Annotated in this window: 54 protein-coding genes and 1 pseudogene (2 of these 55 cut by a window edge); 28 read left to right on the forward strand and 27 right to left on the reverse strand. The window is 61.1% G+C overall.

The window, feature by feature from the left end; all coding sequences use genetic code 11:
• Together NLY37_RS08600 and NLY37_RS08605 are read right to left on the reverse strand one after the other, a co-directional pair.
• On the reverse strand, positions 1-887 hold the 5' portion of the coding sequence (locus NLY37_RS08600) for a Y-family DNA polymerase (RefSeq protein WP_031245995.1). It extends 634 nt beyond the left edge of the window; 887 of the gene's 1,521 nt are visible here — the first part of the coding sequence; it begins with the start codon at positions 885-887; the stop codon falls past the left edge of the window.
• The gene (locus NLY37_RS08605) at positions 802-1,563 is read right to left on the reverse strand and encodes an ImuA family protein (protein ID WP_023741181.1); all 762 of its coding nucleotides are present in this window, start codon (positions 1,561-1,563) and stop codon (positions 802-804) included. The genes NLY37_RS08600 and NLY37_RS08605 overlap by 86 nt, the downstream gene beginning before the upstream one ends.
• A 179-nt stretch (positions 1,564-1,742) precedes the next feature.
• Between NLY37_RS08605 and dinB the strand changes: the two are divergent.
• Positions 1,743-2,862: pseudogene (gene dinB, locus NLY37_RS08610) on the forward strand (DNA polymerase IV).
• Positions 2,863-2,874: 12 nt separating this feature from the next.
• Here dinB and ligD read toward each other — a convergent pair.
• Positions 2,875-4,857 (reverse strand): DNA ligase D, encoded by a 1,983-nt coding sequence (gene ligD / locus NLY37_RS08615; protein ID WP_023741182.1) that lies wholly within the window; start codon positions 4,855-4,857, stop codon positions 2,875-2,877.
• 74 nt (positions 4,858-4,931) lie between these two features.
• On the opposite strand from ligD, the gene NLY37_RS08620 reads away from it, so the two are divergent.
• From NLY37_RS08620 to NLY37_RS08680, 13 genes are all read left to right on the forward strand, one after another.
• On the forward strand, positions 4,932-5,114 hold the full coding sequence (locus NLY37_RS08620; RefSeq protein ID WP_023741183.1) for a DUF3606 domain-containing protein: 183 nt from the start codon (positions 4,932-4,934) through the stop codon (positions 5,112-5,114).
• Positions 5,115-5,133: 19 nt separating this feature from the next.
• The gene (xth, locus tag NLY37_RS08625; protein WP_023741184.1) at positions 5,134-5,910 is read left to right on the forward strand and encodes an exodeoxyribonuclease III; all 777 of its coding nucleotides are present in this window, start codon (positions 5,134-5,136) and stop codon (positions 5,908-5,910) included.
• 1,183 nt (positions 5,911-7,093) lie between these two features.
• The gene (locus tag NLY37_RS08630) at positions 7,094-8,122 is read left to right on the forward strand and encodes a ParB N-terminal domain-containing protein (protein WP_245270790.1); all 1,029 of its coding nucleotides are present in this window, start codon (positions 7,094-7,096) and stop codon (positions 8,120-8,122) included.
• A 1-nt stretch (position 8,123) separates the two neighbouring features.
• Complete coding sequence (locus NLY37_RS08635; protein ID WP_023741187.1) at positions 8,124-8,543, forward strand: hypothetical protein; 420 nt, start codon at positions 8,124-8,126, stop codon at positions 8,541-8,543.
• Positions 8,537-10,018 carry a DEAD/DEAH box helicase gene (locus NLY37_RS08640; RefSeq protein WP_023741188.1) on the forward strand — a complete coding sequence of 494 codons (1,482 nt, stop codon included), beginning with the start codon at positions 8,537-8,539 and terminating at the stop codon, positions 10,016-10,018. The genes NLY37_RS08635 and NLY37_RS08640 overlap by 7 nt, the downstream gene beginning before the upstream one ends.
• Positions 10,015-11,028, forward strand: a complete 1,014-nt coding sequence (locus tag NLY37_RS08645; RefSeq protein WP_031245999.1) for a ParB/RepB/Spo0J family partition protein — start codon at positions 10,015-10,017, stop codon at positions 11,026-11,028. The genes NLY37_RS08640 and NLY37_RS08645 overlap by 4 nt, the downstream gene beginning before the upstream one ends.
• Before the next feature lie 102 nt (positions 11,029-11,130).
• Positions 11,131-12,159 (forward strand): DGQHR domain-containing protein, encoded by a 1,029-nt coding sequence (locus NLY37_RS08650; RefSeq protein WP_023741190.1) that lies wholly within the window; start codon positions 11,131-11,133, stop codon positions 12,157-12,159.
• Positions 12,149-13,780 (forward strand): radical SAM protein, encoded by a 1,632-nt coding sequence (locus NLY37_RS08655; protein WP_023741191.1) that lies wholly within the window; start codon positions 12,149-12,151, stop codon positions 13,778-13,780. The genes NLY37_RS08650 and NLY37_RS08655 overlap by 11 nt, the downstream gene beginning before the upstream one ends.
• Positions 13,777-15,348, forward strand: a complete 1,572-nt coding sequence (locus NLY37_RS08660; RefSeq protein ID WP_023741192.1) for an ATP-binding protein — start codon at positions 13,777-13,779, stop codon at positions 15,346-15,348. The genes NLY37_RS08655 and NLY37_RS08660 overlap by 4 nt, the downstream gene beginning before the upstream one ends.
• A gap of 196 nt (positions 15,349-15,544) precedes the next feature.
• Entirely contained in the window at positions 15,545-17,332 is a 1,788-nt protein-coding gene (locus NLY37_RS08665) for a PIN-like domain-containing protein (RefSeq protein WP_031246002.1), read from the forward strand.
• Between the two features lie 15 nt (positions 17,333-17,347).
• Positions 17,348-18,997 (forward strand): ATP-binding protein, encoded by a 1,650-nt coding sequence (locus NLY37_RS08670; RefSeq protein WP_023741194.1) that lies wholly within the window; start codon positions 17,348-17,350, stop codon positions 18,995-18,997.
• Between the two features lie 277 nt (positions 18,998-19,274).
• Positions 19,275-19,631: a Rho GTPase-activating protein gene (locus NLY37_RS08675; protein WP_023741195.1), complete on the forward strand. Its 357-nt coding sequence runs from the start codon at positions 19,275-19,277 to the stop codon at positions 19,629-19,631.
• Positions 19,632-19,652: 21 nt separating this feature from the next.
• Positions 19,653-21,848, forward strand: coding sequence for a CHAT domain-containing protein (locus NLY37_RS08680; RefSeq protein WP_023741196.1), 2,196 nt, complete (start codon positions 19,653-19,655; stop codon positions 21,846-21,848).
• A 329-nt stretch (positions 21,849-22,177) separates the two neighbouring features.
• On the opposite strand, the gene NLY37_RS08685 is transcribed toward NLY37_RS08680, so the two are convergent.
• Positions 22,178-23,362 carry a tyrosine-type recombinase/integrase gene (locus NLY37_RS08685; RefSeq protein ID WP_023741197.1) on the reverse strand — a complete coding sequence of 395 codons (1,185 nt, stop codon included), beginning with the start codon at positions 23,360-23,362 and terminating at the stop codon, positions 22,178-22,180.
• Positions 23,363-23,474: 112 nt separating this feature from the next.
• On the opposite strand from NLY37_RS08685, the gene dusA reads away from it, so the two are divergent.
• On the forward strand, positions 23,475-24,488 hold the full coding sequence (gene dusA, locus NLY37_RS08690) for a tRNA dihydrouridine(20/20a) synthase DusA (RefSeq protein ID WP_280938680.1): 1,014 nt from the start codon (positions 23,475-23,477) through the stop codon (positions 24,486-24,488).
• A 5-nt stretch (positions 24,489-24,493) separates the two neighbouring features.
• On the opposite strand, the gene NLY37_RS08695 is transcribed toward dusA, so the two are convergent.
• Together NLY37_RS08695 and NLY37_RS08700 are read right to left on the reverse strand one after the other, a co-directional pair.
• Positions 24,494-25,198 (reverse strand): TIGR02281 family clan AA aspartic protease, encoded by a 705-nt coding sequence (locus NLY37_RS08695; protein WP_023741199.1) that lies wholly within the window; start codon positions 25,196-25,198, stop codon positions 24,494-24,496.
• 13 nt (positions 25,199-25,211) lie between these two features.
• Entirely contained in the window at positions 25,212-25,445 is a 234-nt protein-coding gene (locus tag NLY37_RS08700; RefSeq protein ID WP_023824914.1) for a DUF1289 domain-containing protein, read from the reverse strand.
• A 186-nt stretch (positions 25,446-25,631) separates the two neighbouring features.
• Here NLY37_RS08700 and NLY37_RS08705 point away from each other — a divergent pair, with 186 nt between their 5' ends.
• Positions 25,632-26,624 (forward strand): nicotinate-nucleotide--dimethylbenzimidazole phosphoribosyltransferase, encoded by a 993-nt coding sequence (locus tag NLY37_RS08705; protein WP_023741200.1) that lies wholly within the window; start codon positions 25,632-25,634, stop codon positions 26,622-26,624.
• Positions 26,625-26,633: 9 nt separating this feature from the next.
• Here NLY37_RS08705 and NLY37_RS08710 read toward each other — a convergent pair whose 3' ends face one another.
• Positions 26,634-28,157 carry a sensor histidine kinase gene (locus NLY37_RS08710; protein ID WP_023741201.1) on the reverse strand — a complete coding sequence of 508 codons (1,524 nt, stop codon included), beginning with the start codon at positions 28,155-28,157 and terminating at the stop codon, positions 26,634-26,636.
• Positions 28,158-28,232: 75 nt separating this feature from the next.
• Here NLY37_RS08710 and NLY37_RS08715 point away from each other — a divergent pair, with 75 nt between their 5' ends.
• From NLY37_RS08715 to NLY37_RS08730, 4 genes are all read left to right on the forward strand, one after another.
• Positions 28,233-28,856: a thermonuclease family protein gene (locus tag NLY37_RS08715; protein WP_023741202.1), complete on the forward strand. Its 624-nt coding sequence runs from the start codon at positions 28,233-28,235 to the stop codon at positions 28,854-28,856.
• Between the two features lie 39 nt (positions 28,857-28,895).
• Positions 28,896-29,507: a glutathione S-transferase gene (locus NLY37_RS08720; RefSeq protein WP_023741203.1), complete on the forward strand. Its 612-nt coding sequence runs from the start codon at positions 28,896-28,898 to the stop codon at positions 29,505-29,507.
• Positions 29,507-30,124, forward strand: a complete 618-nt coding sequence (locus tag NLY37_RS08725; RefSeq protein WP_023741204.1) for a uracil-DNA glycosylase family protein — start codon at positions 29,507-29,509, stop codon at positions 30,122-30,124. The genes NLY37_RS08720 and NLY37_RS08725 overlap by 1 nt, the downstream gene beginning before the upstream one ends.
• 143 nt (positions 30,125-30,267) lie before the next feature.
• Positions 30,268-30,759: an Lrp/AsnC family transcriptional regulator gene (locus NLY37_RS08730; RefSeq protein ID WP_023669013.1), complete on the forward strand. Its 492-nt coding sequence runs from the start codon at positions 30,268-30,270 to the stop codon at positions 30,757-30,759.
• 48 nt (positions 30,760-30,807) lie between these two features.
• Here the strand turns inward: NLY37_RS08730 and NLY37_RS08735 are convergent, their stop codons facing one another.
• The 10 genes from NLY37_RS08735 to NLY37_RS08780 form a co-directional block, all read right to left on the reverse strand.
• Positions 30,808-31,377, reverse strand: coding sequence for a DUF3299 domain-containing protein (locus NLY37_RS08735; protein ID WP_023741205.1), 570 nt, complete (start codon positions 31,375-31,377; stop codon positions 30,808-30,810).
• Positions 31,378-31,440: 63 nt separating this feature from the next.
• Positions 31,441-32,007 carry a GNAT family N-acetyltransferase gene (locus NLY37_RS08740; protein WP_245270793.1) on the reverse strand — a complete coding sequence of 189 codons (567 nt, stop codon included), beginning with the start codon at positions 32,005-32,007 and terminating at the stop codon, positions 31,441-31,443.
• Positions 31,967-32,671: a DNA alkylation repair protein gene (locus NLY37_RS08745; protein ID WP_023741206.1), complete on the reverse strand. Its 705-nt coding sequence runs from the start codon at positions 32,669-32,671 to the stop codon at positions 31,967-31,969. The genes NLY37_RS08740 and NLY37_RS08745 overlap by 41 nt, the downstream gene beginning before the upstream one ends.
• A 9-nt stretch (positions 32,672-32,680) precedes the next feature.
• Positions 32,681-33,550: an NAD(P)-dependent oxidoreductase gene (locus tag NLY37_RS08750; RefSeq protein WP_023669009.1), complete on the reverse strand. Its 870-nt coding sequence runs from the start codon at positions 33,548-33,550 to the stop codon at positions 32,681-32,683.
• A gap of 103 nt (positions 33,551-33,653) precedes the next feature.
• Positions 33,654-34,484, reverse strand: coding sequence for an ABC transporter permease (locus tag NLY37_RS08755; protein WP_023669008.1), 831 nt, complete (start codon positions 34,482-34,484; stop codon positions 33,654-33,656).
• Positions 34,481-35,197, reverse strand: a complete 717-nt coding sequence (locus NLY37_RS08760) for an ABC transporter permease (protein ID WP_023669007.1) — start codon at positions 35,195-35,197, stop codon at positions 34,481-34,483. The genes NLY37_RS08755 and NLY37_RS08760 overlap by 4 nt, the downstream gene beginning before the upstream one ends.
• Before the next feature lie 75 nt (positions 35,198-35,272).
• Positions 35,273-36,058, reverse strand: coding sequence for an ABC transporter substrate-binding protein (locus tag NLY37_RS08765; RefSeq protein WP_023688509.1), 786 nt, complete (start codon positions 36,056-36,058; stop codon positions 35,273-35,275).
• Between the two features lie 318 nt (positions 36,059-36,376).
• A complete protein-coding gene (gene mobB, locus NLY37_RS08770; RefSeq protein ID WP_023741207.1) occupies positions 36,377-36,880 on the reverse strand; it encodes a molybdopterin-guanine dinucleotide biosynthesis protein B in 504 nt (167 codons plus the stop codon).
• Positions 36,877-37,509 (reverse strand): molybdenum cofactor guanylyltransferase MobA, encoded by a 633-nt coding sequence (mobA, locus tag NLY37_RS08775; RefSeq protein ID WP_023706846.1) that lies wholly within the window; start codon positions 37,507-37,509, stop codon positions 36,877-36,879. The genes mobB and mobA overlap by 4 nt, the downstream gene beginning before the upstream one ends.
• A 7-nt stretch (positions 37,510-37,516) precedes the next feature.
• Entirely contained in the window at positions 37,517-38,437 is a 921-nt protein-coding gene (locus NLY37_RS08780) for a DMT family transporter (RefSeq protein WP_023730566.1), read from the reverse strand.
• Here NLY37_RS08780 and NLY37_RS08785 point away from each other — a divergent pair.
• The gene (locus NLY37_RS08785) at positions 38,388-38,564 is read left to right on the forward strand and encodes a hypothetical protein (RefSeq protein WP_198020043.1); all 177 of its coding nucleotides are present in this window, start codon (positions 38,388-38,390) and stop codon (positions 38,562-38,564) included. The two genes, NLY37_RS08780 and NLY37_RS08785, sit on opposite strands and share 50 nt — an antisense overlap.
• Positions 38,565-38,662: 98 nt before the next feature.
• On the opposite strand, the gene NLY37_RS08790 is transcribed toward NLY37_RS08785, so the two are convergent.
• The 3 genes from NLY37_RS08790 to moaA all read right to left on the reverse strand — a co-directional run bounded on the left by NLY37_RS08790 (position 38,663) and on the right by moaA (position 40,664).
• On the reverse strand, positions 38,663-39,019 hold the full coding sequence (locus NLY37_RS08790) for a hypothetical protein (RefSeq protein ID WP_023669002.1): 357 nt from the start codon (positions 39,017-39,019) through the stop codon (positions 38,663-38,665).
• A gap of 96 nt (positions 39,020-39,115) precedes the next feature.
• Entirely contained in the window at positions 39,116-39,616 is a 501-nt protein-coding gene (locus NLY37_RS08795) for a hypothetical protein (RefSeq protein ID WP_023741208.1), read from the reverse strand.
• Between the two features lie 52 nt (positions 39,617-39,668).
• Positions 39,669-40,664 (reverse strand): GTP 3',8-cyclase MoaA, encoded by a 996-nt coding sequence (gene moaA / locus NLY37_RS08800; RefSeq protein WP_031193366.1) that lies wholly within the window; start codon positions 40,662-40,664, stop codon positions 39,669-39,671.
• A gap of 198 nt (positions 40,665-40,862) precedes the next feature.
• Here moaA and NLY37_RS08805 point away from each other — a divergent pair, with 198 nt between their 5' ends.
• Together NLY37_RS08805 and NLY37_RS08810 are read left to right on the forward strand one after the other, a co-directional pair.
• Positions 40,863-41,216 carry a gamma-butyrobetaine hydroxylase family protein gene (locus NLY37_RS08805; protein WP_023668999.1) on the forward strand — a complete coding sequence of 118 codons (354 nt, stop codon included), beginning with the start codon at positions 40,863-40,865 and terminating at the stop codon, positions 41,214-41,216.
• 65 nt (positions 41,217-41,281) lie between these two features.
• Positions 41,282-41,893 (forward strand): pyridoxamine 5'-phosphate oxidase family protein, encoded by a 612-nt coding sequence (locus NLY37_RS08810; protein ID WP_023668998.1) that lies wholly within the window; start codon positions 41,282-41,284, stop codon positions 41,891-41,893.
• 26 nt (positions 41,894-41,919) lie between these two features.
• Here NLY37_RS08810 and NLY37_RS08815 read toward each other — a convergent pair whose 3' ends face one another.
• Positions 41,920-42,372 (reverse strand): MarR family winged helix-turn-helix transcriptional regulator, encoded by a 453-nt coding sequence (locus NLY37_RS08815; RefSeq protein WP_023668997.1) that lies wholly within the window; start codon positions 42,370-42,372, stop codon positions 41,920-41,922.
• 48 nt (positions 42,373-42,420) lie between these two features.
• Here NLY37_RS08815 and NLY37_RS08820 point away from each other — a divergent pair, with 48 nt between their 5' ends.
• Positions 42,421-43,329, forward strand: a complete 909-nt coding sequence (locus NLY37_RS08820) for an alpha/beta hydrolase (RefSeq protein WP_023741209.1) — start codon at positions 42,421-42,423, stop codon at positions 43,327-43,329.
• Between the two features lie 45 nt (positions 43,330-43,374).
• On the opposite strand, the gene NLY37_RS08825 is transcribed toward NLY37_RS08820, so the two are convergent.
• A complete protein-coding gene (locus NLY37_RS08825; RefSeq protein ID WP_023741210.1) occupies positions 43,375-43,773 on the reverse strand; it encodes a rhodanese-like domain-containing protein in 399 nt (132 codons plus the stop codon).
• 62 nt (positions 43,774-43,835) lie between these two features.
• A complete protein-coding gene (locus tag NLY37_RS08830; RefSeq protein ID WP_023668995.1) occupies positions 43,836-44,444 on the reverse strand; it encodes a TetR/AcrR family transcriptional regulator in 609 nt (202 codons plus the stop codon).
• A gap of 101 nt (positions 44,445-44,545) precedes the next feature.
• On the opposite strand from NLY37_RS08830, the gene NLY37_RS08835 reads away from it, so the two are divergent.
• Positions 44,546-45,292 carry a 3-oxoacyl-ACP reductase family protein gene (locus tag NLY37_RS08835; RefSeq protein WP_023741211.1) on the forward strand — a complete coding sequence of 249 codons (747 nt, stop codon included), beginning with the start codon at positions 44,546-44,548 and terminating at the stop codon, positions 45,290-45,292.
• 212 nt (positions 45,293-45,504) lie between these two features.
• Positions 45,505-47,385: a L,D-transpeptidase family protein gene (locus NLY37_RS08840; protein ID WP_023741212.1), complete on the forward strand. Its 1,881-nt coding sequence runs from the start codon at positions 45,505-45,507 to the stop codon at positions 47,383-47,385.
• 96 nt (positions 47,386-47,481) lie between these two features.
• On the opposite strand, the gene NLY37_RS08845 is transcribed toward NLY37_RS08840, so the two are convergent.
• The 3 genes from NLY37_RS08845 to NLY37_RS08855 form a co-directional block, all read right to left on the reverse strand.
• Positions 47,482-47,952: a hypothetical protein gene (locus NLY37_RS08845; protein ID WP_023668992.1), complete on the reverse strand. Its 471-nt coding sequence runs from the start codon at positions 47,950-47,952 to the stop codon at positions 47,482-47,484.
• 91 nt (positions 47,953-48,043) lie between these two features.
• Positions 48,044-48,607 (reverse strand): hypothetical protein, encoded by a 564-nt coding sequence (locus tag NLY37_RS08850; RefSeq protein WP_245270796.1) that lies wholly within the window; start codon positions 48,605-48,607, stop codon positions 48,044-48,046.
• A gap of 259 nt (positions 48,608-48,866) precedes the next feature.
• The gene (locus NLY37_RS08855) at positions 48,867-49,124 is read right to left on the reverse strand and encodes a PepSY domain-containing protein (RefSeq protein ID WP_023726587.1); all 258 of its coding nucleotides are present in this window, start codon (positions 49,122-49,124) and stop codon (positions 48,867-48,869) included.
• Positions 49,125-49,480: 356 nt separating this feature from the next.
• On the opposite strand from NLY37_RS08855, the gene NLY37_RS08860 reads away from it, so the two are divergent.
• Both NLY37_RS08860 and NLY37_RS08865 read left to right on the forward strand, forming a co-directional pair.
• Complete coding sequence (locus NLY37_RS08860; RefSeq protein ID WP_023726586.1) at positions 49,481-51,253, forward strand: adenylate/guanylate cyclase domain-containing protein; 1,773 nt, start codon at positions 49,481-49,483, stop codon at positions 51,251-51,253.
• A gap of 129 nt (positions 51,254-51,382) precedes the next feature.
• Positions 51,383-55,705 (forward strand): cytochrome P450, encoded by a 4,323-nt coding sequence (locus tag NLY37_RS08865; RefSeq protein ID WP_023741213.1) that lies wholly within the window; start codon positions 51,383-51,385, stop codon positions 55,703-55,705.
• Positions 55,706-55,712: 7 nt separating this feature from the next.
• Here NLY37_RS08865 and NLY37_RS08870 read toward each other — a convergent pair whose 3' ends face one another.
• A protein-coding gene (locus NLY37_RS08870) for a Crp/Fnr family transcriptional regulator (RefSeq protein ID WP_023738834.1) crosses the window boundary here: on the reverse strand, positions 55,713-56,335 show its 3' portion. It continues 64 nt past the right edge of the window; only the last 623 of its 687 coding nucleotides appear in the window; its start codon lies off the right edge, out of view — the gene reads right to left on this strand; the stop codon is at positions 55,713-55,715.

Raw genomic sequence — 56,335 nt, forward strand, 5'->3', positions numbered from 1 at the left:
TCTATGCGGTTGTCCACGCGATGAAACAGCAGGTCCAACCGGCGGGCGCCGAGCCCCTTGGCCTCTAGGGCCTCGCAGAGGGTTGCGACGAGCTTGCCGGTATAGCGGGCCATGGTTTCGGCGGCGCCGATCGGCTCGCCGAAGGCCCGGCGAACCTCGATGAGTTCGGGAGATCGGGCGGGCTCGAAGGGTTCGCTGCGCCGCCCCATGGCCTGGTCCAGGCGACGGCCGAGCTCGGGCCCGAAGCGGAGGGTGAGCGAGGCGCGCGGCGCCGCCTCGACTTCGCCCACCCGCTCGAAGCCGAGCGTGAGCAGGCCTTCGACGATGTCCTGGGGAAGCCGCAGGGCGCCGATCGGAAGACCGCGCATAATCGCCGGGGCTTGCCCCACTGGCGCGACGAAGGTCGGCCGGGCGAGGAAGCGCGCGCAGGCATGAGCGGCTCCCCAGGTGTCGGCGACGGCGCCACGTGCATTGGTGCCGGAGGCTGCCATGCGCGACACCAGCCCCTCAAGCATCGTGTCCTCACCGCCATGCAGATGGTCGGCGCCCGTGGTGTCGATGATAAGTCCGTCGGGCGGATCGGCCGCGACGATCGGGGCATAGCGGAGCGACCAGAGCGCCATTCTATCGAGGGCCTCCGCATCGGCGGCTGCATCCAGGTCGAAGCTTAGCAGGTTGGGCACCAGGACCTGAGCCTTGCTCGCCGGCATGCCCACGCGCAGGCCGGCCGTGCGTGCCGCCGCATCGGCCGCCAGCACGAGCCGCCGGTTCCCCTGCCGGCCGAGCATGATGACCGGGGTTTCAGCCGATGGCGCGGACGGGCCCAGTGCGCGTCGCAAGCGATCGGTCGGCCAGGTCGGAAAATAGAGCGAGACGACCCTTGTCATCGCAGGCTTCCACTTCAAAGTCGGCGCTTTCTCCAGCCCGGGCGCGGATCAGTTCGAGCCGCCAGCGGGCGCGGCCGATACCGGGGACCGGCAGGGAGCGGGAGGGGAGCGCGGAGACGCGCCAGCGGGTGACCGCGGCGGTCGGTTGTCCAAAATCGGTCGCTTCGGTTTGTCGGCGCCAACGGCGGATAGCTATGCCGATGGCGCCGGAGGCTTCGGCGGCCAGTTGCAGTCGGCGGGAGGCGGTCATGGAGAGGCGGGCCAGTTCGGCAACCACGGCGCCTAGCCCACCATGGCGAAGCCCTTCTTCAAAACAGGCGAGCACTGAGGCTTCGTCACCGGCCTCGACATAGACGACCCGCCCGGGCAACAGGCCGGCTTGGGCGAGGGCAGGGGCGAAGAGGTCCTGCCGCGTGACACACCAGAGCACCTTGCCCTTGGTGCGCGCGGCAATCCCGGCCGCAAAGAGCGCCGCCGCAGCGCCGTCAATCGCCCCGTTGCGGCCACCGGCAACCTCATGCAGCGCCCCGAGCGCCAGCCCGCCTCCCGGCAAGACCTTGTCGATCGTGGGAACGCCGAAAGGAAGCGTCGCGCGGTTACGCGCCGGCCCGCCTTCGAGGCGCGCGATTCGCTCACGAAGCGCGGCGATAGCAGGGCTGGCGGCCGGCTGACCCATGAACGAAACACTCTCAAACTGTCTTCCCAATGGATTTCGGGGCTGATATGTTCCTTATTTGTTCTCTTTGGTGTCCGAGAGTCAATCGGACTCGTTGCTCCGCTCCGAGAGTTGATCCCAGACTGCACTCGATCGAGTTGCGGTCTAATGATGTGCCCAGGTGATACAGGGACGACGATATGAGCGAGGGAAGCGACAGCAGCCAAGAAGCCGATGCACCGCGGGAAGGCACAGCCATTCTTCGCAAGATCATCCATGTCGATATGGATGCCTTTTTCGCCTCGGTCGAACAGCGCGACAATCCGGACCTACGCGGCAAGCCTGTGGCAGTCGGCGGCTCGGCGGCGCGGGGCGTGGTGGCCGCTGCGAGCTACGAGGCCAGAGAGTTCGGGGTGCGATCGGCCATGCCCTCGATTACCGCAAAACGAAAATGTCCCGAGCTGATCTTCGTGCCGCCGCGCTTTGACGCCTACCGGGCCGTCTCCCAGCAGATCCACGCGATATTCGCCGCGCACACGCCACTCATTGAACCGCTCTCGCTCGACGAGGCCTATCTCGACGTCACCGACAATCTGCAGGGCATCCCAATCGCCACGACGATCGCGGAAATGATCCGCGCTAAAATCAAGTCCGAAACCGGCCTGACGGCCTCGGCCGGCGTCAGCTACAACAAATTCCTGGCCAAGCTCGCCTCCGGCCAGAACAAGCCCGATGGGCTGTTCGTCATCACTCCGAAGCAGGGTCCCGCCTTTGTCGAAGCCTTGCCTGTGCGGAAATTTCATGGTGTCGGCCCGGCGACTGCCGACAAAATGGCTCGGCTGGGCATCGAGACCGGCGCCGACCTGCGTGCACAGAGCCTGGCGTTCCTGGAGGAGAAGTTCGGGAAGGCCGTACTATTACTGGATCGCCCGGGGCATCGACGAACGCCCGGTGCGGGCCGACCGCGAGCGCAAGTCCGTGGGGGCCGAGGACACCTTTGCGAGCGATTTATTTGACCTCGAAAGTGCTCGCAAGGAGTTGGCGCCATTGGTTGCCAAGGTCTGGCGGTATTGCAAGGAAAGATCGATCCAGGGTCGCACGGTGACATTGAAGGTGAAATTCGCCGACTTCCAGCAGATCACGCGCAGCCGCACGATCGGAGGCGTCATCGAGGGCGAAGCCGACCTAGCGACCGTCAGCGGCACCCTCCTCGATCAGGTATTTCCTGTCAGCAAGGGGATCCGCCTGCTCGGGGTGACACTTTCAAACCTAACCGGAGCGCGAACCGAGGCCCATCGGCAGATGTCGCTGACGATCTAGGACTGGCTGCACCTATCGGACTGCTTTTCGGATCCACTCTGTCAGCGTTTGCTCGACGTCCGAATAGCCTTCCCACGCGTCGGACTCCTGAGCCCGAGCGGCGGCAGCGAAAACGTCAAACGCGCTGGCACTCTTGAAGGTCGGCAGTTCATCCCAAGTGACGGGTACGGCGCATGACGCACCGGATCGCGCCCGGGTCGACCACGGGCAAATTGCGGTGGCTCCCTGTCCGTTGCGCAGATAGTCGATGAACATGCGGCCCTTGCGCTTGGCCTTGCTCATGTTGGCGACGAAGCGCGACGGATCGGTGCGGGCCAGCAGTTCGGCGAAGTCCTGGCAAAAGCCCTTCACCACTTCCCAGTCAGCCTCGGGAACGAGTGGAACGACCACGTGAACTCCCTTGCCACCCGATAACAGTGGCCAAGATTGGAGGCCGAGGGCATCGAGAACGCCGCGGATGTCGAGCGCGGCCTGCGTGACGTCACCAAAGCCCAGGCCCTCGTCCGGATCGATGTCGAAGATTATCCGGTGTGGGAGGTTGGGCTGCTGGCGAAGGCTTCCCCAGACGTGGAATTCGAGCACATTCATCTGGACGCCGGCGATCAGCCCCGCCAGATCGTCGACCCAAAGGATGCGGCTTTCCTTACCGGACATTTTCTCCAACTGGCCGTCATGAATGGTCTTCGGCATCCCGGGCAGCTTGTGCTTCTGAAAAAAGGTCTGCTGCAGATCGCCGTCGGTGTCGCGCACCAGCGAAAGGGGCCGATCCTGGATATGCGGCAACATCTTCTCGGCGACCGCGGCGTAGTAGGCGGCGAGCGTCGCCTTTGTTACCTCTGTGCCCGGATACATGACCTTGTCGGGATGCGTCAGGGTCACGCCGACGGCGCGGGCGATCTCCTTGCCCATAGCGGGAGCCAGATTGGCGGACGCGACGGTCTTGGGCGTTTCCATCACCACCTGGTCGGCTCGCTTGTCTTCGCGCATGCCTTGGAAGCTCGGGTGCCGCAGGCTGCCGTCGGGTGTCACCTCGGAATAGCTGACCTCGGCAACGAGTTCAGGCTTCACCCAGCGGGCACGTCGCGCGATGTCGCGCGGCACCGATGCGAAGGCGGGTTTGTCTAAAGGCCGCTTCTCCAACTGCGCGAGGATGGATTTGCGCATCGTCTCGGTGAACCCCGTGCCGACGCGGCCGCGGTAGATCAGCTTGCCGTTCTCATATGTGCCTAGGATCAGCGAGGCCATGCTGCGGCCGGTGTCGCTTGGGCGGTAGCCGCCGACGACAAATTCCTGTCGTTTCGTACACTTGATCTTGAGCCAGCTCGCGGTGCGGTCGCCGACATAGCGACTGTCGGCACGCTTGGCGATGATGCCCTCGTGGCCGCCGGCGCACATCGTATCGAACACCTTCTTGCCATTGTCGGCGATATGGCTGGAGAACTGCAGGCTGTCGTCGGGGTCCCGCTCGCCCAAAAGTTCGGCAAGCCGTTCCTTGCGCTCGATCAAGGGCCGGCCGGCTAGGTCGTCGCCGTTCAATTCCAACAGGTCGAAGGCATAGAACTTGAGCGGCATGCCTGCGGCAATGCCGGTCTTCAGCATTGAGAAGTTCGTGCGGCCCTGGCTATCGATGGCCACGATCTCGCCGTCGATTAGCGCCGAGCCCCTTGTCAGTGCCTGAAGCGGCGGCAGGATCACCTTGAACTGGCGGGTCCAGTCGTGGCCGTTGCGGGTGTAGACGACGACTTCCGCTCCCGAGATGGCGACCTGGGCGCGATAGCCATCGAACTTCATTTCGAAGAGCCAGTCGGAGCCAACCGGGATGTCGTCGGTCAGTGTGCAGAGCTGGAACGGACGAAACTGGGGTAGGGGGTATCTGGGGGTAGATTCTGAGTCTCTGCGCCGCGTGCGCTTCTTGGTGGGGATAGCCTCTAAGGCCGACATGGCGAAGTCGAATACATAGTACGATTCAATACTCTGCCATGGATTCAGTTCCACACTGCGCGCGATGAATTGAACCGGAAGAGTCCGGCTGCGTTGTTGAGAGTTGGAGGCAATCCTTGGAGGAAGAAATGGCTACTTCTCAAACTACTCGCGGGCGCAGCCAGGACCGCGCGAAGGTCGCTGGCGGGCAGGACCATGAGGTGAAATACGAGGCGGGCAAGACTGGGGCCAGCAAGGCAGACATCAAGTCAGCCGTGAAATCGGTCGGCAACAGTCGCAGGAAGGTCGAGGACGAGTTGGGCAAGAAGTGAGCCACGGCCGCAGGGGCAGATGGTTCGCATCGCCACCTTCAATGTTAACGGCGTCAATGGTCGGCTGCCCGTGCTCCTTAAATGGCTCACGGCTACCAACTACGATGTCGTCTGCCTGCAGGAAATGAAAACGTCCGACGAGAAGTTTCCAGTCGAGGCCATCCGCGAGGCGGGGTATGGCGCGATCTGGCATGGCCAGAAATCCTACAACGGAGTGGCCATTCTAACTCGGGGAAGTGACCCGGTTGAACGCCGGCGCGACCTTCCCGGCGATCCTGATGACACCCATAGCCGCTACATCGAAGCCGACATGGACGGGCTCATTGTCGGCTGTCTCTATCTGCCCAATGGGAATCCGGCGCCGGGTCCCAAGTTCGACTACAAGCTGCGCTGGTTCGACCGCCTGATCAGCTACGGCCAAGACCTCCTCAAAGCGGGAGCGCCAGCTGTGCTATGTGGAGACTATAATGTCGTTCCAACGCGGATCGACGCGGTCGCGCCGCGACGATGGCTCGGCGACGCGGTTTACTTCCCCGAGAGCCGGCAAGCCTATGCGAAGATGCTCGAAGCAGGATGGATCGACGCAGTTCGCCGCATCCATCCGGAGAAGGGCGTGTACACCTATTGGAATTTCTCCTTCGGCGGCGGCTACGACAGGAGTTCTGGCCTGCGTATGGACCATCTGCTCGTGGGCCCCTCATTGGCACCGCGGCTACGCGGCGCTGGGGTGGACGTCGAGGTGAGAGGGTGGGAGAAGCCAAGCGACCATGCGCCGGCTTGGATCGAGCTTGAATAGCAGACGGGGGATGCGTGGAAGCTGAAGAACGAGAACGGCTGCGGACTGCTCTATGAGCTATCGGTACCCTTCATTGCGATGGAAACAAAGCGCCCAACGGCGGAAATTCAGGCACATTTCGCCTCCGCCCGGCAGCGGACGTTTAGGCGGGCATGGAGAAGCGGTCTGTATTGCGCCACCCCTCCAGACCGATCATGGGCGATTAGCAGCGCCTGCGCGAGAAGGGAGGCTAGCGACATGAAATGCTGTGCCACCACAATCTCGACGCTTATCTGCATGGCTATATCGACGAACGGGGGATTGCCGGGGAACCCAAGGCGGATCTGTCCCGCACGTCGGTGGCGGCACCCGCTCCTATTAGATACGCTACTTACCCAGGCCAAGACCTAGCCGTGCTTTCACGGCGCGCAGGCCCGGACCCGATGTCCCCGCAAGATCGGCGATCTCAGTTCCGCGCAACAGGCATCACCGCCTATCTGAAGAACGGCGGACCATTGAGAAAGCCGCAGCGATGAAGCACCAAAGTTAGACGCACCACGTAAGTACTTCCGATAGTCAGTGCTTACCCCGTCGTCGGCGACATATTTCAGAGCCTCGCCAACGCGTCTGGCTGCCAGGATCGGTCGCGCCTTAGAAATTCTGCTTTCGGACTACTTTTTCAGCCACTGCGCGTATCCATTTGATGGCACTCGCGGCTTCCGGTGTCGCCGCCGACCTTCGCCGGGCTCTCACAGGTGATGACATATCCGGAGCTTGGGGACATCGCGTGATTGAATGCGACGATAATCTACTCGAATTGCTGCTGCATGGCAGATCAGGTGAGACCGCCGGCTTTGGGGACGTTCCTTTGGTCAGCGCGTGTGGCAGCATGAAGGGCTTCGTGACGGATTCATCTTGGCAAGACCTTCAGCGGCGGCTGCGAACAGGACTGATCGCACCCACAGACGACGAATGGGACCTGATCTTGGTAAATCCGGACTACTCACTGAGGCGACCCTGTTCGCCATGCAAGGTGCTCTGCGCCAACTCTCGGTCTCCACAACCTCGATCTGTTTGCCGGGCATTGGTCGACGAACTAGCTTTGTACGCTTCACCAATGGTCACCATCGAAGGTTGTGGTGAAGCCAATACTATGACTTGAACGAAAATTGCCTCTCCCTATGATGATATCGGGAAAAAGGGAGTGTTTGGGGTGGTCAATGCTGGGATGCATCAAAAGGTCGGCGTTGATCAGATTGAACTGGACCGTTCCAATCCACGCATTCGCAAGTTCCTCGAAATGTACGGTGATAATCCCTCACCGGAAGCGATATTCCTCGCGCTCGGCGCCGGTAACGATGACGAGCCTGGCGGCTCCAGCAGCACCACCTTTGAAAAGCTGAAGCAGTCGATATTGACGAATGGTGGAATAATCCAGCCTGTCATCCTGAATCGACGCAAAGATGGCACGCTGGTTTGCGTCGAAGGCAACACGCGCGTCGCGCTCTACAAGAATTTTCTGGACTTGGGGGTTAAAGGCGATTGGGCCGACATACCCGCGCTGGTTCATCACGAAATGGACGATGCGTCGGTCCATGCCATTCGCCTGCAAATCCACCTGGTTGGAACCCGCCCGTGGGATCCATATTCAAAGGCCAAGTACTTATTTGAGCTGCGGACGCGAGAGCATCTGCCGTTCGCCACCATCGTCGACTATTGCGGCGGTCGCCAGTCAGAGGTTGTCGAAAGCATAAATGCCTATTCAGATATGGAGCAGTACTACCGATCGGTGGTTGGCGAAGATGGTGACTTCGATACTACCCGCTTCAGCGGCTTTGTGGAGTTGCAAAAACCCGGAATAAAGCAAGCCGTCACAGCCGCTGGTTTTGACCTTCACGACTTCGCGCGCTGGATCCATGAAGGCAAGCTCCATCCTTTGCAGAAGGTCCGCGTCCTTCCGAGAATCCTTCGTCATGAAAAGGCGAAGGAGATCTTTCTCAAGCACGGCGTCAAGAAGGCCGAAGCAATCCTCGAAAAACCGGACCTCACGAAAACGCTCCAGGAAGCCGAAATTGGCCAGCTAGCCCGAGCTCTGGTCACGCGCATCGGAGCGATGTCGTACGACGAACAACAACGCATCAAAGCCGACCCCGGTGGTGAGACCGCCCAGGCGTTGATTGACGCGCAAACCGAATTGGCGAAACTTCTGCAATGGCTGAACTTGAGTTCCTAAAATGGCAGAGTCCGCTGTTCATGCCAGGCTGGTCAAGGCGCTGATCGCATATGCCGATATGGCGCTGGGTGGGCTTGCAAACGTCTCTGTCAGGGACGATGCGGTCCGGCCGTTGCGCGGTGAGCGGCCACCGCGGGTCAACGGTTATGTGCCCGACCTTTACGCAATCGACGTGCCAACCACGGCCACGCTCATTGGCGAGGCCAAAACGAAAGCCGACCTGGAAAACGAACATAGCAGAAGGCAGATCAACGCGTTTCTTGCCTATCTTGCTCGGACACCGAACGGCATTTTTGTGCTGAGCGTTCCGCTGCCGGCGTCCATGGCCGCTCGACGATTACTCGTGGAGCTCAAAGCCCCCTTTCATGATGCTCGAACACGAACCGTCGTCATCGACGGCTTAGGTGCGAAGCAATGCTGAAGGTGCAGAAATCGGCGAGTCTCGATGCTAAGCGCTCGGCGTTCTCACATCAAGTCGACGCCTTCAACGCCATAAAAGATCTTCACTACGCAGCGATATTTCATGAGCAGGGACTAGGAAAGACTAAGATCGGGCTGGACCTTGGGCTCTCATGGCTCTCACGCGACGTCGTCGACTCCGTGCTGATCGTCACGAAGAAGAGCTTGATCGAAAACTGGCGAACCGAAATCGACAGCCACAGCCACCTGCGCCCGCGCATCCTCGGGCAGGACCGTAACGCGAACTTCTATGCCTTCAACAGTCCGGCGCGGGTTTATCTGGCGCACTATGAGGTTCTCGTTTCTGAGAGAAAGCGTATCGAGCTTTTTCTTAAAACGCGGCGGGTCGCTGCCTTGCTCGATGAAGCCCACAAAATCAAAAATCCAGAGACTGAAGTCAGCCAGGCTCTCCACGCATTATCGCCGGGATTTGCGCGACGGGTTATCATGACTGGCACGCCGGTTGCCAACCGGCCTTTCGATCTATGGTCGCAAATCCAATTTCTCGATCAGGGTAAAAGTCTAGGCAACGAGTTCGCCGCATTCAAACGCGAACTGGACCTGTCCAACGATCTCGGCAGCGACGAAGCGAAAGCGATGGCCTTCGCAAATGAGCTGGAGGGCGTTTTCGAAAAAATTCGTCCGTTTTCGGTTCGAGAAACCAAGAAAACTGCCGGCCTCAAGCTGCCCGACAAGACGATTCAAAATCTCGGATGCCAGCTCGAGCCACGCCAAGCCGAGATCTACGCACAGTTTCGCGACGAGCTTGCCGCAATCATTGTCCGTCAAGGCCTTCCTGTCCTTGACGATGCCGAAGAGATTCTGAAACGCCTTCTTCGCTTGGTACAGGTCGCCGCGAATCCGGCAATGATCGATCAGTCCTACAAGGGTACGCCGGGGAAAATGCGGGCGTTGGACGAACTCGTCTTTGGGGCAATTGATGCTGGCGAAAAGATCGTCATCTGGACGAATTTCACAAAGAATGCCGAGCTGCTTCGTCAGCACCTTGACGAGTTTGGTTGCGTGATCGTCCACGGCGGAATCGATATGGCAAAACGAGAGGAAGCACTCTCCGCCTTCAAAACAGACCCTGAAACGCGCATTCTGGTGGCCACGCCCGGTGCCGCCAAGGAGGGACTGACGCTAACCGTCGCCAATCACGCGGTCTTTTTCGACAGAAGCTTCAGTCTTGACGACTATCTTCAGGCTCAGGACCGAATCCACCGTATCTCACAGGACAAGCCCTGCTTTGTCACAAACCTCATTGCAGATTCTACGGTGGATGGTTGGGTAGATGCTTTGCTGTCAGCCAAGCATCTGGCCGCGCAGCTCGGTCAGGGCGACATCAGCCGCGAGGAGTACGACCGGCAGGCCGACTACGCGTTCTCGGACATGATCCGAGACGTCTTGCGCCTCGATAGGCAGGAACATCAATGACAGCTGTAGAAATCCTGCCCGCCGTGAGCGGCGAAACACTTCTAATTCGAGGCGTGGAGGTGCCGGTCGAGACGACCTCTCTTGCTCAGAAGGACCTCAGGTTTTTCGTCGAAAATCCTCGCGTCTATTCCATTCTGCGACTGGACGGTGCGCAGCCTAGCCAGGCCGATATTGAGCGCAAGCTGCTCGAGATGGATCATGTGAAGGCATTAATCCAGGACATCAAACGCGATGGTGGGCTGACCGACCCCGTTGTTGTCCGCACCGGTACGCTCGAAGTTCTGGAAGGCAACAGCCGTTTGGCGGCTTATCGAGCACTCGCCAAGATCGATCCGGTGAAGTGGGGGCATATGAAGGTCCGCCTTCTGCCTCAAGATCTGGGTGAATCACTGATTTTCGCCTTGCTTGGTCAATACCATATCAAGGGAAAGAAGGATTGGGCGCCATTCGAGCAAGCCGGCTTCCTTTATCGTCGCTCCAAGGCGCATGACGTTGATCCAGCCAAACTGGCGCAAGAGATCGGCCTCTCGAAACGAAAGGTCGAACATCTGATTGACGTCTATCAGTTCATGCTGGACCACGAGCAAGCCGATACCGCAAAATGGAGCTACTACGACGAATATCTGAAATCTTCCAAGATCAAGAAGGCGCGCTTGTCCCACGCGGGGTTCGACGGTCTGGTCGTAGAAAAAATAAAGTCCGGTGAAATCGCCAAGGCGGTTGATGTGCGCGACCGGCTCCCCGTGATCTGTTCCGCGCCGAAAGCATTGCAGAAACTTGTAAGTGGCGGCTATGGCTTCGCCCAAGCTCATGACCATGCTGTGGAAGCGGGTGCGGACAGCACGCCGCTGAAGAAACTCGGCAAGTTTCGTCAGTGGCTCGTTCTGCCTGAAACGGAAGCCGCGCTCAATCATACGCAGGACGAAACGCGCAAGAAGATCCTGTTCGAACTTGGCAAGATTGCCGGTCGCATCGACACGATGACCCAGCGTCTGAAGACGCAGAAATAAATCGGTCAGAAGGCGCAAATCACAGCCTGCCCGGGTTGACTTGCATACCCTTGCTGCGAAATATGCACTCTGCGAATGCAAATGTTGCAGAGAGGGAGTGCGATGACGCAATCCTATGTCATCCCGTGCACGATGGGAATGTCGGCAGATCGACCGGTGCTCATCGGCTTCGCGCCCGCGAATCTGCTTCATGCCTTCAGCTTTGCCGACGTGCTGAATGAAGACACCGAGCTTGGCTACCAACGGCGTTTCAATTCACAGCACAGCCAGGACTTCCGTCGCTACATTCGCCAGCCCGGGGCATCAACCATACCGCTCACTCTCAACCTTCGGCCCGAGGAATCCGGCTGGCGGGTTGTCGAGCTTGGAGCCGGTCAAGCCCGACTCGAGATCGACCCCGCTGCGGGCAAGATCATGGCGCAGGTCGATTGTCAGCACCGGCTTGGTTGCCTGGAAGACCTCGAAATTTCGCTGCCTTTCATGTGCTATGTCGGTCTCTCGCTCAAAGAGGAAATGGAAGTCTTCAGCACCATCAACAGCAAAGCCAAGGGTTTGAGCACAAGCCTTCTCGACTTCCATGATGCACATCTGGCTGCCGACCTCGCAAAGGATCGGCCGGAACTATTCATCGCCTTGCACCTGCACAATGATCCGGACTCGCCGTGGTGTCGGCAGCTCGACCTTGGTGGCGCGGCAACATCGGGCATGGCCCGTCGAGCATCGCTTCGCACCATGCAAAAAGCGATCAAGCGGTTTCTCGCCGCAAGCAAGGCGCTCAAGACGCGCTCCCCGGAGAAGGTGGCCCAGATCGTCCTGTCGTTCTGGAGGGCGGTTGCCGAAGTGTTACCGGCGCAGTGGTCAACGCCGCGCAAGCATATCCTGACCAAGGGGGTTGGCGTCTATGCGTTGATGGACATAGCTGCCGACCTCTACAACGAAGCGGACGGTTCAGCCAAGCTCGACCGGGGCTACTTCGTCAACAGGCTTGCGGACTTCGCCCTCGAGGTGGATTGGACAACAAGTGGTCGGCTGAAGGGATTTGGTGGCGAAGGCGGCGTGCGCGAGGCCGTCGAATACATTAGGGCAACGCGCAGGCGCCCGCATCTGAAAGTGGTCGCTAATGGCAAATAAAAACATTCTGCTGATCGAGCCCGGCTACAAGAACAAATATCCGCCACTCGGATTGATGAAGATTGCCCAGTACCACGGCCCGAGAGGCAAGCGCGACAAAGTCCGTTTCATCAAAGGCGAAGACCGTTCGGTGATGAGCCAAGCGTGGGATCGAATTTACGTCACGACACTGTTTTCATTCGAGTATCCGAAAATCTCCCAGTCAATCGACTTCGCCCTGGAGGTAGCCAATGGGCAAGCCGACAAGGTTTTTGTCGGTGGTATCGCGGCCTCGCTTATGCACGAGCGGTTCCTGGAGGAGCGCAAGTGGCACGGAATCCGCTTCATAAAAGGGCTGTTGTCCGACGCGCCGGCGGTCTCACTGCAACTGGACGAATTTGCGGAGGAACTTTATTCGGACGACGTGGGAGGGCGCCCGATCGAGGATCTCGTACCGGACTACGACATTCTCTCCCAGATAGACTACAGGTATCCGGTCAGAGACGCCTACTTCGCCTACACATCGCGCGGATGCATCCGAAAATGCCATTTCTGCGGTGTTCCCAAGCTCGAGGGCATGCAGCGCGACACGGAATCCCTGACTGACCTCGTCCGCGCCATCGATGAACATTATGGTCCCAAGAAGGATCTCATCCTGATGGACAACAATGTCGTCGCGTCGCAACGGTTCAAGGAAATCATTGCCGAAATCCGCGACCTTGGTTTCGTGCCCGGTGCCAAGCTGCTCAGACCTGGCATGAAAGTCGCGGTCCAACGTCGCGTCGACTTCAATCAGGGGGTCGATGCGCGCATCCTTTGCAAGGATCCGATGTATCTTCGCGAGCTTGCCAGCATCTGCTTGAAGCCACTGCGCATTGCTTTCGACCACCTTGGTGTCAGAAAGCCATATGAGCAGGCGGTCAGGTACGCCGCCGAATATGGCCTGACCGAACTGTCAAATTACATGCTCTATAACTTCCACGATGGTCCGGAAGATCTTTTCGAGCGCATGCGCCTCAACGTGACGCTCAACGAAGAACTCGGCATCCGGATCTGGTCATTTCCCATGCGATACCAACCGACCAATCGACCGGACCGCGGTCATATTGGCGAGAAATGGTCCCGGTACCAGCTGCGTTCGATGCAGATTGTCCTGCAGGCCACACATGGAATCGTCAGCGGCGCCCCCGAGTTCTTCAAGCGCGCATTTGGAGATACGTTTGACGACTACGCCCGTATTCTCCTCATGCCGCATGATTTTATCTTCAACAGGAACTGGTATGAGCATCACGACCCTGACCAGAAGCTCCGTGAGTATCAGGCAGAGGTTTCGAAACTCGATAGTTATGACCGCGCCGAGCTGCTGGAACTGCTTTCTTCGCGCGACCCTCGCGAATTCATCACACTGAGCGAGAACGCCTCTAACGACCGGGTGCGACAGATCCTGCGTTTTTATGTTCCTGCATCGAAGGACGAACTGACCGCCATCTGGGCCAGGCAGAAGGAGATCGTGCGCTTGCAATCCGTGTCGGATCTCGGTCTGGCCGAGGACGAACGCGTCGAAGACGCGGGTCTAGACTACGATGAGGATGTCCAGGCTGTGAGTATTGAACAAAAAGTTAGACCAAGGGCTGTTGCATGACTTCGGAACCCGTTTCCCGCCTCAACAGGGCCGCTCTTCTGGCGGCCAAAAGCGCTGGCGAAACTGAAACGCTCGAAGAGGTCGTCATCGGCCGTGACGTACTCGAATTGGTGTCGAGCGCGATGTACGTCGATCCAATGACCATCTATCGCGAGTACATCCAAAATGCGGCCGATGCGATCGATGAGGCGCGCGCGCAAGGGTTGATTGGGGTCGACGAAGAAGGCGCGGTTTCAATCTCAATTGATCCTGCTGCACGCTCGGTTCTGATCAGGGACAATGGGGTGGGGCTATCTAATGCCGTTTTTCCCCGCAAGATGGCAGCTCTTGGAGCGAGTGGTAAGCGTGGGACAAGCGCTCGTGGCTTCAGGGGGGTCGGCCGACTCGCAGGGCTGGGTTACGCCCAGGAACTGGTCTTTCGGTCGAAGACCGCGGCCGACAATTCTGTTTCCGAACTGACATGGGACTGCCGGAAGCTGAAGACGGCGCTGCGCCAGTCAGAGGGGGACTTGCAGGACCTGATACGGTCAGTGGCAACGCTGCGAAAGAAACCAATCGCGGACTATCCCGAGCGTTTTTTTGAGGTCGAGCTTCGTGGCGTCGTCAGGTTGCGAAGTGATCGGCTGATGAGCCCGACGGCTGTTGACGAATATCTTGCCCAGGTCGCACCGGTACCGTTTGCCCCCGAGTTTCATTTTGGGCCCGAGATACGGCAGGCGCTGGCCCCGGTGGTAGACCTTGGCGAGCTGATGATCCGCGTAGGCGGAAACGAGCGTCCGGTCTACCGACCCCACAGAGACCTCTTCCGGGATGACGGCGACAAGACAATATCATTCGACAGACTATCGGTCAGCAGCATCCCCGGCATCAATGGCGAAACGGCCGCAATCGTCTGGGTGCTTCACCACAATTACGAGGGTGCCCTGCCAAACGCTGCTGGGGTCAAGGGCCTGCGGCTGCGTTGCGGAAATGTTCAAATCGGCGAGCATTTCTTGCTCGAGGAGCTGTTTCCCGAAACACGTTTCAACGCCTGGTCGGTTGGAGAAGTGCATGTCGTCGACCGCAAGATCATCCCCAATGGTCGGCGCGACCACTTTGAACAGAACGCACACTACCATAATCTGACGAACCAACTGGCGCCGATTGCCCGTGAGATCGCAAAGCATTGCCGCACGAATTCGGTACGCCGCAAATGGCAGCGCGAGTTCGAGATGGGTGTAACGTCTGTTCGTGAAATGTTGGACGTGATTGCTCAAGGCAGCCTCGGTGCCAAGAGCCTGAAACAGGTAGCCTTGTCGGCCGATCAAAGCCTCATGAAAATGACGAAGATTTCCGAAATGGAGATTTTTGTTGAGCACCCGGAGCCACACTGGCAGGCGATCGCAGAATTACGCGAGGCTCTTCGCAAGGTGATGGCGGACGAGCGCGAAGTGTCGTCTCCTCTCATGCGTTTGCCCGATGATGAGCGACAAAGATTTGAGAACTTTTTCGAGCTAGTCTACGAATGCTCCTCAAATCGCGTTGCTGCGAAAGCATTGATTGATAAGATCTTACTACGGCTGGCATAATCGTTGGGCCTGTAGAGAAACTCGATACGCAAGGTCGCACGTGGCCCAACAAAGCAGACTGAAAAGCGGCCGCGCCCGAGCACGGCCAGATAAACCTGTACGACAGTGGAACGGCTCCCTCATCGGTGGAGAGCCGGAGAACGCCGACGATTATCTTCTCAGGCTTCGCCGATCGCTCACGTTACAGCAGACAAGGTTGTATTTTGACACATCGTTCCTGATGTGGCTCGCCAAAGCTGGTGAACCTGTCCGTGCCCAGTTTCTCGCGTGGCAGATGTCCGTAGGAAAGGAGCGCTTCCATGTGCCGCTGTGGGCAGCGCACGAATTCTTCAAGCACCGGCTGAAAAACACCGTGCGCGCTGAATTTACCTCGGATGTAAAGGCGTTCGAGAAGGCGGTTTCCAATCTTTACGAGAAGCTTAGGCTATACTGTTCCGATGACCTGTTCGGGTTCAAGAACAGTGGGGCTTTGTTCCTCGACGAGTATACGCGCACAGTGCAGCCCGTTCGCGGAATGCTGCAGCTCGCCCAGCAGTCGCAGCAATTCGAAAATGGCGTCCAATCAGTGTCGTCCTTTATTGACGAGTATCTTCTCTCCGGCCCGCTTGATGATCTTATCTTGAATGTGGACACCGACGAGCGGGTGCGGAACCGAGGCGTTATCCCACCGAGTTTCAATGACGCCCACAAACGGGGCGGCCGTAGGTCGGATGCTCATAATGAGGACGATCAGTCCGCTGGTGACAACAGCTTTGGCGATCTGATTTTCTGGCGAGAGATCCTGCGACACGCCGGTTTGACGCGCGCCACCACGGTCATCATTCTGACGGCCGATCGGAAAAACGACTGGTTCGAGAACCAGCGTGGGGACAAGGGCCTCACCGAGACAGTTCGCAGGCTTGTGCAAAATCCAAGGCCGGTTCCCGCTGCGCATCCCCTCCTAAAGCGGGAGGCTTTTGACAAGGGTGTTGGCGAACTTGTTCTCCTGGATCCGATGTATTGTGGCGTTCTCCTTGAGACCGCAGGGCAGAACTATAAGATCTTTGCAACGGCGGCTTTGGACACCCAACTCCCCAAACTTCCCGGTAAGCCGACTGCGGCACGCAGCTGGGTTTCGCGGTTTGGCGCCGCGGTCAGCCTTCTTGGAGGGAACGCCGCGGAGACCGATACGGACGCGCAGGACGAAAACGACGAGTTGATTGTGGAGGGGAAGCCGCTCGACCCCACCGCATTGCTTTTGGACAGCCTCAAACCCTCCGCCGAGATCTCCAAAAAGGCGGCCACCCTGTTGATGTCATTCCTGAACGCCAATTTGGCCAAACGGGTCGAGATTCTCGATGGGCTTGATTGGGAACAGCTGCAGGAATGGGAGCCAAACGCGATCATAGCGCTTGGTCGGACTTTGATTAGACGTGCCGAAGCAGGCGACCCGGCGTCCATCGATTTTCTGTCGAAGTTTCGGGACTTGGCGCCAGCTCTGCCCGAGTTCGTGCGTGAAAACTTCTATTTTGGGGCATTGGGTGGTTTGTACTACACCGACGAGCTTGCCCTGCGACCGCCATCCAACTCGTCGGTTGCGCTTGCGCTGCTCGACCTGGTGACGCTGCCCGAGGTGCAGCACGCGGTGTCAGCGCTTGGTGAGTTCCTCGCGAATGAGACTCTCCTTTATCGGCCGGGCGCGGGCAAGACACCGCTCACCGTGGAGGTTGTTGCCAAGCCCTCTGCCGACAACAAGTCGAAATCCGACCTCCAGGCGATCAAACTTTCTGGTGTCAATCTCATCACGACGTTGCAGGATGAGACGCCTCATCGCTTCACGCAAATCCTGGGAAAACCCGATGGACCGTTCGACATGAACGTTGGGACACTGGTCGACCTCGTTGCGCGTTACCATCGGCTGCCCAGGCAGCTTATTTCAGTCAATATCGATGTCGACCAACAGGTTCGCGTGCCGGAGTACGCCGGCATAGAAGTCGATCTCTAAGCGGAGATATGCGTCATGGCGCTCAGCACCAGGATAAGGCCACGTACTGGCGGCAAGGCAGTACCGCTGCCGCTTATCGGTTCATTTCTGCTCGAGTCGATCACGACCGGCATGTATGGTGAGCGCAAGAATGCGATCAGGGAGTATATCCAAAACAGCTACGACGGAATCCAGGCAGCAATCGAAACCAAGGTCTTGCGCCCCGGTGCAGGGAAGGTCACGCTTACCCTCGCTCCGGATGGAAAGGCCCTCGTCATCATGGACAATGGCATCGGTCTTCCACACCGAGTCGCCGTCAACACGCTCACTGCAGTTGGCGCCTCTCGGAAGGAGCGCGGCCGACAGGCTGGGTTCCGGGGTATCGGTCGCCTTGCCGGCATTGCATTCTGCAAGACGCTTCGCTTTCGGACAAAGGCGGCAGGCGATGATGTAGAAACAATCGTCGAATTCAATTGCGAGCAGCTGCGGAACGGAATGCTGAACTCTGGCCGCAAGCCGGCTGCCGAATTGATTTCTGCATGCACGACCTACCATCAGCCGGAGGTTTCGGATGAGCGTTCGCATTATTTCGAAGTCTCGCTTGTCGGCTTGAGGAATGCGCCGGTGGAAGCGACCGATGCGCTTCAGCTCAAAGCATTTCTATCGCAGGTCGCTCCCGTCGACTTTCATCCCGATTTCAGGAATTTCCGCGACGAAATCCTTGAACAAGTCGAGGATATGGAAACACCGCAGGTGCCAGATCCGCCAGACGAAGATGACGAAGATACGCCAGACTGGACGGTGCTGGAGGACGATGCCAGTACGATGCTTGAGCGTATTCCCTTCAACTACATTTCTGTGTCGATACGCAGTGGTACGCCCGTCCGTGAGGACCAGGTGTTCAAGTCTTTTCGTAAGAAGCTCGGTGTCGATGACAGCGACAACGTCCCAATTACAGAGGTTACCGTAAAAACAGGCAAGAGCGGTGCGTGGTGGGCCTGGATTGGCCATAAGACAAAACCTGGGCAGTATCAGGAAGAAACCGTAAGCGGCCTACGATTGCGGCTCAAAAACATCCAGGTCGACGGAAGCGAACTTATCTCTCTCGTCCCAACGACGAATGAGTTGAGGTCAGCGTTTCGTTGGTCGAACTGGTTCATTGGCGAAATCTATATCGATCCTCGGGCGGTGGTCCCCAATGCGCGGCGCGACAACTTTGAAGAGGATCCGCGCTGGCTCGCTATTCGCGAAGAATTGGATTCCGTGTGCAAAGAGCTGACTTCGGAAGCGCGGAAGATCTCAAAGGACCATCAACGCTCAGTTGAGGTTCTTGACGCCAAAGCCGAGAAGCTGCGAACTGACTACCTTAAAGTCACGAACGCCAAGTCGTTCGACGTCAAGAAGGCGGAAAAAATTCTTCGCGACAGCGAGTCCCTGCAAAAGGATGTCGAGAAGGCAAGTGTTGGCGCTCCGTCTTCGGAGCAGCTTCGCTTGAAATCGATTACCAAAGAGCTGACGCAGATTCGGGTGGGTATCCTTGAGAAGCCGAGCACGCCTGAATACGGTCGCTTCCGTGCCACGATCAAGGCGGAGTTCCTGAAGGTGACGCTGTCGATCCTGAATCAATATCTCGAGATAGATCTCTACCAGGACATCAAGGAAGAGCTCGAGAAAAAGCTACGATGACAGTGTCGGCGTCTCTTCGCGTAGCGCTTGGGTAGCGCAACGAAGTGGTCCAAGCAGCTAGGCCGTCCAAATTGGGATTCTGTCGCTGCCCCACATCTCAATGTCGACGCAGAACGTGTACTTGACCGCCTTCGCGCCATCGTGCTCGCTCGTTCGGAGCCATTTGTCTGAGGTAATAAGGCAAGCTGACGCCGAACAAAGCCATGGTTTGTCAGCCAGGTGTTGTCGGCACAGGAAACGCCCACCGGGGCGTGGTTTCAGAAGGACAGATTGCCGTATGTCGAAATACACACTCGACGACTTGGAAAAGGCGAAGGCCGAGTTGAGCGGCTGGAGCAAGCGCTTTGACGATTATACAGGCAACAATCCGGATAAATACCAAGCCGACATACGGTCCGCTCGCGAGAAAGTGCGGGAAGTTGAATCAGCCCTCAAGGATGACGGAACGCTCCCGAAAAGCGATCATGAGAGGGTTGAAAGCTCGCTCGACCATTTATTTCCGAACGCGCGAAGCAAGGAGATCGTGGAATACGAGGGCCAAAAGTACCAGCGCCGCTTCGCGCCCCTTGAGTGGTCACGGTCGAGAAAGTCAGTGACCGTCTGGCACAAATCGTGGGTAAAGTTGCCAGATTGAGAACATAGGCGATCCGACAACATGCCGAAGGCCAAAACTGCCCTCATCGAACCTCAGATACTCTATTTTATCGTCGTGGCTGAGGACGATCCAATGAAAGTGAGCCCATTGCAGGGCTTCTCCTTCGGCATGACGGCTGCAGCCAGTCTATTCCACCCCATCGTCAGTCTTCCGGCAGACGTCATTGAAATGGCAATGTCGATCGATGTCCAGGCAGGCCGGCGAACCAACGGGACCGGCTCGTGGCAATGGACGCCTGCTGCTGCTTATGCGCTGGAGGGCCTGAACGTTCCGCCTGAAACGCCTTTTTGGGTGATGCTGACGCATGATGCGCCGACTGCAAGCAAGGTCGACCGCTGGATCCAGACACAACGTTATCGTCCACTTCACATCAGCGAGGCAAATGCCAAAGGCCGCATCAGCCTTGAAAATGCTGACGCAACGCGCCTGCTCGCTCATTTTCGGAAAATCCTGTCGCTCGTGGTTCAGGACAAGCCCACGATCGATCATCGCATGGTCAGCCAGGGTTTGAAGAACTGGACCCCCCGCCTACAAAGTCCCTTCGCAAGGCCGGTGCCGGAGCACAATATTTCTCTTCCCAACGTGATGGCCCTCCAAGGCGTCGGCTATTCATTTGAAGGTTCGGGACCTTTCGTGGGGGCGGATCCTGCCGCCTACATGAATTTGATTGCTGAACTGGCGAACCAAGTCCTCGATAGGCGTGAGCGCACCTACTCTTCGCCGGCCTTTCGGACCACGCCGCCGCAACCGGACATATATGTCACCGCGCCGTCGCTCTACAGCGACGTCTACGAGAACGGTCTCAACCTGGCGCTCGGGCCTGATAGAGCGCCAGTTCGCGATCTCCTGCAAATGATGCGGAAGCAGACAAAGTATCAGATGCACGGAAGCGGCAAGACCTGGTCTGCCATCATCAAGAGCGAGGCTGCGCAGGCAGTCCTGCACCTGCGCGCAATGGAAACCAAGATCCAGGTGGTCGCCGCAGGTCTGACGGCCGCAAGCACGCTTTCCGCCACGGTGCGCGTGCCGCCGGCCGTCAATCGTGCACAGGGAGCAATTCGTCAGCTTGCCAGCCACGCGCGAACCGAGAGGATCAAACCGCCTGCGAAGCTGGTCAAGACGTTCAGTGACGTCCAGCAGAGTCTCGCCAAGGCAGTTGGGCCCGAGTTGTGCGCGGTGATCGAACGATCCAGGATTGGGGTGAAACTCATCACCGACGTACCACTTGAATGGCTGCCGCTCGGCAACCTGCCGCTGATGTTGCGCAAGGACGTCTCGAGGATCACAACGACCCCAGGAAATCTGCTCATCGGCCTGTTGGCACGTAATCAACTCCTGCACCTTGCGGCTGATGCTTTCCGCACCGTGCTGGTGATCTCAGCGCTGGATCCAAGTGAGCCAATTGCCAATGTCCTTCTGGAAACGCTCGCGCATTGGGGGCCGACCTATGGTGACAAAATCTCGGTCAAGGTGGTGAAGGTCACGACGCGACGCGAATTCGTTGCGGCCCTTAATGCTTTTGCCGGCGCGGTGGTGGTCTTCGACGGCCATGGAACGCATGACCCCGTGAAGGGTTTCGGCACGCTCACCATCGGTCGCGAGGACATATCGATCTGGGAGATGCGCAACGAAATCCGAGTGCCTCCTGTTGTCATTCTGAGCGCATGCGACACCCAGGCGGCGGCCCGCTCGCATGCCACTACGGCCAATGCCTTCCTTAATGCTGGGGCAATGACTGTCGTAGCAAGCCTGTTGCCGGTGAGAGCCTATGGCGCGGCCATGTTGATCGGCCGGCTTATCTGGCGGCTTGCCGAGTTCTTGCCTGCGGTCACGGGCAAAAGGGGAAGGGCCGTCCTTTGGAGCGAGGTCATGGCTGGCATGCTCCGCCTACAGCTGGTGTACGATCTCCTCATGCCACTCGTGGATCAGAGGCTGCTCATCAAGCAACAATATAGGGACATCACCATGCAAGCCATTTTTGCAACCGCCAATCGAGAACCGGATTGGTGGGACGAGGCGCTTAACAGTGTGGGGTCGATTTTGCGGTTGGACGCCGCGGCGTTGGACAGTCTGGGAAGGAAGGTCGTAGCGACATCGGACGCGGTTCGGTACACCCAGGTCGGCAATCCCGAGCGTATTGTCATCAAGTCTAAAGCGCTGCTGCAGGAGGTCGGCTACGACACGTCCTCTTTTTGAGCGAGAGCTGTAGTTGACGAAGGGGCGCTGGGGTTCGCGCCACTCGAACCTGGACAGTGGGCCGTTTTTGAGAGCGATATATCGTTTTCAGCGAGCGGGGATTGTCGGTGCTGACCTTAACGGAGCGGTTGCTGGCGACGCGCATTAATGCGCCTTGGGCTCCAGCATCGAGCACACACCGCCAAACGTTGGAATCGAGCAGGGCCCGTGAAGTCCCTCCGCTCTGCTGATCAGTGCTCCACGCTCTCAACATTCCTTGCTCGGCAGGGTCGCCGGACATGGCGCCAGGCCGCAAGCAGAGCCTAATTGGGCGTCTATCGGCGTGGCCTTCATCGCTGTTGCTGACCGCCACCAATGTTTCGGTCGGAACGCCGTCGGCGTGGGAATTCGCCACGCCGCACGAGTTTCAGGGCGGGGTCTTTTTTCGTCACCTCTGCGAGCCATATCCAACCGTCGTACTTGTCTCCTGTTTGGCGCAAGTGCGTGTAGCGCTTGAGGGATGTCCAGGATCGGTGTCCGGAGTTTGAGGCGACCCGTGGGATGTTAAGGCCAAGCTCGAACAATCTCGAAACGCCATCGTGCCGCAGGTCATGAAAACGAAGGTCCTCGATACCCAGGATCTTGCAGGCTCGCGTGAAGGACGCGCCGACCGCGTCCGTTGTGTACGGGAAGATTTGTTCCGCAACGCTGGGCATGGCTTCGACTATCGCCAATGCTTCCTCCTGCAGGTCGCACCAGATATCGTTCCCAATCTTCTGGCCTGGGTTCTTCATGTCGCGCACGAGTACGCGCCTGCCTTCCTTGTCCAGGTCTTTCCAGACGATTCTGATGATCTCCTCCTGCCGACGGGTTGAGAAGATGGCGAAGGCAATGATCCGATGCATCGGAATGGAGGACGGTGTAGCGGATGACCGGTCCTTGAAATGCTTCATGAGCTTATCGAGTTCGACGAGCGTTGGGCGACGGTCGCGTTCTCGGCTTTTTGTTGTTAGCCCGAGCCTGTGCGCAACGATCCAGGCGTCTTGCATGGCCTGCCGGTCAAGCGGGTAGTTCCAGGCAGGACGCGCTATGGCGAATACTGCGCCCAGATGGGCAAGATAGTTGGAGACGGTCTGCGGCTGAACGCCCGTCTCGAGCTTCTCGCGCGCGAATGCGACTATGTCGGTGCTCGTGATCGAGGCGCATAGCTTGTCGGCGATATCGAAATCCTTGATGCTCTTCAGTACCTGGGTCTTCGTGCGGCCGATCTTCTTATTGCTTTCGCGAACGTAGCGATCTATCGCGTCCGCGAGTGTTGGGACTCGGTTGTCGTTCGACTTGGTTTGCAGTTCGGATTCCAAGGCTTCGGGCTGCCCAAGATGCTCTTCACGTTGCCTGAGCCAGGCGGAAGCGGTTGATCGGCGCTCGAAGGTTTTGTTCTCACGCAGAATGATCTTGCCGCCGCGCTTTATGACAATCTGTGCGAGCCATGCTACAGAGCCATCTTTGCGTGAGCGCTTTACGATGGTGCCCATATCGGTACAACATCCCCTTCGGCGGTACAACATTTGTTGTACCTTTCGAGAAAAACGGTACAAAATCGAACGAAACGAGACAAGCATAAAAGTGACTGAAAAGGCCTAAGTAGTGGAAAAAGAAAGGAAATCGCAGATTGGCGCATCTCAGCGGATCGCCGTTGCGCCGATGATGGACTGGACCGACCGGCATTGCCGGTTCTTCCACCGCCAGCTGACGCGGCGTGCGCTGCTCTACACCGAAATGGTGGTAGCGGACGCTGTCATCCATGGTGCGCGCGAGCGGCTGCTTGGTTTTGACGAGACCGAACATCCGCTGGCACTGCAACTCGGTGGCTCCGATGCGCAAAAGCTGGCCGAGGCGGCGCGCATCGGCGAGGCGTTCGGTTACGACGAAATCAATCTCAATGTCGGCTGTCCGTCCGACCGGGTCCAATCCGGCACGTTCGGCGCCTGCCTGATGAAAGTGCCTGACCTCGTCGCCGATTGTGTGGAGGCGATGAAGGCGGCGGTGACAATCCCGGTGACGGTCAAATGCCGCATCGGCGTCGACGAGCAGGATCCGGAGCCCGCGCTCGACGCGCTGGCCGACGGCGTCTTCGCGGCCGGCGCCGACGCGCTGTGGGTGCATGCGCGCAAGGCCTGGCTGGAGGGTCTGAGCCCGAAGGAAAATCGCGACATCCCGCCGCTCGACTATGACAGGGTCTATCGCCTCAAGGCGGGAAAATCGAACAAATTCATCGGCATCAATGGCGGCGTTCAATCGCTCGAAGAGGCGGCTCGCCACCTCGATCATGTCGATGGCGCCATGCTTGGCCGCGCCGCCTACCACACGCCAGGCATCCTGGCCGGCGTCGACGCGGCATTCTACGGCGGCAAGGCCGGCGCCTACGATTTTGCCGCGCTGATCCACACGATGGCCGACTATGCGGCGCGGCATATCGAGCAGGGCGGGCGGCTCGGCCACGTCACTCGCCACATGGTCGGGCTGTTCCACGGCCTGCCGGGCGCGCGCCGCTTCCGGCAGATACTGTCCACCGACGCGACGAAACCCGGCGCCGGACCGGATGTGCTGAAGGCAGCGTTCGCTGCCGTCGATTTCGACCGTGTTGAAAAGGCCGCTTAAGCAGTTCAGTCGCGTAAGATCATCCGGTCGCCGCGCACGTCGAAACCCGACAGCGAACCGATGAAGTTCATGCCGAGCAGGCTCTGGCTGAGCGCGCCGGGCGCGGCGACCATCACCTGCATGTTCTTGCGCACGATGCCGCCGATCGCCAGTTCGTCGGTGCGCACCGAAGCGGCGCGTGCCATGCCATTGGCGGTCGAGACCGGGACGGTGAAGCTCAGCGCTGCCGGATTGAAGCCGGCCGCCTGCGCGTCTTCGGCGGTGAGCACTGTACTGGTCGCGCCGGTATCGACGACGGTGCGGATCGGCACGCCGTTGATCGTGATGCGGGCCTCGAAATGGCCGCTGTCGGCCTTGTCCAGGGTCACGGTGGCATGGCCGTCCTCGACGCCGAGCGCCAGCGGGCTGCCGGGAACGAGGCCCGCCGTCACCCGGCTGGCGAAATCCTGCAACTCGTAGCGGTACTGGTAGCCGGCGACGAGCGCCAGCACGATCAGGGCCCACGTGCCGAGATTGCGGGCCATGACGCCGAGCGGCCTGCCGGACCGGACAAGGCCGGCGCTGACGAGCAAGCCGATCGCCCCCAGCCAGACCAGACGGCTGAAATCGTAATTCTCGATGCCGAACGTGCTGCCGGCGTCGTTGTTGATCATCAGCAGCACCAGCCCGAGGCCGATTGCCGCCATCACGATCCAGAACAGTCGGTTCATTGGACCTGCCGCCTCAAGAGAGGACGTCGCGCTCGCGCGCCATCCGGCTGCGGCGTGTTTCCCGGCGCGGCCGGCGCTCGACCGTTTCCAATCGGGCCGGCAACTCGGCCATGACGCTGCGGCGTACCTCCGGCGTCATGCCCATCCAGGCGCCGATTTCATCGCGCGTGCGGCCACAGCCGAAGCAGAAGCCGGTTTTCATGTCGATCGAACAGACCAGGATGCACGGGGATTCGATGGCCGTCATGACTTTCTCTTGAAGGCTCCGTCCGGAATCCTCATTTCATCTCCACATGGTGCAACGGCAAAGCCAATGCAAGCCCTTCGGAATGCGGCGCGGGCAACCGCTTTCGCGCCAATGTCGAGGGGAGTTGTGCCGGCCGGGCAAGGCGGTTATGCCGCTGATCAACCACAGGGGATGATCAGGACCGACATGACCAGCGCGCTGCCCTTCGACGATTTTCGCAATCTGCTGGCGAGCCTGCCGCCTGCCGATACAGTCGTGGAAAACAGGGTGCGCACCCTGTTTTCCAAGGCCGACAAGCCGAAAGCCTCGCTTGGCCGTATCGAGGACATCGCCGCCTGGCTTGCTGCCTGGAGCGGGCGCGCCCCGCCGGCGGTGAACCGGCCCCTGGTGGCGATCTTCGCCGGTAACCATGGCGTGGCCCGCCACGGCATCTCGCCGCGCCCTGTCGCTGCGACCGCCAACGCCGTTGAGCTGTGCGCTGCCGGCGGTGCGGCAATCAACCAGATCTGCGTCGCCAACAATCTTGGCCTCAAGGTGTTCGATCTGGCGCTGCACATTGCGACCGCCGACATCACCGAGGACGCCGCCCTCGACGAACGCGGCTGCGCCGCCACCATGGCCTTCGGGATGGAAGCCATCGCCGGTGGCGCCGATCTGATTTGCCTCGGCGATCTCGGCGTCGGCAACTCCACCGTTGCGGCGGCCTTGTGCGCTGCCCTGTTAGGTGGCAGCGGCGCCGACTGGGTCGGCCCCGCCTCCGACGCGGCCATGCAGGCGCGCAAAGCTGATGTAGTCGATGCAGCCGTCGCCTTCCATGGTGCGGCTCTGAAGGACCCGTTGGAAGCACTGCGCCGGGTCGGTGGCCGCGAGTTTGCGGCCATTGCCGGCGCCATCCTCGCCGCCCGGATGCAAAAAATCCCGGTGCTGCTCGACGGCTTCGCCGCGACCGCCGCCGCTGCCGTGCTGCATGCCGCCAACCCGGGTGCGCTCGACCATTGCCTGCTGGCCAGCCAGTCGCCCGAACCCGGCCAAAGGCTTGCCGCCGAGCGGCTCGGCCTCAGGCCGCTGTTCGATCTCGGCATCAGCCACGGCGAAGGGGTAGGGGCTGCCCTTGCCGCCGGTCTGGTCAAGGCGGCGGCGCTTACCAGTTCGGGCATGGCGGCGGCGGTCAAAGCCTAGAACAAGCTGTCAACGTCGGCGGGCCGCCGCCACGGTCTTGGTTGGCAGCGCCGGCAGTTCCTCCATCACTCGGGCGAGCGGGAAGATGGCGATTGCCTCGGTGCCTTCGCGCAATTTCGACTGAAGTTCGAATTCGCCGCCATGCATGGCGAGCAGGCCCTGCACAATCGGCAGTCCGAGCCCGGTGCCCTGTTCGGCGCTCTTGATGGCGATCGAGCCCTGGCCGAAGGCGGACAGCACGATCGGGATTTCGTCTTCCGGTATGCCCGGCCCATTGTCCTTGACCGAAATGTACTGGCCGCCGCCCGCCGTCCAGCCGACGCGCACGCGAACTTCGCCGCCGGTGGCGGTGAATTTGATGGCGTTGGACAGGAGGTTGAGCGTGATCTGCCGCACCGCGCGCTCGTCGGCGAACAGCCGCGGCAGGGCACTTTCGAAATCCTGGACGATGCGGATGTCCTTGTTGCGCGCCTTCAATTCCATCATGTGGCAGCAATCTTCGGCGATGTTGAGCAGCATCACCGGCTCTTCGTTGAGCTGATAGCGGCCGGCCTCGATGCGAGACAGATCAAGGATTTCGTTGATCAGGTCGAGCAGATGCTGGCCGGAATCGTGCACGTCGCGGGCGTAGTCGCGATAGGTCGGGTTGCTCATCGGCCCGAGCACCTCATTGGCCATCACCTCGGAAAAACCGAGAATGGCGTTGAGGGGCGTCCTGAGCTCATGGCTCATAGAAGCAAGGAAGCGCGACTTCGCCAGATTGGCGTCTTCGGCCCGCCGACGAGCTTCGTCCGACATCGATTTCGCGGTCTCCACCTCGGCGAGCAGCGCATCCTTTTCGGAGCGAAAGGACAGAAGTATCAGCGACGAGCGGTTGAGATGGCGCGCGATATAGGCAAAGAACGGCAATGCCGCGACCAGCAGGGCGACCATGATCGTCCCGACCGGCACCCAAAATTTCGTTTCAGCATAGGCATAGACCGCCACCGGAACGACGAAGGTGGCAAGCAGAGAGCCGCGCAAGGACGACGCCATGATAGCGGTCGCCGCCATGGCCAGCAGCAGCACCACCGCCTTGGCGGCCTGGAACTGGTCGATCTGGCAGGTGGCGCAGCCGAGCCATGCGAACCACGCCCAGCCGAGGCCGCACAGCGAATGTCCGATCAGGAAATCCCTGCGGGTGTGAACAGGATTGAGCTCGGCGGCTTCGGTGCGCTCGACGCGGCGCGCCATGAAGGCGACGATCGAATAGCAGATCAGGGTGAACAGCGCCCAGACGCTGATCTGTTTGTCCACACCGGCCAGCAGCCCGGCCGCCGCGACCGCCAACACCAGCAGTGGGATGACGGCTGCGCCGCGCACCATGGTCCCGGCATGCAGCTTCAGCAGTTCACGGTCGAAGTCGAGATTGCCGACCTGCTGCGAAAGACGGTCGCGCGTCTTGCGCACCGCGCGCGCCACATCGCTGTTGCGGTGCGGTTTCCGGCGGTCCACAATGAATTTATCCGCTGTGTTCGAGCGTAGCAGAGGCATGGAAACTTCGATTTATGCGCGCAGCGATCTCAATTCGTTAAGCTACGTTCGAATGATTAAGAGACTGTTTGCCATATGAGCCGTTCGTGGTCGCCAAGGCCGCGCCGGCGATACTATCCGCCGCCGCCGCGAAGCCTGTGGCGCAAGCTGCTGGATTACGCGCTGACGGTCATTCTGCTCGGCCTGCTGATCCTGCTCGCCGCACGCCTCGACCGTTTCGAGACGCGCAAGGCGCAAGGGGTGGCGATCGTCAACGATGGCGATTCACTCACTCTTGGCACCGAACGTATCCGCATGCGCGGCATCGACGCTCCGGAATACCAGCAGATCTGCCGTAGGGATGGCGCAGACTACGCCTGCGGCAGGCTGGCGCGCCAGGCGCTGGTGCGGCTGATATCAGGAAATCCAGTGACCTGCAGCGGCTGGCAGCGCGACCGCTACGGCCGCCTGCTCGGCGATTGCAAGGCCGGTGGAAAGGATCTCAACCGGGCCCAGGTTGAGGCCGGCTGGGCAATTGCCTATGGCGATTTCGACACCGAGCAGGCCATTGCCCGCGCCGGCAAGGTTGGCATCTGGGCCGGCACGTTCGATCGGCCGCATGACTGGCGCGAAAGCCACCACGGCGGCCCGCTCGAAAGAAAGCACGGCACCCTGGCTTCGGTCGGTGACGCCTTGCGAGAGATGTTTCGCTTCTGGTGACGAGCACTATAGTTGAAGGACCAGATCGGGAGGATAAGCATGAAACTGTTCGACGGCGGCCGCGCCCCCAACCCGCGGCGAGTACGGGTTTTCCTCGCCGAAAAGGGCATCGCAGTGCCGCTGGTGCCGGTCGACATGGGTGCGATGGGGCACAAGCAGGAGCCGGTCAGGTCGCGCAACCCGCTGCAGCGGCTGCCGGTGCTCGAGCTCGACGACGGTACCATCCTCACCGAATCCGTCGCCATATGCCGCTATTTCGAGGAACTGCATCCCGAACCGGCGCTGTTCGGGCAAGGCGCGCTCGGCAAGGCCAAGGTCGAGATGTGGCAAAGGCGCATGGAGTTCAATCTGCTCAGCTGCGTCGCCCAGGCTTTTCGCCACATCCATCCGGCGATGAAGGAATGGGAAATTCCGCAGATCCCCCAATGGGGCGAGGCCAACAAGGCGAAAGCGGTCGAATTCCTGAAACTGCTCGACCCCGAACTGGCAAACCGCGAATTCGCCGCCGGCGACGCCTATTCGATCGCCGATATCACCGGCATGATCGCCATGGATTTCATGAAACCGGCGCGCATCAAAGTGCCGGACGAGTGCACAAACGTGCTGCGCTGGTACAGTGCCGTCTCCAGTCGCCCGAGCGCTTCCGCCTGATGGAGGCGGCACTCGAACGCCTGACGGCAAAGGTCCGCGCCTGCCGCATCTGCGTCGACACTCCGGTCGGCAGGCCGCTGCCGCACGAGCCGCGCCCGGTGCTGCTGCCATCATCCAGCGCCCGCATCCTGCTCGCCGGCCAGGCGCCAGGCACAAAGGTGCATTTGTCGGGCATGCCGTTCACCGACGCGTCCGGCCACCGCTTGCGAAGCTGGCTGGGCGTAACCAGCGAGGAATTCTACGACACGGAAAAATTCGCCATCGTGCCGATGGGCTTTTGCTTCCCCGGCCAGGACGCAAAGGGCGGTGACCTGCCGCCGCGCCGAGAATGCGCGCTGGCCTGGCGCGCGCCGCTGATAGCACTGATGCCGCAGATCGACCTCGTTCTGACAATCGGCTCCTACGCGCAATCCTGGCATATGGGCGCCACGCGCCGGCCGTCGCTGACCGAAACCGTGAAGGACTGGCGCACCATCTGGGATGCGCCGGCCAGCCCGAAAGTGCTGCCGCTGCCACACCCGTCATGGCGCAACTCAGGATGGCTGAAGCAGAATCCATGGTTTGAAATGGATTTGCTGCCGTTTCTGAGATCGGAAATCCGCTATCGCATAGATTAGACTTTAAGCAACATATCACTCGCTTTTGTGCCATCCGGCAGAATTTCTTTCTTGTGAAAGGTCGAAATAAGAGGGAATATAGCCAATCTATTCCCAAAGCGCGTCGCGCCCGAGGGAACGCGGCCTGCACCAGGAGCACCTCAATGGATCGCCTCGACAGAAAAATTCTCCGCCTCCTGCAGGAGGACGCGACGCTCGCGGTTGCCGATGTCGCCAAGAAAGTCGGCCTGTCGACGACGCCGTGCTGGCGCCGCATCCAGAAGCTGGAGGAAGAGGGAGTCATCAAGCGGCGCGTCGCCATCCTCGACCACGAAAAGGTCAATGTGCGCGTCACCGTCTTCGTGTCGATCCGCACCAATTCGCACAGCCATGAATGGCTGCGGCGTTTCTCGGAAGTCATCCAGGAATTTCCCGAAGTTGTCGAATTCTACCGCATGAGCGGCGACGTCGACTATCTCCTGCGCGTCGTGGTGCCCGATATCGCCGCCTATGACGCCTTCTACAAGCGGCTGATCGCCAAGATCGAGATCCGCGACGTGTCGTCGTCCTTCGCCATGGAGCAGATCAAGTACACGACCGAAATGCCGCTCGACTACATGCTGCTGGACAAGGAATCCGGCGCCAACGCGGCCTGAGCGCGGTTGTCTGTGACCGGTCGGTGACGCTGCACAAGCAGGCGCCGTTTAGTTCTTCTTTTTGTTGAGGAAACTCCAGGGCGAGTTGACCGGCAGCGTGATCGTGTCCGGCACCGTGTCGACTGCCACCACATCGGCTTTGCGTACGGTGTAGCCGGACTGGATGATGCTGACGCCGTCGAGAATGAACAACTGGCTCTTCTCCAAGCCGGGCCGCAAGGCGCCGGTCACGGCAACCGACTCATAGGCCTGCGACATCTTGTAGGGACGGGCCGGCGTCACCAGCACGATCTGGTTGGGCGGCGGCGTCGGCATGTGGCTGCAAGCGCCTGTCCACGGCACCAGCAGGAACTGGTAGACGAGATCGCCATCACGGTCGACCGGCAATGCATAGCCGGCTAATTGTACGGTATTGTCCTGCAGGTTGAGCGACAATGTCTCGCCACGATCGGGCAGTTTTGCCGCAATCATCGGCAGGCCGGCATCTTCGGCCACCGCCTGCGTCGCAGGACGCAGATCTTTCCAGAAGATGCGCGCGGTTTGGCCTGAGGCGTTGGTAGCGGTGAACACCAACAACGCGGCTGCAAGCGCCAAGGTCGATTTGAGAGGACTGCTCATCGGCCGCTTCCTTTGTGCAGGAGTAAAGACGCCGCGGCCGATCGCGTCAACGCTCGAGCCGCATCACATGTCTGCGAGAGCCGGCCATGCCGACCTCATGGAACCCGCGAGCGATGAACACGCCGCGAACCCCATGAAACGGTAGCTCGGCGATGCCTCGTCGACCGGGTAGGCCTCGATCACGCCGGCGCCCTTGGCAAAGGCGTGATCTATGGCAGCGTCAAGCAGCGCTGCCGCCAGCCCGCCGCCGGGCAGCGCCCTTGGCACGTAGAAGCAGACGATCGACCAGATGCCGGTCTCGTCATCGTCCTGTTGCGACGTCAGCTTCCGATAGGTCTGGCGCGGCGCGACCGAGCACCAGCCGACGGTCTTGCCGTCAATCTGGGCCAAGATTCCCACCGGCGTACCGGCCTCGACAAGCGCCATCATGGCCCGTTTCAACTCGGCGTGCTGGACATGCTCGCGGCGGCCGGACAGGGGCCGCCAGGCCATGCACCAGCAATACTTCGGACCGCCTTGCGCTTCGAAGAGGCCTTCGAAATCGGCGCGCGTCTGCCGCGTCACCTCGGTGAACCGCACGTTGGCTAGGTCAGCCTTTTCTGGCGGCGATCCGCTCGACGATCTTGGCATTGGTGAGTTCCCGTACGGCGTCCTTGCCAATCCAGCGCGCCGTCTTGTCGGCCGACTGGGCCAGTCGTTCGGCCACGGCAAGGGCAGCGCCGTGCATCTCCAACGATCGCTTGCCGATCGAACGAAGCGCCCAGTTTACCGCCTTCTTCACGAAATTGCGGCTGTCGGCGGCATGCGCTTCGATGATCGGCAGGAAGCCAAGGAAAGTCGCCACCGGCTCCTGCTTCCGGTGCACGACGGACCACGCCATCATCGCAAAGGCCGTGCGTCGAACGAACTCGCGCTCGTCCGCCGCGAACTCTTCAATCAGCTCCTTCCAGGCGTCCGTGTCGACGAAGAGATCGGAGACGCCGTCGACGATATCCCAGGAATCGAAGGATGCGGCCCATTGTCGTGCATCCGCGGCTGAGAAGCGCTTCGGGTCGGCCGTGACGGAAGCGATGAACTGCGCCTCCATGATGCCGGTCTGCCAAAGCTCGAACGCACGCTCGTGGTTACGCTTGATCTTTTTGGCGATCTGCCGCTGCATGCCATGAGAAATACCGAGCGCGCGTTCGATCTTGATGCCGTAGCGCAACATGCCGCGGCGATTGTCTTCGGAGCCGACCGAGCGCAAATGGGCGACGATCTCATCGGCGCTCGATTGGGGCGAAAGCTCGGCCATTGCGAACGCCTATTTTTCCAGGCGCGCCAGCAGGGACGAGGTGTCCCAGCGCTTGCCGCCCATCGCCTGCACATCCTTGTAGAACTGGTCGACAAGGGCGGTCACCGGCAGTCTCGCGCCATTGCGGTCGGCTTCATCGAGGCAGATGCCGAGATCCTTGCGCATCCAGTCGACGGCAAAGCCGAAATCATATTTACCGGCATTCATCGTCTTGTGGCGGTTCTCCATCTGCCAGGACCCGGCAGCGCCCTTGGAAATCACCTCGATGACCTTCTCGATGTCGAGCCCGGCCTTTTTGCCGAAATGGATGCCTTCGGCCAGTCCCTGAACCAGCCCGGCAATGGTGATCTGATTGATCATCTTCGTGAGCTGGCCGGCGCCCGACGGACCCATCAGCCCGACCATGCGGGCAAAGGCGTCGATGACCGGCCTGGCCTTGTCGAAGGCAGCCTGCTCGCCGCCGACCATCACCGTCAGCACGCCGTTTTCAGCGCCCGCCTGGCCGCCGGAGACCGGCGCATCGAGAAAGGAAAAGCCGGCCTTTTCAGCGGCGTCGGCCAGTTCTCGCGCGACTTCGGCCGAAGCGGTGGTGTTGTCGATGAAGACGGCGCCTTTTTTCATCGCGGCGAAGGCGCCATGGGCCCCGGTCGTCACCGAGCGCAGATCGTCGTCATTGCCGACGCAGGAGAAGACGAAATCCTGGCCCTCTGCGGCGTCCGCCGGCGTCGCGGCAGACTTGCCGCCATGCTGGGCCACCCATTGTTCCGCCTTCGCCGCGGTGCGGTTGTAGACGGTGACGTCGTGGCCGCCTTTGTTCCTGAGGTGCCCGGCCATGGGATAGCCCATCACGCCAAGACCGAGAAATGCCACAGATGCCATGAGTTTGCCCTTCAGACGGAACGGAATTGTCTTGGAAAGCTCTAGGCTCTACGCGCCATTCGTCAAGACGCGCATGAGCCGATCGACTGGTACAGCCGACCGCTCAGCGGATCAGATGAATGGTGATCCGTCGCTCGATCCATTCGACGCCGTGGCGCAGGATCTCGACCATCACCAGATAGACGATGGCGACCCAGACATAGGCCTGGAAGTCGAAGGACTTGGCGTAGGCCAGCTTCGCGTTGCCCATCAAATCATAGACGGTGATGATGGCAACGATGGCGGAAGCCTTGATCATCAAGACGAGCTCGTTGCCGTAGGGCCGGAGCGCGACGATAAAGGCCTGCGGCAGGACGACCTTGCGCAGCGTCTGCAGCTTGTGCAGGCCGAGCGAAGCAGCGCCCTCCCATTGGCCCCTCGGAACACTCTCGATGGCGCCGCGCAGGATTTCGGCCTGGTAGGCGGCGGTGTTGAGCGCGAAGGCGAACACACCGCAATTGAAGGCGTCGCGGAAGAACCACCACAGCCCGACGGATTCGAGCTGCACCCGGAATGAGCCCAGGCCGTAATAGACGAGATAGACCTGGACCAGCAGCGGCGTGCCGCGGAAGAAGTAGACGTAGCAATAGGCCAGGACGGACAGATAGCGGTTCTTCGACATGCGGGCATAGGTGACGGGCAGCGAAAAAAGCGCGCCGAGCACCATCGAGATGGCCACCAGCGCAAGCGTGGTTCCCAAGCCCTGCAGATAGGCCGGCGCGTATCTGGCGAAGAATTCGCCATTCCAAGCGTAAACCAGATAGACGGCGATGCCGATGCCGAACAGGATCCAGAAGCCGACCAGCGCGTAGCCGACGATACGGGCCCGCGGCCAGCCTCGCGCCCGTGGTGGTGGCTTCTCGATGTCGACGGCGGCGCGCGTCACGACGCTCATCGTGCCTCCCTCCTCCCGAGCGAACGCAGGATGAAGCCGGTGGCGATCGACGACAGGATGGCAAGGATAAGGAACACCATCGCCGCGACGCTGTAGAACAGGAAGGAATGTTTGGTGACACGGGCCGCCACGCCGGCGTTGCGCAGGGTTTCAGCCAGGTTGACGACCGACACCAGGGCCGTATCCTTGAGCAGGCTCAGCCAGCAATTCTCAAGGCCGGGGAAGGCGATGCGCAGCAGCTGCGGCAGGATCACCTTGCGCATCGTCTGCCATTTCGACAGACCGATCGCATAGCCGCCCTCATACTGGCCCTTCGGAATGGCGCGAAAGGCCGACAGGAAGACTTCGCTGGAATAGGACGAAAAGATCAGCGACAGCACGATCATGCCGGCGAGGAAGCTGTCGACATCGACCGTCGCTTCCGGCCTGAACAGACGGATGACATACTGCAAGAGGATCGGCATGCCGAAGAAGAACAGGAAAAGCGTCACCAGTTCCGGCAGGCCGCGAAACACCGTGGTGTAGATGTTGGCGGCCACGCGAAGCGACGGCTCTTCGGATTGTTTTGCCCAGGCGACGAAAAAGCCGATCGTCAGGCCGATCGGCAGTGTCGCCAGCGCGAGCGCAATGGTGACCAGTGCGCCATAGGCAATATCGTCAATCCAGCCATCGGGTCCCCAAGTGAGAAGTATCCATATGTTCTGGCTTGGCATTGACGGGTCTTGTCTCCACTTCTGTCAGGCCAAGGCGGCAGCAGGAAACTTCCCCTGCCGCCTTGTTTCAGACGATCAGGACTCGGCGCCGAAGACGTCGAACTTGAAGTACTTGTCGTTGATTTCCTTGTACTTTCCGTTGGCGCGGATTGCGTCGATGGCGCTGTTCAACTTGTTGACCAGATCCGTCTCGCCCTTGCGCACGGCGATGCCGGCGCCCGGTCCAAAGATATCGACCGGCTGCGGCGAGGGCTGGCCGAGAATCTTGCAGCAGGCGCCATCAGGCGAATCCAGGAACTGTTGCAACACGACGATATCGTCCTCGATCGCGTCGAGACGCCCGTTGGCGAGATCGGCCTGCTCTTCGGGGCTGCTCGGATAGCCCTTGACCGTGCTGTCCGTATAGGTTTTCGAGGCGTAATTGAAATGCGTCGTCGTGGTTGCGACGCCGATAGTCTTGCCGGCCAGGTCTTCCTTGGTCACGCCCTTGAGGGTCGAATCCTTGGGTACCGCGATCGCCGACGGCGTGTTGTAGTATTTGTGGGTGAAGTCGACCTTCTCGGCGCGCTCCGGTGTGATCGACATCGAGGCGACGATGGCGTCGAACTTGCCGGCCTGCAGGGCCGGAATGATGCCGTCCCAATCCTGGGCGACGAAGGTGCACTTGACCTTCATCTCGTCGCAGAGCGCCTTGGCGATGTCGATGTCGAAGCCCACGAGCTGGCCGTCCGAGGTCAGGTTGTTGAATGGGGGGTAGGCGCCTTCGGTGCCGATTCTCAGGGTCGTTTCCTGAGCCTGGGCGACGCCGAGCGTCAGCAGCGCAGCCGATGCGGCGAGCGCGATACGCAGTGCAATACGCATGATAGTCCTCTCTTTATGGCTCCCGGCCGTCGTTCCGGAACGGCTCTGTGGGGCGGTGCTTTTGACCGCCCGCTGGCGCGATACTCCCACTGTTTTCGGGAGAAAAGCAACTGTAAAACCGTTGCTTGCGGGATTTGCGGATCCAGCCAATGCTGACGCCGGGTTAATGCATGTCGCCCGAAGTGTGCAGCGGTTTTGGGACGACGACATGCATAAATAAAACAACCTGAAGCGCGTTGCATGAGGGCGTTCAGGCGCGACGCGCTTAGACAATGCAACGGCTGAAGAGGGCGGCTGAACCGGGCCAGGGCAGGGGCCTCAAGGTTTGAGGCCGGTCATGCGCTCGATGAAGTCGGCTATCCCTCCCGTGTCGTCGAGATCGAACACAGGCAGGCTTTCGCCGGTAACCGCGAAGTCGGCGGCAATCGCCACGATATGTCCGTCGTTCGCCGACAGCGGCGAGCGGTCCTTGGCCTCCTGCCGCCGGGTTTCGATCTTTTTGTGCACCTCGCGCTTGTAGCCTTCGACCAGCACGATATCGCACGGTGCCAGCCGCGACAGGACCGTCTCCAGCGTCGGCTCGTCCTCACCGCGCAATTCATGCATCAGCGCCCAGCGTTTGCCCGACACCACCGCGACCTCGGTGGCGCCCGCTTGGCGGTGGCGATAGCTGTCGGCGCCAAGCTTGTCGATGTCGAACTCATGATGGGCATGTTTGACCGTCGACACTGTCCAGCCGCGCCGGACGAGCTCTGTGACCAGCTTCTCGGTCAGTGTGGTCTTGCCGGAATTCTTCCAGCCGGTGATGCCGAAGATGTTCATGGGCCGATGCTCTGCAACAGACGCTCGGCCACCGCAAGGTCGTGCGGTGTGTTGATGTTGAAGAACGGGTCGATCTCGTCACTGCCGTGGGTCAGCAACGGAAATTCCACTTCGACACAGTCGTGCCGCTCGATGAAGGCGGAGACGCGCCTGTTGTCCTCGTCGATCAGGAAATGGCGCAAGGCCTCACGCAGCCCGAGCGGCCACAGCGCAAAGGTCGGATGCCGCCTGCCGCCGGAACTGGCAACAGCGATGGAGCCTGGTCGCTCGTCAACAGCCGCAGCCAGCCTCTCGACCAGGTCCACCGGCAGGAACGGCGTGTCGCCGGCGGCCGTCGCCAATGCCTTGAAAGCGGTATTCGCTGCCGCCCATTCGAGGCCGGTGAGAATTCCGGCCAGCGGTCCGGCATAGCCTTCCACCGCATCGGCGAGAACCGGAAGACCGGCCGCGGCGAAGCGCGCCGGGTCACTATTGGCGCTGAGCGCCAGCGATCCGACCTGCGGCGCCAGGCGGGCAACGACATGGTCGAGAAGCGGACGCTCGCCAAGCGCCAGCAAAGTCTTGTCGCCGCCGCCCATGCGCCGTGACAGGCCTCCGGCCAGGATAATTCCTGCAATGTCTTGGCTCATGGCCAACCTATATGCCGTCCGGCGCCATGTCGGGTCCAGCGCTTTCGGCCGCCGGCTTCTGCCGGCCGACGACCCGTTCGCGATAGAGCGCGTAGAGGCCGGAGCCGATGATGATGGCGGAGCCAACGATCATCGGCAGGTCGGGAACATCGCCGAAGATGATGAGGCCAAGCAGCATCGACCAAAAGAGGGCGGTGTAGCGGAATGGCGCAATGAAGGAGATGTCGCCGGCCCGCATTGCCATGATGATGAACTGGTAGCCGATCAGCACCAGCACCGCCGCCAATGCCAACAGTGCCGAGCCTTTGCCGGACATCGGCGTCCAGCCGCCCATCGGCGACAGCAGCACGGCGCCAACGATGGTCATGGCGATTGCCGTTGCCGTCGACACCAGCAAGGTCGGGATAGCCCTCGGGATGCGCTTGGTGGCGAGGTCACGTACTGCGCAACAGGCGACGCTGACGAGTGCGTACAGCGAATAGATGCTGAAGCCTTCGAAGCCTGGCCGCACGATGATCAGCACGCCGCCAAAGCCGACCGCGATCGCCAGCCAGCGCCGCCAGCCGACCGCTTCGCTGAATACGAGTGCCGCCCCCATCGTCACCGCCAGCGGCAGCGCCTGCAGCACCGCCGAGACATTGGCGATCGGCAGATGCGCTAATGCCACAAGGAAGGCGACGGTGGCGCCGGCCTCGGCGACCACGCGAAGCGTCACCAGCGGCTGCAGCATCGACCTCGGTCGCGCGAGCGCGCCTTGCTGCCAGGCGAGCAGGCCGACGAGCAGCGACGCAAAGGCGCCGCGCACCAGCATCACCTGCGCCATGTTCATCGATTCCGACGAGAACTTGGTGATGGCGTCGTTGAGGGTGAAGCCGATCATGGCCACCATCATGCACAGCGCGCCGCGAATGTTTGGGGAAAGAGGCAAGGGCGTTACCGGTTTGCAAGAGCAATTCCAGAAAAGTGTGAAACGGTTTTCCGTCCGGAATTGCGTGAAAACAAAGAATAAAGCGGTTCGACGTTTCGGCGAAACGGTGAACCGCCCAAGCCTGTAGCAGCCGGCGGCAAGACAGCAACGTCAAAGAAATAGGCCACGGATTTTCACCCGTGGCCCACAAAATCGCTAAGAGGGCTGGCCGGATGACCAGCAGGCTCATTTCGGGGTCAGCACCTCGGTGCCGCTGCCGTTCTTGCCGGCGATGGTCCACAGGCCGTGCAGCGAGCCGTCATCTTCTACCTTATAGACGACGAGACCGATTTCCTTGCCCATGACATAGCCGGCGGAGAAGGCATCGTCGTTGCGCATGCAGATGCCGTCCGACGATGATCCGCCCGTCTCCCAATGGATGGTACAGGTGGTCTCGCTGGTCAGCGTGATGGTGGCTTCGCCGCCATATTTCGAGCCGTCGAAATTGGTGCCCGCGACGGTGTAGCTGCCGCCGATGGACTGTGCTGCTGCCGGCGCGGCGGCAAACCCAAGCATTGCAAGAGAAAGTAAGAATGTGCGCATGTCGTATTCCCCCAAACCGAGCGACGAGCCGCTATAGGCCGAAATTTAGGGCGGAACGCGATGGCGGTAAATCGGGTTTGCAGCGTCGAGAGCGATTTATTCCCAGTGTTGCTCAGCCCCATGCAGGCTGTCGCCGATAGCGCCGACCAGTGGGTCGTACTTGGCCTTGAGCGAGGCGGGATATTCGATCCAGACTGTATGGATTGCATCCTCTTTTTCGAAGACGATTCGGGTATAGAAGATCTTGTCGCCTTTGGTGCTTGAGACCACTGCCCAGTTCTTACCGGTTTTGCTGTAAGTGACCTTTTCCCCAGAGTCAGGGTCGGCTTTTTCCTTTTCAACCAGACTGTCGGGCGTATCTTCCGTCAGCTTGTATCCGCCGTAACAGGACAAGCTCGCACCATCGGGGCTAAGCCATTTTCGACCGTCGCCATTGAGGGACTCAGGCATCGGCTTGCTGAAAATCTGGCTCGGGAACGTGCACACCGTGCCATAGCGCGCATTGATGTAGGTGAACGGCTTTGCGGGCGCCACTGTGGTCGCCAATGATAGGGCCACGACCAGCGCTGACAGCCCGGTTTGGCAAACACGCTGCATGGAAATCCCCCTCGCTTCCAACGGAAGCATTCTGCACCAATCGCGGAGAAAATCAGCCGCCGGTGACGCTCATATGTCTCGACACCGACGGGCGGCTGGTGCGGCGGTCGATGATGAAATCATGGCCTTTCGGCTTGCGGCCGATCGCTTCGTCGATGGCAGCAGCGACCAGCTCGTTGCCTTCTGAGGCACGCAACGGCGCGCGCAGGTCGGCGGCATCCTCCTGACCCAGGCACATATAGAGCGTGCCGGTGCACGTCAGCCGCACGCGGTTGCAGCTTTCGCAGAAATTATGCGTCATCGGCGTGATGAAGCCCAGCCTGCCGCCGGTCTCTGCGACATGGACGTAGCGGGCCGGACCGCCGGTCTTGTAGGGGATGTCGCTCAGCGTGAACTGGCGCTCGAGCGAAGCGCGCAGCAGCGATAGCGGCAGATACTGGTCGGTCCGGTCGGCGTCGATCTCGCCCATCGGCATGGTTTCGATGACGGTCAAGTCCATGCCGCGGCCATGCGCCCAGCGCATCATCTCCGGCAGCTCGACGTCGTTGAAGTCCTTCAGCGCAACGGCGTTGAGCTTCACCTTCAGCCCCGCCGCCTGCGCGGCATCGATGCCTTGCATGACCTTGCCGAGATGGCCCCAGCGGGTGATGGCGTGGAACTTGTCGGCATCGAGCGTATCCAGCGAGACATTGATGCGCTCGACACCGCAATCGGCAAGCTCGGCGGCAAAGCGCGACAGCTGCGAGCCATTGGTGGTCAGCGTCAACTCTTCCAGCGCGCCGCTCTTCAGGTGCCGCGACAGCTGGCGCACCAGATGCATGATGTTCTTGCGCACCAGCGGCTCGCCGCCGGTGAGGCGCAGTTTGCGCACGCCCTTTTCGATGAAGACGGTGCAGAGCCGGTCGAGTTCCTCGAGCGACAGCAGGTCCTTCTTGGGCAGGAACGCCATGTCCTCGGCCATGCAATAGGTGCAGCGGAAATCGCAGCGGTCGGTGACCGACACGCGCAAGTAGCTGATCGTGCGACCGAAGGGATCGATCATGTCCATGCGTTCAAGCATTCCCGTGGCTGCGAGTGGCGCCGTTATATACGGCTATGTGATACGATCCAACCCGCCATTCAAGATAGCCGCTCTCGATCTTTGGTGACATTCCCTGGCCGACATCCGGTGTCGGCCGGGTCCAAATGGCCTTTTCCGCTCGCGCGAAGCAGCGTAGGGAAGGGCGGATTGACGGGATGCAGAACAATGACGGCGCCGAAGGAACTCAGGGTCTCGAAGGACAGAAAACTGCTGTCCGTCACCTTTCCCGATCATCGGCCGTTCGAATTGCCGGCCGAACTGCTGCGCGTCGCTTCACCCTCGGCCGAGGTGCAGGGCCATTCGCCGGACCAGCGGGTGACGGTTCCCGGCAAGCGCAACGTGGCCATCCTCAAGATCGAGCCGGTCGGCAACTACGCCGTGCGCATCACCTTTGACGATTTTCACGACACCGGCATCTTCACCTGGAATTACCTGCACACGCTTGGCCACGAAAAGGACGCGCGCTGGAATGCCTATCTCGCCGAGCTCCAGGAGAAGGGACTGAGCCGCGACCGCTAGTTCGGCACTGTCGGCAAAACGTCATTGACTGGGGGTAACGCTGGCAACGGTTCGGAGACGGGAAAATGTCTGACATCACCACGGTCGAACAGCTCGAAGCCCTCTACGGCCTGCCCGGCGAAGCGTCGACGGTCAAGGAACTCGACCACGTCATTCCCGAATATGCCGCCTTCATCGAAGCCTCGCCTTTTGTCGCCCTGGCGACGAGCGGGCCGGAAGGGCTGGACTGTTCGCCGCGCGGCGATCTCGCCGGCTTTGTGCGCATGCATGACCCGAAAACGCTGATGATGCCGGACAGGCGCGGCAACAACCGCGCCGATTCGCTTAAGAACATCATCCGCGATCCTCGCGTCGGGCTGCTGTTTCTTGTGCCGGGTTCGGGCACGACGCTGCGCGTCAACGGCCGCGCCCGCATCACCACCGACGCCGCGCTTTGCGCCTCCTTCGCCGTCGAAGGCAAGCCGGCGCGCTCGGTCACCTTGGTCGATGTCGATTCGGTCTATTTCCAGTGCGCCCGCGCCATCGTTCGCTCGGAGCTGTGGAACCCGGCAAAGCACGTCGACCCGAAATCGCTGCCGACACCCGGAACAATCCTGGAAGTCACCAGCCGCAAGAATATCGATGCCGGTACTTACGACAAGGAATGGCCGGAGCGGGCGAAGAAGACGATGTGGTGAGGTGGGAGGCGCGTGGATCGAACGGCTCAGGTATCCTTCAGCACGTCATAGATCTTGCGCATCTGTTCGCCGATCATGTCGCACTGTTCCGCTGTCGACTGGCTCATCGCCTTTTCGATCAGCGCCATATGCACCTTCAGCGCCTTCATCAAAAGCTCCGTGCCGGCCTCGGTAAGCGTCAGCCGCAGGACGCGCTTGTCCTTCTCGTCGCCTTCGCGGCGCAGCAGGCCGCGCGCCTCGAGCTGCGGCAACAGCATGGTGATGTTGGAGCGGCCGACCAGCAGTTTGCGGGCGAGATCGTGCTGCGACATGCCGGGATGGCGATAGAGGTTCATCAGCACGTCGAGCTGCGCCGGCTTGAGATCCAGCGGCGCCAGCTTTACCGCCAGCGCACGCTCCAGCACATGGCAGGCGCGCGCCACCGCGACCCAGTTGCGAAAGCGCGGGTTGTCCCAGGGCAGCTCTTGTTTAATGTTCATGTTTGAACTATTATGTTCATGCTTGAACGGAATGGATGGATCGCCACTATGGCATCATTTGGACTGAAGGTCATCCGGGGCGTGTTCGGCGCGGCCGAGCTTGTGGCGCCGCGTCTTAGCGGGCGCGCGGCCTTCGAACTGTTCTGCCGCACGCCGAGCGTGAAGGCGCTCGGCGACGGCGAGCGGCGTGCGGTCGACCGCGCCGCCGGCTTCATGGCCGAGGCGCGCCATCATCGGCTGACGACCAAGGCCGGCTGCGTCATGGTGCACGAATTCCGGCCCGAGCCGGGCAGGGCGTCCGCCGGCACGGTGCTGGTGGTCCATGGCTGGCGTTCGCGCACGGAATATATGCGGGCGCTGATCGAAGGTTTTCGCGATGCGGGCTACCGGGTCGCCTCGCTCGACCTGCCGGGCCATGGCCAGTCGCTGGGCCGTCATCTCAATATGGTCAATGCGGTCGAGGCGGTCAGGGTCGCCGGCGAATGGTTCGGTCCGTTCAAGGCGATCGTCGGCCATTCCTTCGGTGGCGCCGTCGCCGCCAATGCCATTGCCGGTTCGATCAAGGGTATCCAGCCCGTCGCGGCCGAGCGGCTGGTGCTGGTCGCCGCGCCAAGTTCCCTGCCGGCGATCTTCGCCGACTTCAGCCGCATGCTCAATGTCGGTCCGCGTTCGCAGGTTTCCATGGCCGATCAGGTGAAAAGGCTGTCGGGCCGGCCGCTGCATGAATTCACCGGCGACCGCCAGTTGGCTGAGGCGCCGGTGCCGACGCTGGTCATCCACGCGCCGGACGACCGCGAAGTCCCCGCCGATCATGCCACACGTTATGCCGGCGCCGGCAGCCATGTGCGGCTGCACTGGGCCGATGGGCTCGGCCACCGTCGCATTCTCGCCGACAAAGGTGTTGTCGAACGCGCTGTGACTTTTGTCAAAAACGAGCGCGAGCCGATACTGCATTGATTCCAATGGGTGTATTGTCGACTCCGACAACGCCGGAGCGGTGAGCTAGCCCTTCTTCTTGCCGCCCGGCTCGACGGGCAATCCGGCCGCCTTCCAGGCGGTATAGCCGCCAAGGATGTGCTTGACCGGCGACAGCCCCATATCCTGCGCCGTCTTGGTGGCCAGCGCCGAGCGCCAGCCGCCCGCGCAAAAGAAGACAAAGCTCTTGCCCGAGGCGAAGAACGGCTTGTGGTAGGGGCTTTCGGGATCGATCCAGAATTCCAGCATGCCGCGAGTGACATGTTTGGCGCCGGGGATCTGGCCGTCCCGCTCGATCTCGCGTGGATCGCGCAGGTCGACGAGGATGGTGTCCTCGTCGTCGAGCAGCCCGGCCGCTTCCTCGGGCGAGACCACCTCGATCTCGGCATTGGCCTCGTCGAGCAACTCGCGATACCCTTTTTTCACGGATGATCCCTCCCGGCGCATTTCGCCGCCGACTGGATTTCCAGCACAAGCTCCGCGCTTTGTCACGCTGTTCCGACCAGCCCCTGCCACGCCGCCATCGCTCCGGCCACTGTGGCCATCAGCGCGTCGCACGAGGCGCCGTCGCGGGCCTGGATCGACATGCCGTGCTGGACCGTCGCATAGAAGGTCGCCGCCGCGTTGCTGTCGAAGCCCGCCGGCAATTCGCCTTCCGCCACACCGCGTTCCAGCCGTCTCAGCAAGAGGGTGTGGTTTTCGGCGCGGCGGCGGCGCAAATCATCGCAGATCGCGCCGCTGCTTGAATCCTGGTGCAGTGCACCCAGCGCGATGAGACAGCCCTGCGGGCGGTCGTCCTGAGAGTACGCTTTTGCCGTCTGGCGCAGGAAATTCTCGATCGCCTGGCATGCCGTCGGCGCTTCATCCAGCGCGCTCCAGATCTCGGTGCCTTCGTTGCGGGTGTAATACTCGGTCGCTTCCAGAAACAGCGCCTCCTTGCTGCCGAAGGCGGCATAGAGGCTGGGCGAGCTGATCCCCATCGCCGCGGTCAGGTCGGCGATCGAGGTGCCCTCATAGCCTTTGGCCCAGAACAGCTCCATCGCCTGCCGCAAGGCGGCGGTTCGATCGAAGGTGCGGGGACGGCCTCTTTCCGGCATGACGATCTTTTCTGTGTTGACCGATACATAATTCACTTGACGTCGCCAGGCAAGGTTGCCAGATATTTATGTATCGATCGTTACATAAACGGAGAAATGACATGTCAACGAACGGATTGAACGGCAAGGCAGCACTGGTCACCGGCGGCAGCCGCGGCATAGGTGCTGCGATAGCAAAACGGCTAGCGGCCGATGGCGCCGACGTCGCCATCACCTACGTCAACAGCGCGGCGCCGGCCCAAGCTGTCGTCGCCGAGATTATAGCGGCAGGTGGTCGCGCGATCGCCATCCAAGCCGACAATCGCGACGCCGCCGCCATCGAAGGCTCGGTCGCCGAGGCGGTGAATGCCTTCGGCCGGCTCGACATCCTCGTCAACAGCGCCGGCATCTGGCGCGCGGCGCCCATCGAACAGATGTCGCTGGCCGACTTTGACGAGACCATTGAGGTCAATCTGAGAGCGCCGTTCGTGGCCTCGAAGGCGGCAGCGGCTCACATGGGCGAGGGCGGCCGCATCATTTCGATCGGCAGCAATCTGGCCGAGCGCGTCACCGACACCAGCCTCAGCGCCTATTCGACCAGCAAGGCTGCGCTGGTCGGCCTGACCAAGGCGCTGGCGCGAGACCTCGGTCCGCGCGGCATCACCGCCAACGTCGTTCATCCCGGTTCGACCGACACCGACATGAACCCGGCCGAAGGCCCGCATGCCGAACACCAGCGGCGGAAGATGGCGACGCCCCGCTTCGGCAAGGCTGACGAGATCGCCGGCATGGTTGCCTGGCTCGCCGGTCCGGAAGGGCGCTTCGTCACCGGCGCCGCGCTCACCATCGACGGTGGCGCCAACGCCTGAAGCAGCAGCCGCTTTGACCGGTCTGGAGCGGCAACGCCGCTCCAGGCGTCACGATGTTGTGAAACCGTTCTGCAACAGGCCCGCGGAAATTTATGGAAGCTTAACCAAATCGGTATGAATCGGTATAGTAGCGCCTTACATCCGCCATGCGGTTGGCAAGATCGTCTAGCGGCGCGGAACGGGAGCCGGCTTGCAGCCGGAGCGGGTGATTAATGAAATTCCTCGGAAATAAAGCCACCGTGATGCCGCTTGCAGTGGCGGCAGCACTGGCCTTCGGTGTGCCGCAGGCAAGCGCGCAAGGCCTGTTCGACATGCTGTTCGGCGGTGGCGTCAAGCACAGGCCGCAAGGCGAATTCCCGCCGCCGCCAAAGCGCAAGCCGAAGCCCGCCGTATCGGGCGGCGGCGGCACCAGGATCAGCAGCCCGTCCTACTACACCTACAAGGCCGACCGGCTGGTGCGCGTCGACTTTGCCGCGTTGGTGGCAGCACCTCCCCAGGTGGCAACAGCTGAAGACGCCGCCTTTGTGCCGTCGGCGACCAGCACTGCCTTCCGCGAAGCCGTTGCAGGCCTTAGTGACTATGAACTCTATGCCGAGCCCGATATCGCCAAGGCACTGATTGCCTATTACTCTGCCAATCCTGATTTCATCTGGGTGAACGAGGGCAATCCCAATGCCCGCGCCCAGGATGCGGTGCGGGTGCTTGGCGAAGCCGCAAGCTATGGTCTCACGTCGGCCGACTACACGGTCGAAGTGCCGGCAGCCAACGCATCGGCAGTCGATGCCAACGCCCATCTGAAGGAACTCGTCCGCTTCGAGATGGCGCTGTCGGCGCGCGTACTGCGCTATGCCCGTGACGCCCAGAGCGGGCGCGTCGATCCCAATCGCATCACCGGCTACTATGAATTTCCGCCGAAGCCGGTCGACATGGAAGGCGCGCTCAAGACGCTGGCTCACACCCAGGAAGTGCGCACCTACCTCGAATCGCGGCACCCGCAGAACGCGGAATATCAGGCGCTGCGCGTCGAACTTGAATCGCTGCAGGCGAGCGCCGAAAACGAAATCGTCGTCGATCCCAAGCTGTTGCTGAAGCCCGGCGAGACCAGCGCCGAACTGCCGAAGCTGCTGACGCTGATCGCGCGCAATCTCGACGACGAGATGGGCGGCGCCTATGGCGAGATCCTGTCTCGTCTCGGCACCAGCGATGTCTATGTTCCCGAACTGGTTCCGATCATCAAGGCCGTGCAGGTGAAGGCCGGCATGAAGGGCGATGGGGTCATCGGCCCGCGCACCGTCGCCTCGCTCGCCGGCACGTCCAAGGCCGACAGGCTGCAGAAGGTGCAGGTCGCGCTGGAAGAATTGCGCTGGATGCCGTCCGATCTCGGCAGCCCGCGGGTGTTCATCAACCAGCCCGCCTTCACCGCCAGCTATATCGACAATGGCGAGGAGAAGCTGAAGACCCGCGTCGTCATCGGCCGGACCACCAACCAGACCGCCTTCTTCTTCAAGGAGATCAAGCAGGTCGATTTCCATCCCTATTGGGGCGTGCCGCAGTCGATCATCGTCAACGAGATGCTGCCAAGGCTGCGTGGCGATCCGGGCTATCTCGACCGTGCCGGCTACGAGGTGACCGATTCGCGCGGCAGGCGGGTTCCCTCTTCCTCGGTCAATTGGGGCGCCTACGGCGCCAACATTCCCTACAGCGTGCGCCAGCAGCCGAGCGAAGCCAATGCGCTGGGCGAACTGAAGATCCTGTTCCCCAACAAGCACGCCATCTACATGCACGACACGCCGCAAAAATCCTTCTTCCAGCGCGATATGCGGGCGCTCAGCCATGGCTGTATTCGCCTTCAGGATCCACGTGGGATGGCGGCGGCGGTGCTCGGCGTCTCGGTCGACGACATCGCCGAAAAGCTCAAGCACGGCCATGCCAGCGAAGACGTGACACGCACGATTCCCGTCTATGTCTCCTACTTCACTGCCTGGCCGGACCTGTCCGGCAAAGTCGAATATTTCAACGACGTCTACGACCGCGACACGCGGCTGATGCAGGCGCTGGACGCGACTGAAGCGGTGCGCTCGCCGACGAGCTGAACCAGCGGAGTTCCTCGTTCAACGAACGAGGAACTCACTTTATCTCTCTGGTTTAATTAGATTTTTGGCCGATGGACGGTCGCCCGTTTCCTGCGATCAGCGCTGGATGAGCGGACGCCGGAAGCCGGCGTCGCGGCCCGCGATCAGCCAATAGACCAGACCGGCTACGAGGCCGGCGGCGGCGATGATGCCGATATCGGCCCAGCGTCCGGCATCCTCTTCCGCGGCCGGCCAGACCAGGAAGAAGCCGGCTGCAGCGGCAGCGGCGCCAAACAGCATGTGCACCAGGAAATTGCGCAGGGCAAAGAATTCGGCGAGCAGCGCGAAGATCAGCGTCTGCAGGCCGGTCAGCACGATCGTCAGGAAATAGACGACCATGCCGAGCGGCGGCCACAGCAGCACGACAATGGGCGAAAATTGCATGGCGCCGAAATAGTCCGGCGCGTTGGGCAATACGGCGAGTGCGCAATATATCGCCACGACCGCGAACAATCCGATCAGCACCGAAACGAAATAGCCGGCAAGCATCATCAGGATGCGCTTCAAAACATGCTTAACCATGGCCATGCACCCCCGTGCCCTGCAACTGTTACGCGCACTCAGCCATCAAAGGCGGACCGGCGCAAGAGTGCATCCAGCAGTGCTTTGCGGCAAATCTTCAGGCGCCGCCGCATAGATGTTGTGAATCCGGCAAAACCCATGTGCCTTTTATCGTGAGGTCGACGCCGTAATAGACCCGCCCGCGCTCGTCGCCCTGCGGACAATCCCTCGGGATCGAAATCAGGCACATGACGACAGGATCGCCGGCTTTCGAACTGGCAAGGCCAGGCTCCCGCTCGTAGGAAACCCCGGCGCCGCCATTGCTGAACCGCGCCAGGCTGCCGGCTTCAGGGCCGGCGGTTTCCAGCGGGTCGTCGCCGAGCCGCGTCGTCAGCGCGGTGATGTGGGTCAAGGCGCATTGGCCGATCGACGAGGGCAGGGGCTGGTCGGGGCTGCCCGGATGGCGGGCCGCGGTGTCGAGCGCCTTCTTGCCGATCAGGGCGATGTTGTAATCCTGCACCCAGGACGGCGCATTGCCGTAGGTCTGCAGCGCATTGTTCTGGGCGCTGACGATGCAGGCGGCATCCTGCCCACAGGCGTTCCTGTCGTCGATGAGCGCACGGGCGATCTTGCGCTTGTCGCCGCCAAAGGCTGGCTCGAAACCCGTAAAGGCCTCGGCCACCAGGCATCAATTGCCGACAGTTGCGGGTCGGCACAGATCGCCTTTTCCACCGGCAGGCTGGCTTTGCGGCAGTCGAAGGATGGCTCGTCGGCACGCGCTGGACCAAGGCAGACCGCCGCGCCAGCCAGTGCAACGACAAGCGCAAGCGAGTTGGCAATTCGATTGGAAGAAAGCATGGTCGCCCCGTTGTCCGACAACTGCCACCATCGTAGGCAAAAAACGCGGCGGACGGAATTGCCGAAGCGGTGCGGTATCGGCGCTATTTCGGTTCGGCGGTCACGGGATCGAAGGTGATTTCGACTTTCGCCTTGTCGGCGGTGTAATAGGTCACGGTGTACCCGTCCTTGTCCCAGTCGACCTCCTTCACATAGCGAAAGCCGTCGCGCTGCTCGACCTTGGCGATGATTGCCGACAGTTTCTGGGCATTCGTCGGCGGCAGCGGGCTGTCATCCGCGGCAAAGGCCGTCGAGCCGGCCAGAACAACGACGACACCGGTCGCCAGAACAAGATTTCGCATGATTACCCTCATTTCACGTTGGCTGAACCGCACCGGAAACTCGCAGGCAGCACAGTTTGTTCCGATAGCTGACGTCGCGCAGGTTCCGTGAAGCCCTGGATCGCGGCGATCAGAGCGACGGCACGCCCATATTTGCGCCAACGGCCGGCCAACCATGAGTGCTGCCACGGCCCGCGCTGGACAACCCGATGGTGGTAGAGCTTTGCCAAAGACCCTGCTAGACTTCTGGTCCTGGCGGGGTGGCATGGCGCGCCAACCCCGCCGGAATCTTCATCTCTCAGCGCGCGGCGAAGTGTTTCAGGAACGGGTCGTCGCCTGTGCTGGACCAGAACCAGAAAGGGAGCGGGGGCTCGAACATGGCTGTACGGAACTACACCCGTCAGCTGGCGACAATCATTTCTATCGATGCCGTCGGGTTCTCGAGGCTGATGGGCATCGACGACGAGTCTGCTGTCGCGGCATTCGAGGAACGGCGCGACATCATCGCCGACAGCTGTGGCACATTTGGCGGCCGCACGTTCGGCGACGCCGGCGACAGCATCATGGCCGAGTTCGGCAATCCGATCGAGGCGTTGCGCGCAGCCTTTGATTTCCAGGGCCGCATCGTCGCCCTCAACGCCGAGGTTGCCGACGATATGCGCATGCCGTTTCGCGCCGGCATCAACACCGGCGACGTCATCGTGCGTGGTGGCCGCCTCTACGGCGACGACGTCAACATCGCGGCGAGAATCCAGGAATTCGCGCCGGGCAACGGTCTCGCCGTTTCGGAGACGACCTGGCACCATGTGAAGGACAAGACGGCGGCCGATTTCACCGATCTCGGCGAATTCATGCTGAAGAACATCGCCTTGCCGGTGCGCGTTCTGATCGCCGGCCGCAGCGGCAACGGATCCTCGCCGGCGGCGTCGTTCGCGGCCATTCCCCAGGCCAATGCGCAGCAGAAGCTGTCGTCCAAGGGGCCGCCGGCGATCGCCGTCCTGCCCTTCCACGCCGATGGCGGCGAGCATGACATCGGCTACATGGCCGACGGCATCGCCGAGGACATCATCTATGGTCTATCCAACACCAGATGGCTCTCGGTCATCGCCAAGGGCTCCAGCTTCCAGTTCCGCGACGACACGCTGGGCACGCGGGTGATCGGCAACGCGCTCGGCGCGCGCTACATCGTCAGCGGCACGCTGATGCGCAATGGTGGCCAGATCCGCCTCAACACCTCGCTGGCCGACGCGTCCAACGGGCGGCTGGTGTGGTCGCAGCGCTTCGATCGCGATCTGGTCGACATCTTCAACCTGCGCGACCAGATCGGCGCTGAGATCGTTTCGATCCTCGACAAGGAGGTCGACCGGGCGGAACAGGCACGCACCTTCCAGGTTCCCTGGGAAAGCCTGGAGACCTGGCAACTGGTGCGACGGGGCCGCTGGCACATGAACCGGCGCACCCGCGGCGACACCGAAACCGCACTCGAGTTCTTCCAGAAGGCCTACCGCGAGGACGCCAACTCGAGCGCCGTGCTCAACGAACTGGCGTGGTGGTATTTCTGGCGGGCATGGCTGCGTTTCGGCGACAGCGACGATTTGAACAAGGTCGAGCAGTTTGCCCGCAAGGCGTTGCTGGTGGACAGCCTGGATGCGCGCCCGCACGCCCATCTCGGCGCCGTCGACATCATGCGCGGCGAACCGCGGTCGGCCGTCGACCATCTCGAGGAAGCGATCCACATCAATCCGAGCTTTGCCTTCGCGCGCTCGGCCATGGGCAGCGCCCAGCTGCTGCTCGGCAATGCCGCGACCGCGATACCGTTCTTTCTCGATACCGAGCGATTGAGCCCGTTCGACCTCTACCGCTTCCACAATCTGGGGGAACTGACGGCGGCCTATTGTTTGGTCGAGAACTGGCCGGCGGCGATCGCTGCCGCTGACCGCTCGCTCAACCTGTCTCCCGGCTATTTCTATTCCAGGTTCCTGAAGATCGGCGCGCTGATGCGAAGCGGCCGGCCGGAACAGGCGCGGCGCGAGATGACCATTTTCACCACCCGGCATCCCGATTTTTCAGAACAGCGTGTGCGCTGGATACCGTTCACCGACAAGGCCGCGAACGAGATCCTCGTCGCCAATTTCCGACTGGCCAAATGAACATGGCGTCAATGCTGGCTGGAACATGGACCAACTGTGAAAAGATTCACATACGTGCAACCGATGCAAACCTAGGCGTTGAACGGCCGGCATCGCAATAACGTGGATAGCCGGGGGGCTTGAACGCGCATGACCGAACTGAAGTATTTCGACGCTATTCGCGCGGCCCAGAAAAACCAGCGCCCGCTGTCGGAAATGCCGCCCTTCGATCTCGGCCGGATCCGGAAGACAGGGCTGATTGCGCGCATCGTCGGGTCTCTGGCCGAAGACCCCCGCTGGGCGCTTTCCTTGTTGCGGCGTTTCCGGCCGACCGGCAAGCTCTTCGGTGTTCTCGTGGTCACCAAGAACGCCGATGTCCGCGACATATTGGAGCGCGGCGACGAATTCCAGACCCCATACGGCCCTGAAATGACCGAGCTTGCCCGGGGATCCAACTTCATCCTCGGCATGCAGGACGGCGCCGACTACCGGCGCATGAAATCGTCGGTGCTGAGTGCATTCCCGCCGGCCGAGGTCGAAGCCGCCGTCAGGCCGATCGCGGCGCGTCATTCGCAAGAGATCATGACGCGCGCTAGCCCCGGCTTTGATGCGATCTCCAGGTTGATGAAGATCGTCCCGGTGCACATCTGTCGAGATTATTTCGGCGTCGAGATCGACGATGAATCCGAATTCGCCGACTGGGCGATCGCGCTGAGTGCGCTGTTCTTTTCGGACCCGACGGCGAGCCCCGTCATGCGCGAACTCGCAGTGGTGGCGGGCGACCGTCTTCTCAAAGTCATCGATCGCTCCATCCAGTCGGCCAGGGACCGGGGCTTGAAGGCCGAGCAACCGCTGGCGAGGCTGGTTGTCCAGATGGATCAGGGCCGCCTGTCGCGGGACGACCTCAATTCGATCATGCTGGGCATGATCGCCGGCTTCGTCCCGACCAATGTGTTGGCCGCCGGCAATTGCCTCGACGTGATCCTGTCGCGGCCCGACGCACGGCAGGCTATCGATGCCGCGTTGGCCGAAAACGATACCGCCAAGCTCGACAGGGCCGTCCTTGAAGCCATGCGCTTCAAGCCGATCTGGGTCGGCCCCTGGCGCTACACGGCCCGCGACGCGATCATCGGCAAGGGTACGCGCCGCGAGCGCCTGGTGAAGGCCGGCACGGTGGTGATGCCGGCGACGCTGTCGGCGATGTTCGATGCCGACGCCGTGCAGAACCCGGACCAGTTCGACACATCGCGCCCGCATCGCGACTACATGGTGTTCGGCCACGGCATTCATCAGTGCATCGGCGCCGAGATCGCCAGGATCCAGATCGGCGAAAGCCTGCGCGCCCTGTTCCAGAAGCAGGGCGTGCGCCGCATGCCCGGCAAGGCCGGGCGCATGACCCGCATCGGCGCCTATCCCGAAACCCTCAAGGTCGATTTCGAACGGGCAGAACTCTGCCGCACCGTAACGCAGTCTATGGTGACGGTGGTCTGCCCGGTCACCCGGTCCGCGTCGCTGGATGCTGTCCGCGACAAGGTTGCCAGCCTCGGCAACCCGGCCGTCGAAGAGATCCGCACCGCGCTCGACATTGCCGGCACCGTCCACTTCACCAGCCTGACCGTGGTCGGCACCGGCGAGATCGGCGCTGATTCCGGTCAGGAAAAAGGAGCTCTGGTTCTCGAGATTTCCGGTGACGGCAGCATCGACGATGTCATCGACGCAGTCACGCACGCCATCGGGCACCGGCTGCGGCCGATCTTCAAGGAGGTCTGCGATCTGCGCGATGGCGGCGCATTGAACGATTTCCTGCGCAAGCACAATGTCGACATATCGCCGTCTTTCGGCAGCAATGCCGGACTGGTGTTTTCGGGCACGCCGGGGCACTCGGTCCAGCGTATCAAGGCCGAGCAGCAGCTTTTCGAAGCCGTGCGCGACATCGTCGAGCGGCCACGCAAAGGCGCCGGCAACGCTCCTGCCGTGCTCGCTGAAGTTCGCCAGCGTGTCCAGTCATTAGGGACGTTTGCCTGGGCGTTCGAGCCGGCCGAAAGCCTGCTCGAAAAGCCGCCGGGTCATTGGGGCCGTGCCCTGATGACGACGTTGCTGGTGCCGCCGGTCTTCGTCACGGTGGCGATCATCTGGGCTGCTTGCTGGTACATGACCTACGGTGTGGTGTTCGGCAGATCTATCGACATCAGTTCCCAGGAAATCTCCTTCACCGCCATAGCCGTAGCAATCACCTCACTTCTGTTGTCGGGACTCGGAATGTTGGTGGCAGCGGCGCTGCTGGCGTTTTCGTGCTTGCTGGCGCTGCGACGCCGCGAGGACAGGGATCGGCCGGAAAGCACATCGATCGGCATATCTGAATTGAACGCGATACTCGTCAAGGAGGGCCACGCGGCACAAAACCATCTGACTGCGATTTCGACGATGAAGGCCGGCATTCTGCGGCGGCTGGCGCTCAGGTTTTCTTTCTACCTGATCTCGATAGCTGCCCAGAAGGTATTCAAGCCAGGCTTCCTCAACACCATCAACACCATCCATTTCGCCCGCTGGATACTGCTGCCCGGCTCCAACCGATTGATGTTCTTCTCCAACTACGGCGGCAGCTGGGAAAGCTATCTTGAGGACTTCATCGCCAAGGCGTCCGCTGGCCTGACCGGCGTGTGGAGCAACACCGTGGGCTATCCACGCACACGATGGCTGTTCCTGGACGGCGCCCGCGACGGCGATCGTTTCAAGCGCTGGGCGCGGCGCCAGCAGGTGCCGACCCTGTTCTGGTACTCCGCCTATCCCCAAATCAACACAGAGCGCATCCGGATCAATTCCCGGGTCAGGCGCGGCATTGCTTCCGCCGTCGGCAACGAGGCGCGCGACTGGCTGAGCTTGTTCGGTTCGCTACGGCGCCCGGCGAGTGAAACGACCACCGTTCAAAAGACCACTTCGCTGCTGGCCAATATCAGCTCTGCCTTTCCGGCGCCTCTCGAACAGCAGCTGGAAACCGGCGAGATCCAGTCCATCTTCTTCGGCCCGCTCGGCCCGCTCGCTTATTCGCATATGCTTGCGATCCGGGTGCCGGACAAGTTGCCGGCGCCCAAGCGCAGAGCCTGGCTCGATTTCGTTGTCGAGCAGACGAGTTTCGGCGAAGGCAGGCCCGCCGGGCGAGCTATGATAGTCGCCTTTGGTCCCGGTGGCCTGCGGCAGTTTGGGCTCGACGAGGGTGTGGAGGGCGATCCACTGGAAACATTTCCGATCGCCTTTCGCCATGGCATGGGCAATCCCGAGCGTGGGCGCATACTGGACGACCGAGGCCGCGACGGCCCGGACGAATGGGAGTGGGGGTCGTTGGAGAACCCTGTGGACCTGGTCATCGTCTGCTATGCTGAAGACCCGGGACGGTTGAAGACCGAGATTGCCACCGTGAGACGAAAGACGACCGGTGCAGGCATGAAGGTCGTCGCCGAACTGCCGCTCGCCGTAAACCGGGGTCCGACCGACACGAAGACGAAATCGTCCGACGGGGCAAAGCGTGACGATCGGTCGGAACGTGGGCCAGCCTACGAGCATTTCGGTTTCGCGGACGGGATTTCGCAGCCGATTGTCCGGGGCACGACCCGCGCCAGCAGGGGTGCTGCATCAATGCATCTGGTCGCGCCCGGCGAGTTCCTGTTCGGCTATCGTGATGAGCATGGGTTCTATCCAGCCTCGCCCTCGGTAAGCGCATCACGCGATCGGACTGGAATCCTTTCGCAGGTGCGCCGTAGCCGGCTGATTCCGGGCCTGCCGCCACCGCCGCGCGATTTCGGGCGCAACGGTTCATTCCTGGTTATTCGCCAGTTCGAGCAGCACGTCGACGTCTTCAACAACTACTGCAAAAAGGCTGCAGCCTTGGTCGCGAGCCAACTCGGCAACCAAGCCATCACGCAAGACTGGATTGCCGCCAAGATGCTCGGCCGCTGGCAGAACGGTAGCTCGCTGGTGCGCAACCCGGATCATCCGGGACGCGTCATCGACAACAACTTCGCCGCTGGCGCCGAGGATCCGCAAGGCCATCGCTGCCCGCTTGGTGCCCACATTCGCCGTTCCAACCCACGCGACTCGCTGGGTGAGGACCGCGATACGCAGATCAATATCGGCAAGCGCCATCGTATCCTGCGGGTCGGCCGCACCTATGAGAAGCAGGACGGTAAGAATGGCAAGGTCGAAAAGGGGCTGCTGTTCATGTGCCTCAACGCCGACATAGAGCGCCAGTACGAATTCATTCAGCAGACCTGGGTTTCGTCGGCCACGTTCCAGGGCCTCGTCGCTGAAAAGGACCCGACGATTGGTTCGCGCGGCGGCGATGGCAGGTTCACCATTCCGTCATGGGAAAAGGTCACGACGCTCCGTGACATGCCGCAATTCGTCACCACCAAGGGGGGTGGATATTTCTTCATGCCCAGCCGCTCGGCGCTGCGCTACCTGATTTCGCGGCTCTGATTCGGCGTCAGTCGTCGTCCTGCGACTCGGCGATGTGGCGCAGTGCCCCGGTGTCGGTGATGCGCAGGCCGCCGCGTTTGATGGCAATGAACGAGCGGTTGCGCCAGTCGTTGAGCGTCTTGTTGACGGACTCGCGCGTGGCGCCGAGGAACTCTCCGAGTTCCGATTGCGAGATCGGGATCCAGCCGGCGCTGTCGGCCATCACCTTGGCCAGGAAGACCAGGCGTTTGGCGAGCCTCGCCTCGATGCCGAAGAAGGCCTGATCGCCGAGTTCGCCGCTGACCCAGCGCAGCCGGGCGCACAGAAGTTCGATCATCGCGCGTGCCAGCGGTGGATTTCTCTCAATGCGATCAAAGAGTTGTATCCTGCTGAGCGAAACCAGCTCGCAAGCGGTCAGGCAGATGGCGGTGGCGGTGCGTGGCCGGCCGTCCAGGGCGCCGATCTCGCCCACCAGACTGCGCGACAGCTCGATATTGGCCACCAGCTTCTGTCCGCCGGGCGAATAGATCGAGATTTCCACCGTGCCGCTCATCACCCCGTAGATCCGGTCGGCGGCATCTTCCTGGACGAACAGATGCTGGCCGGCGGCGTAGCGCTCGACCTTGCAGCCGCTGAACAGGATATCGAACA

It is taken from the genome of Mesorhizobium sp. C395A (assembly GCF_030323205.1).
In the GTDB taxonomy this organism is placed as follows: Bacteria; Pseudomonadota; Alphaproteobacteria; order Rhizobiales; family Rhizobiaceae; genus Mesorhizobium.

Bases quoted from the DNA above. Each gene is read 5' to 3' on its own strand.
- NLY37_RS08795 (WP_023741208.1), bottom strand. From the start codon at position 39,616: ATGCAGCGTGTTTGCCAAACCGGGCTGTCAGCGCTGGTCGTGGCCCTA.
- NLY37_RS08670 (WP_023741194.1), top strand. From the start codon at position 17,348: ATGGCGCTCAGCACCAGGATAAGGCCACGTACTGGCGGCAAGGCAGTA.
- xth (WP_023741184.1), top strand. From the start codon at position 5,134: ATGGTTCGCATCGCCACCTTCAATGTTAACGGCGTCAATGGTCGGCTG.
- NLY37_RS08815 (WP_023668997.1), bottom strand. From the start codon at position 42,372: ATGAACATTAAACAAGAGCTGCCCTGGGACAACCCGCGCTTTCGCAAC.
- NLY37_RS08735 (WP_023741205.1), bottom strand. From the start codon at position 31,377: ATGAGCAGTCCTCTCAAATCGACCTTGGCGCTTGCAGCCGCGTTGTTG.
- NLY37_RS08860 (WP_023726586.1), top strand. From the start codon at position 49,481: ATGGCTGTACGGAACTACACCCGTCAGCTGGCGACAATCATTTCTATC.
- NLY37_RS08685 (WP_023741197.1), bottom strand. From the start codon at position 23,362: ATGGGCACCATCGTAAAGCGCTCACGCAAAGATGGCTCTGTAGCATGG.
- NLY37_RS08700 (WP_023824914.1), bottom strand. From the start codon at position 25,445: ATGACGGCCATCGAATCCCCGTGCATCCTGGTCTGTTCGATCGACATG.
- mobA (WP_023706846.1), bottom strand. From the start codon at position 37,509: ATGAGCCAAGACATTGCAGGAATTATCCTGGCCGGAGGCCTGTCACGG.
- NLY37_RS08635 (WP_023741187.1), top strand. From the start codon at position 8,124: ATGGCAGAGTCCGCTGTTCATGCCAGGCTGGTCAAGGCGCTGATCGCA.
- mobB (WP_023741207.1), bottom strand. From the start codon at position 36,880: ATGAACATCTTCGGCATCACCGGCTGGAAGAATTCCGGCAAGACCACA.
- NLY37_RS08650 (WP_023741190.1), top strand. From the start codon at position 11,131: ATGACGCAATCCTATGTCATCCCGTGCACGATGGGAATGTCGGCAGAT.
- NLY37_RS08830 (WP_023668995.1), bottom strand. From the start codon at position 44,444: ATGCCGGAAAGAGGCCGTCCCCGCACCTTCGATCGAACCGCCGCCTTG.
- NLY37_RS08725 (WP_023741204.1), top strand. From the start codon at position 29,507: ATGGAGGCGGCACTCGAACGCCTGACGGCAAAGGTCCGCGCCTGCCGC.
- NLY37_RS08680 (WP_023741196.1), top strand. From the start codon at position 19,653: ATGCCGAAGGCCAAAACTGCCCTCATCGAACCTCAGATACTCTATTTT.
- NLY37_RS08695 (WP_023741199.1), bottom strand. From the start codon at position 25,198: ATGAACCGACTGTTCTGGATCGTGATGGCGGCAATCGGCCTCGGGCTG.
- NLY37_RS08655 (WP_023741191.1), top strand. From the start codon at position 12,149: ATGGCAAATAAAAACATTCTGCTGATCGAGCCCGGCTACAAGAACAAA.
- NLY37_RS08605 (WP_023741181.1), bottom strand. From the start codon at position 1,563: ATGGGTCAGCCGGCCGCCAGCCCTGCTATCGCCGCGCTTCGTGAGCGA.
- NLY37_RS08675 (WP_023741195.1), top strand. From the start codon at position 19,275: ATGTCGAAATACACACTCGACGACTTGGAAAAGGCGAAGGCCGAGTTG.
- NLY37_RS08840 (WP_023741212.1), top strand. From the start codon at position 45,505: ATGAAATTCCTCGGAAATAAAGCCACCGTGATGCCGCTTGCAGTGGCG.
- NLY37_RS08660 (WP_023741192.1), top strand. From the start codon at position 13,777: ATGACTTCGGAACCCGTTTCCCGCCTCAACAGGGCCGCTCTTCTGGCG.
- NLY37_RS08865 (WP_023741213.1), top strand. From the start codon at position 51,383: ATGACCGAACTGAAGTATTTCGACGCTATTCGCGCGGCCCAGAAAAAC.
- NLY37_RS08720 (WP_023741203.1), top strand. From the start codon at position 28,896: ATGAAACTGTTCGACGGCGGCCGCGCCCCCAACCCGCGGCGAGTACGG.
- NLY37_RS08620 (WP_023741183.1), top strand. From the start codon at position 4,932: ATGGCTACTTCTCAAACTACTCGCGGGCGCAGCCAGGACCGCGCGAAG.
- NLY37_RS08835 (WP_023741211.1), top strand. From the start codon at position 44,546: ATGTCAACGAACGGATTGAACGGCAAGGCAGCACTGGTCACCGGCGGC.
- NLY37_RS08640 (WP_023741188.1), top strand. From the start codon at position 8,537: ATGCTGAAGGTGCAGAAATCGGCGAGTCTCGATGCTAAGCGCTCGGCG.
- NLY37_RS08820 (WP_023741209.1), top strand. From the start codon at position 42,421: ATGGCATCATTTGGACTGAAGGTCATCCGGGGCGTGTTCGGCGCGGCC.
- NLY37_RS08750 (WP_023669009.1), bottom strand. From the start codon at position 33,550: ATGGCATCTGTGGCATTTCTCGGTCTTGGCGTGATGGGCTATCCCATG.
- NLY37_RS08645 (WP_031245999.1), top strand. From the start codon at position 10,015: ATGACAGCTGTAGAAATCCTGCCCGCCGTGAGCGGCGAAACACTTCTA.
- NLY37_RS08805 (WP_023668999.1), top strand. From the start codon at position 40,863: ATGACGGCGCCGAAGGAACTCAGGGTCTCGAAGGACAGAAAACTGCTG.
- NLY37_RS08790 (WP_023669002.1), bottom strand. From the start codon at position 39,019: ATGCGCACATTCTTACTTTCTCTTGCAATGCTTGGGTTTGCCGCCGCG.
- NLY37_RS08710 (WP_023741201.1), bottom strand. From the start codon at position 28,157: ATGCCTCTGCTACGCTCGAACACAGCGGATAAATTCATTGTGGACCGC.
- NLY37_RS08705 (WP_023741200.1), top strand. From the start codon at position 25,632: ATGACCAGCGCGCTGCCCTTCGACGATTTTCGCAATCTGCTGGCGAGC.
- NLY37_RS08715 (WP_023741202.1), top strand. From the start codon at position 28,233: ATGAGCCGTTCGTGGTCGCCAAGGCCGCGCCGGCGATACTATCCGCCG.
- NLY37_RS08785 (WP_198020043.1), top strand. From the start codon at position 38,388: ATGGCCACCATCATGCACAGCGCGCCGCGAATGTTTGGGGAAAGAGGC.
- NLY37_RS08845 (WP_023668992.1), bottom strand. From the start codon at position 47,952: ATGGCCATGGTTAAGCATGTTTTGAAGCGCATCCTGATGATGCTTGCC.
- NLY37_RS08730 (WP_023669013.1), top strand. From the start codon at position 30,268: ATGGATCGCCTCGACAGAAAAATTCTCCGCCTCCTGCAGGAGGACGCG.
- NLY37_RS08740 (WP_245270793.1), bottom strand. From the start codon at position 32,007: ATGCCAAGATCGTCGAGCGGATCGCCGCCAGAAAAGGCTGACCTAGCC.
- NLY37_RS08810 (WP_023668998.1), top strand. From the start codon at position 41,282: ATGTCTGACATCACCACGGTCGAACAGCTCGAAGCCCTCTACGGCCTG.
- moaA (WP_031193366.1), bottom strand. From the start codon at position 40,664: ATGGACATGATCGATCCCTTCGGTCGCACGATCAGCTACTTGCGCGTG.
- NLY37_RS08755 (WP_023669008.1), bottom strand. From the start codon at position 34,484: ATGAGCGTCGTGACGCGCGCCGCCGTCGACATCGAGAAGCCACCACCA.
- NLY37_RS08855 (WP_023726587.1), bottom strand. From the start codon at position 49,124: ATGCGAAATCTTGTTCTGGCGACCGGTGTCGTCGTTGTTCTGGCCGGC.
- NLY37_RS08760 (WP_023669007.1), bottom strand. From the start codon at position 35,197: ATGCCAAGCCAGAACATATGGATACTTCTCACTTGGGGACCCGATGGC.
- NLY37_RS08745 (WP_023741206.1), bottom strand. From the start codon at position 32,671: ATGGCCGAGCTTTCGCCCCAATCGAGCGCCGATGAGATCGTCGCCCAT.
- NLY37_RS08765 (WP_023688509.1), bottom strand. From the start codon at position 36,058: ATGCGTATTGCACTGCGTATCGCGCTCGCCGCATCGGCTGCGCTGCTG.